The following is a 54,317-nucleotide window of genomic DNA, read 5'->3' as shown; positions in this document are numbered from 1 at the left end:
ACGGTGATCGCCGTGGACCTGCGCGGCTACGGCGACTCGGGCCGCCCGGCGGCCGACGCCGAACACGCGGTCTACAGCAAGCGGGAGATGGCGCACGACGCGCTGGCCGCCATGCGCCACCATGGTTTCGAGCGCTTCGCCGTGCTGGCGCACGACCGCGGCGCGCGCGTGGCGCACCGGCTCGCGGCCGACCATCCCGGCGCGGTCGAGCGCATGTTGCTGCTCGACATCGCGCCGACGTTGGCCATGTACGAAGGCACCTCCGAAGCTTTTGCCACAGCTTATTGGCACTGGTTCTTCCTGATCCAGCCGCCGCCGTTGCCCGAGGCGCTGATTGCGTCCGACCCGGTACGTTACATACGCAGCGTGATGGGCGGGCGGCACGCGGGGCTCGCGCCGTTCGCGCCCGAGGTGCTGGCCGAGTACGAGCGCTGCATCGCCATCCCGGGCACGGCCGAATCCATCTGCGAGGACTACCGCGCCTCCGCCACCATCGACCTCGTGCACGACCGCGCCGACATCGCCGCCGGCCGCCGACTCGCGCAGCCACTTCGTGTGCTGTGGGGCGAACACGGGGCGGTGGGGCGCGCATTCGACGTGCTCTCGCTGTGGCGCGAACGGGCCGACGACGTGTCGGGCCACGCGCTGCCCTGCGGCCACTACATCCCCGAAGAAGCCCCCGATGCCTTGCTGGCCGAGGCGCTGAATTTTTTCGTTACCCCTGAACATCCAGGAGCCACTTCATGAGCACCCACAGAATCGCAGTCATCGCCGGCGACGGCATCGGCAAGGAAGTCATGCCCGAGGGGCTGCGCGTGCTCGATGCGGCGGCGCGCAAGTTCGGCATCGACCTGAAGTTCGACCACTTCGACTTCTCGAGCTGGGACTATTACGAGAAGCACGGCCAGATGCTGCCCGACAACTGGAAGGACCAGATCGGCGGCCACGACGCCATCTTCTTCGGCGCGGTCGGCTGGCCTGAGAAGATTCCCGACCACGTGTCGCTGTGGGGCTCGCTGCTGATGTTCCGCCGCGAGTTCGACCAGTACATCAACCTGCGTCCCGCGCGCCTGATGCCCGGCATCGTCGCGCCCGTGGTGCGCCGCGACGGCTCGCCGCGCCAACCCGGCGAGATCGACATGTACATCGTGCGCGAGAACACCGAGGGCGAGTACTCGAGCATCGGCGGGCGCATGTACCAGGGCACGCCGCGCGAGATCGTGGTGCAGGAAACCGTGATGTCGCGCGTGGGCGTCGACCGCGTGCTGAAGTTCGCGTTCGAGCTTGCGCAATCGCGGCCGAAGAAGCACCTGACCAGCGCCACCAAGTCGAACGGCATCTCGATCACCATGCCGTACTGGGACGAGCGCGTGGTGGAAATGGCCAAGGGCTACCCGGGCATCACGCTCGACAAGTTCCACATCGACATCCTCACGGCGCACTTCGTGCAGCGGCCCGACTTCTTCGACGTGGTGGTGGCGAGCAACCTGTTCGGCGACATCCTGTCCGACCTGGGCCCGGCCTGCACCGGCACCATCGGCATCGCGCCCAGCGCCAACCTCAACCCCGAGCGCACCACGCCCTCGCTGTTCGAGCCGGTGCACGGCTCGGCGCCGGACATCGCCGGGCAGGGCATCGCCAACCCGATCGGCCAGATCTGGTGCGGCGCGATGATGCTGGAGTTCCTCGGCCACAAGGACGCGCACGACGCGATCCTGGCGACCATCGAGAAGGTGCTCGCGCCCCAAAGCGGCGCACCGCGCACGCCGGACATCGGCGGTCGGGCGGGCACCGCCGACCTCGGAAAGGCAATTGCCGAGGCCCTTTGAAAAGTACGTCGCGAAACGCCCCTAAAATCGCGCGCTCCGCTGGGCTGCAGTGCGTTGTGTCTTATTGACACCCCGCAGACCAGTGGTTGTAATCCTCGCTGGCAGTGCGCTGCCGAGGCGTCAGGCCTGCCATGTTCTTGAGTCGCACCCGTCGCGGCCAGGTCGCAGCTGACGAAAGCCGACCAACTTTTTTTCGACAAGGGGCCCTTGTGAACAAGACCGAACTGATTGAGCACATCGCAAAGAACGCCGATATTTCCAAAGCCGCAGCGACCCGTGCGCTCGAATCCACCATTGGCGCCATTCGTACCACGCTCAAGAAGGGCGGTTCCGTGTCGCTCGTCGGTTTCGGCACTTTCGCAGTCGGCAAACGCGCAGCCCGCACCGGCCGCAATCCCCGCACCGGCGACGCGATTAAAATCAAGGCAGCCAAGATCCCGAAGTTCCGTCCCGGCAAGGCGCTCAAAGACGCGCTGAACTGAGGCTGTAGACTCGGAGAGTATTCCAGGTGGGGTGCTTAGCTCAGTTGGTAGAGCGGCGCCCTTACAAGGCGTAGGTCGGGGGTTCGAGCCCCTCAGCACCCACCACCACCCGATGCAAAGGCGAACACCGGTTCGCCTTTTTTATTGCCGTCCGGCGCCCGTCGAAAAAGAGTGTTCAAGCATGTTTGATACCTTCCGCAAGTACAACAAAGTCGTGATGATTTTCTTGTTCTTGCTGATCATTCCCTCGTTCGTCTTCTTTGGTGTCGAGCGCTACCAGGGCATGGGCGGCGACGAGAAGGTGGCCCGCATCCAGGGTCACGACATCACCAAGCCCGAGTGGGACCAGCAGCACCGCGTCGAGACCGACCGCATCCGCCAGCAGTCGCCCAACGTCGATCCGGCGTTGCTCGACTCCGACGCGCTGCGCTACGCCACGCTGGAACGCATGGTGCGCGATCGCGTGCTGGCAGCGGCAGCGGCCAAGTCCAACGTGTCGGTGTCGGAAGACCGCCTCTCGCGCATGTTCGCGCAGGACGCCGGCCTGGCCGCGTTCCGCACGGCCGACGGCAAGTTCGACCGCGAAGCCTTCCTGCGCGCCACCGGCCGCACGCCCGAGCAGTACGAAGCTTCGGTGCGCGCCGACATGGCCTCGCAGCAGGTGCTGCTGGGCGTGACCGGCACGAGCTTCGCGCCGGCGGCACTGACCGCGGCCACCGTCAATGCGTTCTACGACCGCCGTGAAATCCAGGTGGCGCGTTTCGCGCCCGAAGGCTTCGCGTCGAAGGTGACGGTCAGCGATGCCGACATCGAGACCTACTACAAGGACCACACGGCACAGTTCCAGGCGCCGGAGCAGGCCAGCATCGAGTACCTCGTGCTCGACCTCGAAGCCGCGAAGAAGAACATCGTCGCGAACGAAGCCGACCTCAAGACCTACTACGAGCAGAACACCGCGCGCTTCGGCACCAAGGAAGAGCGCCGAGCGAGCCACATTCTGATCACCGCGCCGGCCAGCATGTCCAGCGGCGACCGTGCCAAGGCGAAGGCCAAGGCCGAGCAACTGCTGGCCGATGTAAAGAAGGCACCGAACACCTTCGCCGACGTGGCGCGCAAGAACTCGCAAGACCCCGGCTCGGCCGAGAAGGGCGGCGACCTCGACTTCGTCACGCGCGGCGCGATGGTCAAGCCGTTCGAAGACGCGATGTTCGCGCTCAAGAAGGGCGACATCAGCGACCTCGTCGAGACCGAGTTCGGCTATCACATCATCCAGCTGACCGACATCAAGCCGGCCGTGGTGCCGCCGTTCGAGAAGGTGCGCGCGACCATCGAGAGCGAAGTGCGCGCGCAACAGGCCACGCAGGAATTCGCGAAGGCTGCGGAAATCTTCACGGACACCGTGTACCAGCAACCCGAGAGCCTCAAGCCGGCCGCCGAGAAGCTCAAGCTCACGATCCAGACCGCGACCAACGTGCCGCGCACGCCCGCACCGGGCGCCACCGGCCCGCTCGCCAGCCGCAACTTCCTGCAGGCGCTGTATGCCTCCGACGCGCTCGAGCGCAAGCAGAACACCGAAGCCATCGAAGTCGGCCCGAACCAGCTGGCATCGGGCCGCGTGACGCAGTACACGGCCGCACATCCGATTCCGCTGGCCGAGGTGAAGGACAAGATCCGCGCACAGCTCATCACCGAGCGCGCCGCTGCACTGGCCAAGGCCGAGGGCGAAGCCAAGCTCGCCGCCTGGAAGGTGAAGGCCGACGGCGCCACCTTCGGCGCGCCGGTCACGGTGTCGCGCATCGACGCGCAGTCGCAGCCCGCACCGGTGATCGACGCCGCGTTGCGTGCCGACGGCGCCAAGCTGCCCGCGCTGCTCGGCGTGGATCTGGGCACGCAAGGCTACGCCGTGGTCCGCGTGACCAAGGTCGTGCCGCGCACGCCACCGACGGCCGAACAGGCGCAACAGGAAAGCATGCAGATCGCCCAGTCGGTGACTGCCGCCGAAGCCGCTGCGTACTACGAGCTGCTGAAGCAACGCTTCAAGGTGGAGATCCTCGTGCCGAAGCCGGCCGACACGCTGCCGACCGCTGCGGCGGCGCGCTGAGACAGACGGGCAACTGTTGCTCGCCACAAGCCCGGGTTCGACGACCCGGGCTTTTTTTTGGTCGCACGAGGGACAAGCGCGTGTCGCGCTTCTTGCCAGAATCCGGCGCATGGGAACCCTTTACCTCGTGCGCCACGGGCAGGCCAGTTTCGGTGCTGCCGACTATGACAACCTGAGCGAACTCGGTCACCGGCAGGCCGTGCGCCTGGGCGAATACTGGCGCGAGCGCGGCATGCGTTTCGATGCCGTCATCACCGGCACGCTGAAGCGCCACAAGCAGACCTGGGAGGGCATCGCGCAGGGGCTCGGGCTGTCGCGTGACGACGTGCTGCCGTGGCCGGGACTCAACGAATACGACAGCGAAGCCGTCATCGCCACGGTGCACCAGGGCAAGCTCGAGAAGCCTGATTCACCCGAGATGTACCGGCATCACTTCCGTCTGCTGCGCGATGGACTCGGCGCATGGATGCAGGGGCGCACGGCACCGGTCGGCATGCCGAGCTACGTCGACTTCCTGGCCGGCGTGACCACGGCGCTCGACCATGTGCGCGAGCGGCACCACGGCGCGAAGGTGCTGGTCGTGTCGAGCGGTGGGCCGATCAGCACTGCGGTCGGCCATGTGCTGGGCACCAGCGCCGAGACGACCATCGAACTCAACCTGCGCATCCGCAACAGCTCGGTGACCGAGTTCGCCTTCACGCCGAAGCGGCACATGCTCGTGACCTACAACACCTTGCCGCACCTCGATGGCCCGGCGTACGAGGACTGGGTCACGTATTCCTGAACGGCGTCAGGCCTGCCAGACGCCGTAGCCGGCGCGGCGCAGGGCGATGCCCAGGTCGACCTCCATCAGCCGCGCGTCGTCGTACGGCATCGGGTTGTAGCGTTCGTAGAGCGCGGGCAGCAGCCGCAGGCCGAACTCCTGCACGAAGCGGTTGGCCTGGATGCCGGCCTTGTGCTTGTCGAAGCGGATGTCGGGGTCCAGGCCGGTCATGCCGACATAGACGAAGGGCTTGCCGAGTTGGTAGTCTGGGTTGGCGCGCCGGAAGCGGCCGTTGTTCCAGACGCGATCGTCGAGTTCGACCACATAGACGTGGTGACGGGCGCGTGGTTTGCGGGGCATCGGCGGGGAGGCCTCGCGGGGCTGGCTGAAAAGAATGCGGTGGCTCAGTCAGCCGGGGCCGCCGGCCGCAGGGCGCGGCACAGCGACGGGGGCGTCATCAGCTCTTGCGCTTGATGAGGCCGTAGAGAATCAGCAGCACGATCGCGCCCAGCACGGAAGCGATGAAGCCGGCGCCCTGGCCGGCGGTGTACCAGCCCATCGCTTGGCCGAGGTAGGTCACGCCCACGGAACCTGCGACGCCGATCAGCGTGGTCACGATGAAACCGGCGGAATCGTCGCCCGGCTTGACGGCCCGCGCCACGAGACCCACGACGAACCCGATCAGGATAGTCCAGACGATGCTCATGAAGAAGTTCCTTTGATGAAGTGAAGTGGCGAAAGCCGGGCCCGGTCGGGCCGCTCGCATTCATGATAGCGGAGCCGTTCGCGCGTCGGCGTCGGCCTGGCACATCGGACGGGCGACCGCGAAGTTATGCCCACAGGGCAGGGCGCGTGTGTGGCGCCAGGCCATCGCGGGCGGCCTCTGAAGGCGTTGGGCCGCACATCGATGTGGCATTTCAGCGTCTTTGGTGATCGCGGGAGCGAAAGCCGCGATTTTTAACGCTACAATCAGAGGCTCTACGGTGGCTGTAGCTCAGTTGGTAGAGTCCCAGATTGTGATTCTGGTCGTCGTGGGTTCGAGTCCCATCAGCCACCCCAAAAAATTCAGTCCCAGCGCTATTTCTCAATAGCACCCAAGGGATTCCAACGCCGGGCTTGCCCGGCGTTGTCATTTCTGGCTTCGCCGTCGCTTCAAGCGCCAGGTTGCAAGCCGCATTCTTTCCCCCGCCGCCCTGATTTTGAAAGTACCCAAAATGGTGCGCGTGTGTTGCGGGTTGTTGCATTCAACCAATGCGTCTGCATTTTTCTGCTGAAAAGGCGCTTGTGGCAAAAGTGGTTTGAATTAGAATTCAGCCGTTTTCAATTCACAACAGGAGTCCAACAATGGCTTCGTCACTCGCCGATATCAATTCCCAGATCCAGAAGCACGACGAGCAGATTGCCCAATTGCGCAAGCAGGCCGAAGACCTGCGTAACCAGGAACGGGCCGGCGTGATCGAAGAAGTGCGCAGGAAGATTGCGGAATACGGTTTGACCGCTTCCGATCTGAAGCTGGGTGGTGGTCGTGCTACCGCAACCAAGCGCAGCGCAGGTCCTGCAGCCGCCAAGGCCGCCGCCAAATACCGCGGCCCGACGGGCGAAACCTGGTCCGGTGGCCGTGGCCGCAAGCCGCGCTGGGTCACGGAAGCCCTGGCAGCCGGCAAGTCGCTCTCCGATTACGAGATCAAGTGATTGCCTGCAGAATCGATTGGACATTCGCCCAATAAAAAAGCCCGCTTCGGCGGGCTTTTTTATTGGGAAGCGCGCAGGGTGATGCGCGCGTGCCCGATCAGTTCACCATCACCAGTTTTCCCTTGACGCCGCGCGATCCCATGTGCGCATAGGCGGCCTTCAATTCGGCCATCGGCATCGTGCTGTCGATCACCGGCTTGATTTTTCCCTGGCCGTACCACTGGGCCAATTCGGCCATCATCTGTGCATTGGCCTTGGGTTCGCGCTTGGCGAAATCGCCCCAGAACACGCCCACGAGCGACGCGCCTTTGAGCAGCGTCAGATTCAATGGCAGCGACGGGATCGGGCCCGACGCAAAACCGACCACCAAATAGCGACCGCGCCAGCCAATCGAGCGGAATGCCGGTTCTGCGAAATCACCACCCACGGGGTCGTAAATCACATCCGGGCCTTTGCCGTCGGTCGCGGCTTTGATGGCATCGCGGAAACCATTGGGCAGGGCGTGCGTCGTGTAATTGATCGTCGCGTCGGCGCCAATCGAGCGGCAGAGTTCGCACTTCTCGTCGGTCGATGCCGCGGCAATCACTTTGGCGCCCGCCGCCTTGGCGATCTGGATCGCCGCGGTGCCCACGCCGCCGGCGGCGCCGAGCACCAGCACGGTTTCACCGGCCTTGAGCTGCGCGCGGTCCATCAGCGCATGCCACGAGGTGGCGTAGATCATGATGAAAGCAGCCGCATCCACGTGGCCGAAGCCTTCGGGCAGCGGCATGCACAGCGCGGCGGGTGCCAGCGTGTGGGTGCCGAAGCCACCGGTGCCCGAGAGGCACGCCACGTTCTGGCCGACCTTGAGGTGTGTCACGCCTTCGCCCACTGCCTGAATCACGCCTGCATATTCCGATCCGGGAACGAAGGGCAGCGGCGGCTTCATCTGGTACTTGTTCTGCACGATCAGCAGGTCGGGGAAATTCAGGCTGGCTGCCTTGATTTCGATCAGCACCTGGCCCGGGCCCGGCGTCGGGGTGGGCAGTTCTTTCCAGGTCAGCGCGTCAACGCCGGTGGGGTTTTCGCAAAGCCATGCGTGCATGCTCGGGGTCTCCTTCGAATGAGTCGTGTGGGCAATGAATTCGGGGCGATGATAGGCGGCGCTGTGGTGCGGCGTTGTCCCTGCTGCGACGCACCCCGCACCTACAATCCGCTGCACCCAGAAGCACCATGAAGATACTTATTTCCAATGACGATGGCTTTCAGGCGCCGGGCATCGTCGCACTGCACGACGCGCTCAAGGACATCGCCGACGTCGAGGTCGTGGCCCCCGAGCACAACAACAGCGCCAAGTCGAACGCACTGACGCTGGCCGCACCGCTGTATGTGCACAAGGCGCACAACGGCTTCCGCTATGTGACGGGCACGCCGGCCGACTGCGTGCACATCGCGCTCAAGGGCCTGCTCGACTACCGCCCCGACCTCGTGGTCTCGGGCATCAACAACGGCGCCAACATGGGCGACGACACCATCTATTCAGGCACGGTGGGCGCGGCGATGGAGGCCTACCTGTTCGGCATCCCGGCCATCGCGTTCTCGCAGATCGAAAAGGGCTGGGCGCATGTCGATGCGGCGGCCCAGGTGGCGCGCCGGCTCGTGCAGCAGATCGAACGCGAAAAGATGCTCGGTGGCCCCGCCTTTCTGCTGAACGTGAACGTGCCGAATCGCCCGTTCGACGAGCTGAAGCCGGTCAAGGTGTGCCGCCTCGGCCGCCGCCACGCCGCCGAAAAGGTGATCACGCAGGACAGCCCGCGCGGAGAAACCATGTACTGGATCGCCGGTGCAGGCAGTGCCAAGGACAGCGGGGAGGGCACCGACTTCCACGCGACCGCCGAAGGCCACATCGCGCTGACGCCCCTGCAGATCGACCTGACCGACCACGCCAACCTGGGCCAATGGCGCGAGACGGTGGCCCGTCTTGGCAATTGACGACATGGCGACCCCTCCACGGCCCAGTTTCCCGGTTCGACTGACCCCCACCGCCTCGGCCGCCGCGCGCGGGCGCATGCCCGCCGTGCCGGTCAAGCCGATGGTGCCGTCCACGCCCTCGATGGCCTCCGATGCCGTGCGGGCGCGCATGGTGCAGAGGCTCGCGGCCCAGGGCATCAGCGATGCGCGCGTGTTGCGTGCCATGGGCGCGGTCGAGCGGCATCGCTTCGTCGACAGCGCGCTGGTCAACCAGGCCTACGAAGACACCAGCCTGCCGATCGGGCTGGGTCAGACCATTTCCAAGCCCAATGTGGTGGCCCGCATGATCGAGCTGCTGCTGGGCGCGCCGGCGTTGGCCGGCAAGCCACAAGATCGATTGGGTCGCGTGCTCGAGATCGGCACCGGCTGCGGCTACCAGGCCGCGGTGCTGAACGAGGTGGCCACCGAGGTCTACAGCATCGAGCGCCTGCGCGGGCTGCACGAGCGCGCGCGCACCAACCTGCGGCACTTCCGGCTGGCCACCGTGCACCTGATGTTGGGTGACGGCATGATCGGTTACGCGAAGGGCGCACCGTACGCGGGCATCATCGCCGCGGCTGGCGGCGAGGCCGTGCCCGAGGCCTGGATCACGCAGCTCGCGGTGGGCGGGCGCATCGTCGCGCCGACCCATTCAGTCACCGGCGGACAAGCCCTTGTCGTGATCGACAAGACCCCCCGTGGGCTCGAGCGGCGCGTTCTTGAGGCGGTTCACTTTGTCCCCCTAAAATCGGGCATCGCTTGAAGGAATAACAAATGCAGGGTTTTGGCAATCGGAGTTTGTTCGCAGGCATCACGTTGGCAGTTGTGCTCGTGATCGCGGGCTGCTCCGCACCGCGGGGTCCCGCGCCGGTCGAAGACCGGGGCACGATGACGCGCGCACCCGGGGCGACGACGCCCGGTGGTCCCCCCATCACGACCGACGCGTCCGGCAAGCCGCTCGCCGGTATCGAGAACTACGGCAAGCCTGGCTACTACGCCGTGCGCCCCGGTGACTCCATCCGCCGTATCGGCAGCGAAACGGGCCAGCGTTGGCAGGACATCGTGCGCTGGAACAACCTCGACAACCCCGACCTGATCGAGGTCGGCCAGGTGTTGCGCGTGATTCCGCCGACCGGCGCCAGTAGCAGCACGGCCGTTGCCACGGCACCGTCCTCCTCTTCTTCCAATGAAGGTGCGACCACGAAGCCGGTGGCCCCGCAAGCCTCCGTCACGCCGGCTGTGCCGGCCAGCGGTGCGAGCGGCACCAAGCCGCCGGCACCTGTCACGGCCTCGCCCTCGGGGCCGAGCAGCGGCAACTCGGGCGACGACGACCTGGGCTGGATCTGGCCCGCGAGCGGTTCACTGATCGCCGGTTTCGACGAAGCCAAGAACAAGGGCTACGACATCAGCGGCAAGGCCGGCGACCCCGTGCTGGCCGCAGCCGACGGTCGTGTGGTCTACGCCGGTGCCGGCCTGCGCGGCTACGGCAACCTGATCATCCTGAAGCACAACAACACCTACCTCACGGCGTATGCGCACAACCAGACGCTGCTCGTGAAGGAAGACCAGTCGGTTCAGAAGGGCCAGAAGATCGCCGAAATGGGCAACAGCGATGCCGATCGCGTGAAGCTGCATTTCGAGATCCGCCGTCAGGGCAAGCCCGTCGACCCGTCGCGCTACCTGCCCAATCGGTGATGCCATGGCTGCCTCCCGCCCTCGCCGCACACTGCCCGTGCGCGGGCTGGCGGGGCAGGGCAGCCCTTCACCTCGAAGCAACGGGGGCCGCAATGGCCACCAGGACAGCGGCGACGAGCCGCTGAGCGCAGACTCCCTTCCCGAAGACGTCGACCACGGCCTGCCGATCGCTTCTGCAGCGTCGGCTTCGGTTCACGGTGCCGCCACCGAAGTCATGGGCGGCGAGGGTGCCGATGCCTTGACCATCTACCTGCGCCAGGTCCGGCGCACCGAACTGTTCACCCCGGCCGAGGAATACACCACCGCCTGCGCCGCGCGCGCCGGCGACTTCGCGGCGCGGCAATCGATGATCGAGCACAACCTGCGGCTCGTGGTCAACATCGCCAAGAACTACCTGGGGCGCGGCATGCCGCTGTCCGACCTCATCGAGGAAGGCAACCTGGGGCTGATGCACGCCATCACCAAGTTCGAGCCCGAGCGCGGGTTTCGTTTTTCCACTTACGCGACCTGGTGGATCCGCCAGTCGGTCGAGCGCGCCGTCATCACGCAGTCGCGTGCGATTCGCCTGCCGGTGCATGTCGTGCGCGAGCTGCAGCAGGTCCTGCGGGCGCGCCGCACGCTCGAGGGCGACGCGGAGTTCCTCGCGAGCCGGCCGGACGGCGTGCGCGTCGAGGACGTGGCCGCGCTGCTCGGTCGCGAGGTGCAGGCGGTGGCCGACCTGCTGGCGCTGGCGGAGGCGCCGCGTTCGCTCGATGCGGGCGATGCGCGCGGCGAAGAAGGCTTCACGCTGGCCGACACCGTGGCCTCCGACGACGAACAGGGCAACCCGGCGGGCGTGACCCACACGCACGAGGTCGAGCGTCTGCTCGACCAATGGGTGCAAGCGCTCAACGCGCGGGAGCGCGAGGTGCTTGAAGGCCGCTATGGCCTGCACGACCGGGAGCCCGAGACGCTCGAGGTGCTGAGCGTGCGGCTGGGCCTGACGCGCGAGCGCGTGCGGCAGATCCAGAACGAGGCGCTGGCCAAGATGCGCAAGCAGCTGGCGCGCTCCGGCGTCGGCCGCGACGCGCTGTTCTAGGGGCCTGAAGAAAAGAAGGTAACCCGTCGCGGCCGGACCGCCCCGGCCACGCTGAGACAATCGGGGGATGACGGAATCCATCGAAGAAAAGAAAGTCCCCGCGAACCCCGCCGATGAATGGCTCCAGGTCGAGTCGCTCGACCTGGACGCGCAAGGCGTCTCCCACAAGTCCGACGGCATGGTCGTGTTCATCGAAGGCGCGCTGCCCTTCGAGGAAGTGCAGTTCAACGTCCATCGCCGCAAGAACAACTGGGAACAGGGCACGGTCACGCAGATCCGCCGCGAGTCCTCGCAGCGCGTGCGCCCGGGGTGCCCGCACTTCGGCCTGCACACGGGCGCGTGCGGCGGCTGCAAGATGCAGCACCTCGACGCTGCCGCCCAGGTGGCGGTGAAGCAGCGGGCGCTGGAAGACAACCTCTGGCACCTCGGCAAGGTCAAGCCGGAGAACCTGCTGCGTCCACTCGAGGGCCCGGCCTGGCATTACCGCTACCGCGCGCGCCTGTCGGTGCGCCACGTGGTCAAGAAGGGCACGGTGCTGATCGGCTTCCACGAGCGCAAGAGCCGCTACCTGGCCGACATGCAGGTCTGCCCCGTGCTGCCCAAGCAGGTCAGCGCCATGCTGATGCCGCTGCGCGCGCTGATCGGTTCCATGGACGCACGCGAGACCTGCCCGCAGATCGAGCTGGCCTGCGGCGACGCGCCGGATTCGACCGCGCTGGGCACCATCGCCCTGGTGCTGCGGCACCTGGAGCCGCTGTCGGGCGCCGACATCGGGCGGCTCAAGGCGTTCGCGGCCGAGAACGAAGGCGTTCAATGGTGGCTGCAGGCCAAGGGCCCGGACACCGTGAAGCTGCTGGAAGAGGGCGGCACGCCGCTGGCCTATCGCCTGCCCGCGTTCGGTGTGACGATGCCGTTCAAGCCCACCGATTTCACCCAGGTCAACCCGCACATCAACCGCGCGCTGGTCGGCAAGGCGCTGCGCCTGCTCGACGTGCAGCCCGAAGAGCGCGTGATCGACTGGTTCTGCGGTCTGGGCAACTTCACGTTGCCGTTGGCGAGCCAGGCGCGCGAGGTGCTCGGCATCGAGGGCAGCGACACGCTGGTGGCACGCGCCACCGACAATTTCCAGAGAAATCAGCCTGCAACGCCCGAGCGGCGAGCGCTGTCGGCCACCCGGTTCGTGGCACGCAACCTGTTCGACATGACGCCTGAGATGCTGGTGGCCGACGGCAGCGCCGACAAGTGGCTGGTCGACCCGCCGCGCGAAGGCGCCTTCGCGCTGGCCAAGGCCATGGCCGACCTGCACCAACAGCCTGAACTGCGCACGGGTGGCTGGACACCTCCCAAGCGCATCGTCTACGTGAGCTGCAACCCGTCGACGTTGGCGCGCGATGCCGGCCTGCTGGTGCACCAGGCGGGCTACCGCTGCACCTTCGCGGGCGTGGTGAACATGTTCCCGCACACGGCGCACGTCGAGTCGATCGCGGTCTTCGAGCTGGAATGAAAAAAGGCCCCTCGGGGCCTTTTTTCTTGGGGGCGGGGAAGCCGCTCAGTCGCGCTCGCCGCCGAAGATGCCCAGCAGGGCCAGCAGGCTCTGGAACACATTGAACATGTCCAGGTACAGGGCCAGCGTGGCGCTGATGTAGTTGGTTTCGCCGCCGTCCATGATCTGCTTGAGGTCATAGAGCATGTAGGCAGAGAAGATGCCGATGGCCGCCACCGAGATCACCAGCATGCCGGTGCTCGAGCCCACGAAGACGTTGATGACGGCGCCGAGCATCAGCACCAGCGCACCGACGAACAGGAACTTGCCCATGCCCGACAGGTCGCGCTTGATGACCGTGGCCAGCGAGGCCATCACGAAGAACACGCCGGCGGTGCCGCCGAAGGCCGTCATGATCAGTTCGGGGCCGTTCTTGAAGCCGAGCACCATCGCGAGCAGGCGCGAGAGCATCAGGCCCATGAAGAAGGTGAAGCCCAGCAGCACCGGCACGCCAGCGGCCGAGTTCTTGGTCTTCTCGATCGCGAACATGAAGCCGAAGGCGCCGCCGAGGAAGACCATCAGGCCGAGTCCGCCGGTGAGCGAGCGGGTGATGCCGGTGCTCACGCCGATCCAGGCGCCCAGCACGGTGGGCAGCATGCTCAGCGCCAGCAGCCAGTAGGTGTTGCGCAGCACGCGCTGGCGCTCGGCCTGCGGCAGTGTCTGGCCGTAGCCGGTGGAAGTGTCGAGGGTGGTCACACGGTCGTTCATGGCCGAAGCTCCTGAGGTTGCTGCATGCAATGACACGCAGTTGGGCGCATTCTAGGGGGCTGCAAGAGGGGGCTCTGCAAAGACCGTATGCCGGTTGTTCTTAAGCCCCCGCGGGACGCTGCGGCGCCCCGCCGTTATGCTGTCGGGTTTCGACGCAACCTGAGCTTATCCATGAAGACCAAATCATTCCTCGAACTCGCCGACGTCAAGGCCATCGCCGCTGCAGCGGAAGCCGAGGCCCTGAAGAACAACTGGGCCGTGACCATCGCAATCTCCGACGACGCCGGCAACCTGCTCTGGCTGCAGCGACTGGACGGCGCCGCCGCGCTGTCCTCGCACATCGCTCCCGCCAAGGCGCACACCGCCGCCATGGGCCGCCGCGAGAGCAAGGTCTATGAAGACATCATCAACGGCGGCCGCACCGCGTTCCTGACGGCACCCCTGGTGGAAGGCCTGCTCGAAGGCGGCGTGCCGATCGTGAAGGACGGCCACGTCATCGGCGCAGTCGGCGTGAGCGGCGTGAAGTCGAACGAAGACGCGCAAGTCGCCAAGGCCGGCATCGCCGCGCTCGGCCTGTAAGCCTTTTCATTTCGCCCAAAGCAAAACGCCGACCATCTGGTCGGCGTTTTCTTTTTCGGGGCTTCAGCGTGAAAAAAAGCTTGGCTAGTCGGCGAACCGTTGGCTAGCAAAAAACGACCCTTCGGAGATGAATCTCCTCGAGTCGCCCCACGATGAAACTTGCGCGAGGGGCGGGCTGAGCGACCTACTTGGTCAGGATCAGCTTGCCGAGTTTGGTGGCCTGAAGCCGGTAGAGCGAGCCGTTGTGCATGATGCCCACGGTCTTGCTTCCTTTCAGAAGCTCCGTGCTTTCGACCATCGGCGCCGGACGCGCCACCTGGATCGATGCATGACCGCCACCCGATTGGTCGAGCGAAGGGTGGTTCAGGACAGAAAAGGCATTCGGTGTGGCTGGCATCTGGAGTTCCTTTATGGAAGCGATGAGTGAATGATAATGATTCTCAATAAAAAGTCAATCGTCGCGATCAACTTATTTTTCGATCATTTCTTCACTCGTTCAGATCACTTCGTGTCGGGCTCCGTGATGAAGCCGATCTTGCGCACGCCGGCCTCACGCGCCTCGGCCATGGCCTTGGCCACGCGCTCGTAACGCACGGCCTTGTCGCCGCGGATGTGCAGCTCGGGCTGCGGTTCCTTGGCGGCTTCGGCGGCCAGGCGGTTCGGCAGTTGGCTGTCGTCGATCTTCTCTTCGTTCCAGTAATAGGAACCGTCGGCCGTGACGCTGAACAGGATGTTCTGCGGCTTGGGCTGCTCGGGCTCGCTGCTGGCGCGGGGCAGGTCGATGTTGACTGCGTGCTTCATGACCGGCACGGTGATGATGAAGATGATCAGGAGCACCAGCATGACGTCGACCAGCGGCGTCATGTTGATCTCGTTCATCACCTCATCGGGTTCGTCTTGGGTTCCGAAAGCCATGATGTTGCTCAGCCCTTCTTGAGCGGAACCACGATCGCTTCATTGCCGCCGCTTTGCACGCGGGCGCCGGTCACGAAGTAGGCGTGCAGGTCGTGGGCGAAGCTGTTGAGCTTGGTCAGCACGAACTTGTTGCCGCGCACCAGGGCGTTGTAGCCCAGCACCGCGGGAATGGCGACCGCCAGACCCAGGGCCGTCATGATCAGTGCTTCGCCGATAGGGCCGGCCACCTTGTCGATGGTCGCCTGGCCGGCCGAGCCGATGCTCATCAGCGCGTGGTAGATGCCCCAGACGGTGCCGAACAGGCCGATGAACGGTGCCGTCGAACCCACCGAAGCCAGGATGGCCAGGCCGGTCTGCAGGCGGGCCGTGAAGGCGTCGATGCCGTTGCGCAGGGCGCGCGTGATCCAGTCGCTCACGTCGAGCGCGTCATGCAGGTGCGCCTTGGTGTTGCGGTGGTGGGCAGCGGCCTCGCGGCCCTCGAGTGCCAGGGCGCGGAAGGGGTTGCCGTCGCCGGTGCCCAGTTTGTTCAGGGCGGTGGCGAAGTCTTCGCTGTGCCAGAAGTCCTGCGAATGCTTGGCAAAGCGCTTGTAGCGGATGACGTCGAGCGCCTTCACGATGATCACGATCCACGATGCGAGGGACATGCCGATCAACAGAATCGCGACAGCCTTGGTGACGAAGTCGCCCTGATTCCAGACGTTCATCAAGCCAAAATGGGAATCCATACGAAGTTGCTCCAGAGAAAAATTAGTTCAGGACGTAGTTGACGGGGGCGTCGTAAGACATGGCCTGCACCACGCCGTTGACCTTGCCGGGCACGAACCGGCATTTCATGATGTATTCCACGGCCGCCTCGTCGAGGCGGTCGAAGCCGCTGGATTTCTTGACCTCGGCGCTCTTGGGCAGGCCGTCGGCGCCCACGAGCACGCGCACGATCACCTTGCCCTGCTCGCCCAGCCGCTTGCTCATGGCGGGGTAGACCGCCTTCGGGTTCTGCAAATAGTCGGCATTGCTCGACGGCAGTTGCACGGCGGGCGGCGCTGGAGGCGACGGCGGCGGTGCGGGAGGGGCTGGCGGCGCGGGCGGTGCCGGTGGAGCGGGCGGGGGCGGCGGCTCGGTGGTGCCCGAGGTCGCATTCGGCGCAGGCGTTGGCTTGGGCTCGCGGATGGCCTGCGGGCGCGGCGGCGGCGGCGCCTTGCTCACCTTGGGCTGCGGCGGCGGAGGAGGCGGGGGCGGCGGATCGGCCTTGGGTTTCGGCGGCTCGACGAACTGGCTCAGGATCTCGACGGGAATCACCACTTCGGCGGCCCGGCGCAGCAGGCCGCTTTGCAGCGCCCACAGCGCGGCGCCGTGAAACAGGATCACGCCGCCGGCAATGACGACAGTGCGCGACAGGCCAAGGAAGGAGGGAGGGGGGGCAAAGCGGTCAGACACGATCAACCATTCGAATGCGGGCACTACAAATCGTGCCCCGATTGCAGCAAAACCGCTACAGAGACGCTACTTGCGAAAAATCCACCAGACAGAGCCGGCGACGAGGATCAGGCTGCCGCCGAGAGCCGAGACGAGTTCCATGCTTTGCTTTCCTTGATGGAGTTGGCAAGCTGGATCGCTCTCGGCGCCGATTCGCAGTTCAGGGCGGCGACCGGGTGAGAGACACTGCACTGCGCCACGATGTCGCGGGCACAACCTTCACACTGGCCACACTGGGTGGCCACGCCGAGTTCGAACTGGACTTCGTCGAAAGTCATGCCCGCGCGCACATGACGTGCGATTTCACGGTCAGAGACTCGGCGGCAGACGCAAACGATCATGGCGGTGAAAGCGGCAGTTGGCTGGCTGTTGGATGTGACTCATTATAAATAAGAATCCATCGCATTTGCAATCACTATGACCGACATGCCGCCGGACTTTGCAAGCCAGTGTTACACCTCGGCCCAGAGCCGCAGCAGGTTGTGATAGTGGCCGGTGAGCGCCACGGTTTCCTCGCATTCGCCCAGGCGGGCGCGCAGTTTCTGGATCGTCTGGTCGAGTTCGAACAGCATGCCGCGCTGTGCGTCGCTGCGCACCATGCTCTGCAGCCAGAAAAACGAGCACACCCGCGCCCCGCGCGTGACCGGGTGCACGCGATGCTGGCTGCTCGCCGGATAAAGGATCAGGTCGCCGGCCGGCAGCTTGACCTCGTGGGAGCCGTAGGTGTCGATCACTTCCAGCTCGCCGCCTTCGTAGTCTTCCGGCTCGCTCAGGAAGAGGGTGCACGACAGGTCGGTGCGCAGCTGCTGGCTGCTGCCGGGCACCGCGCGCACCGAGCCGTCGACGTGCACGCCATAGTGCTCGCCGCCCTCGTAGCGGTTGAACAGCGGCGGCACGAAACGCGCCGGCAGCGCCGCCGAAAAGAACAGCGCGTGGCGCGACAGCGCGGCCAGGATGGTCGCGCCGAGTTCGCGCGAGACGGGAGAAGACTCCGGCAACTGGCGGTTGCGCTTGACCTGCGCGCCTTGGTCTCCCACGGTTTCGCGGCCATCGACCCACTGGGTGGCGTCGAGCGCGGCGCGCATTTCGCGCACCTGGTCGGGACTGAGCACGTCGGGCACATGCAGCATCATTTCGGTGAACTCCACAAGAAAAAGCCCCGGCGCAGGCCGGGGCTCGAGTTTCGCACTGCGTCGCCCGCCCTTGCCGGGGGCGACGCAGCCGTCGGGATCAGAACGCGAAGTTCGCGGTGATCTTGGCCGAGCGCGGCGTGCCCGGCGTGTAGCGGTAGCCGCTCTTGTTGATGGCGGCCGCGTACTGCTTGTCGAACAGGTTGGCGATGTTCAGCTGGATGTCGACGTTCTTGTTGATGCGGTACGACGCCATGGCATCGAACACCCAGTAGGCGTCGATGTACGCCGGCGTGCCCACGGCGCCATCGGTGCCGCGGTGCAGCTTGCCGTTGTAGCGCGCGCCGCCGCCGACCGTCAGGCCGAACGGGAACTGGTAGGTGGTCCAGGCCGTGAAGGAATTCTTCGGCGTGTAGGTCAGCACGTTGGTGCCGTCGGCGGTGACGTTGGGGCCACTTTGCACCTTGGTGTCCATCGTCGTGAAGCCGGCGCTCATGCCCCAGCGTTCGGTGATGGTGCCCGCCACGCCCAGCTCGATGCCCTGCACGCGCTTCTTGCCGCTCTGGTAGTACAGCGCGGTGTTGGTCGGGTCCTGCACGACTTCGTTGCTCACGTCGGTGCGGTAGACCGCGCCGGTCAGCGACAGCTTGTCGTCCAGCACGTCCCACTTCGTGCCCACTTCGAAGGTCTTGGCCTTTTGCGGCAGGAAGTCGGTGCGCGCCGCGCTGCTGCCCGTGCCGGCGGCCGACAGCGCGAAGTTCGCGCCGCCCGGGGGCTGGGCCGAGGTGCCGTAGGCCGCATAGATGCTGCCGTTCTTCGCGGGCTTGTAGACCACGCCGATCTTGCCGGTGAACAGGTTGTCGGAGAGCTTGAGCGACGAGGGCACCAGCGTGCCGACCGGCAGGCCGGGGTTGGTCGTTGCGGTCGACAGCGCCGCGCTCTGGAACGAGGTGCTGTAGTGGTCGAAGCGCAGGCCGCCGGTGATCTGCCATTGCTCGTTCAGCTTGATGGTGTCGAAGGCGTACAGGCCGACCGTGTTGGTCACGCCCTTGCTGTCGGCGCCGCTGAGCATGCGGTTGTAGCCGTTCACGTACGGGTTCGGCGCGTACAGGTTGGCCACCGGCCAGGCGCCGTTCTGCACGACCTTGCCGTTGAAGGTGGCGCCGGGGCTGAAGTAGCCCAGGCTCGACTGCTCTTCGCGGATCAGCTCGACGCCCGCGCTGAGCGAGTGGTTCAGGCTGCCGGTGTTGAACTTGGCGGTCACGTTCGTCTGGTTGACGAAGATCGTGTTTTCCTGGTTCTTGTTGGTCGGCGAGTTGCGCGTGACCGTCCAGGTCGAGGGCAGGCCCGGGACCGGCGTGTCCAGGAAGGCGGCGCCCGCTGCCGGCGGCCGGCCGGTCGCGGCGAGGCCTGCGAGCATGAACGACGTCAGCATGTAGTCCTGCTTCGTCTTGCCGTAGCGGGTGGTGTTGCGCAGCGTGACGTCGGGCGTGAAGTCGTGCTCCACGCGCGCCGTGAACATGTCGGCCGTCACCTTGTTGAAGTCGTGCGCGGTGCCGTAGAAGTTCTTCGGATCGACCGGTGCCGCGTAGTTCAGGAAGCTGCGGCGACGTGCGCCCAGGGCGACCGGATCGGGGTTCGAATAGCTGGGCAGGCCGATGGTCGGCACGCCGCCGTCGGGCACGTTGTCCTGGTCGACGTGCAGGTAGTCGAAGTAAAAGCGCGTGGGCGAGTTCAGGCCGAGTGCGATCGACGGTGCAATGGCCGTGCGCTTGTTCTTGACGAAGTCGCGGCCGGGCACGCCCGAGTCTTCCATCGCTGCATTCAGGCGGAAGGCCGCGCCGATGCCGTTGGCGCCGCTGAGCGACTTGTTCCAGTCGATGCTGCCGCGCTTGTAGTCGGCGCTGCCGAAACCGATCGAGCCCAGGAAGCTGTCTTCGAGCTTCGGCTTCTTGGTGACGAGGTTGATGTAGCCGGTGGGCGAGGCGCGGCCCACGTCGGTGCCCGACGGGCCCTTCACGACCTCGACCTGCTCGATGTTGAACATGTCGCGCGAGACCGAGCCCAGGTCGCGGATGCCGTCCACGAAGATGCTGCTGGAGCTGTCGAAGCCGCGCATGAACACGGCGTCGCCGGTGTTCGTGTTGCCGTTCTCGCCCAGGAAGAAGGTGCCGACGCCGGCGGTGTTGCGCAGCGCTTCGGTAAGCGTGGTCGCGCCCTGTTCGCGAATGATCTGTTCCTTGATCACCTGGATGGTCTGCGGCGTGTTCACCAGCGGGGCCGTGAACTTCGGGTTGGCCGAGGTGTCGGTCTTGTAGTCGGCGGCGCTTGAATCCTGCACGCGGACTTCAGGCAGGGCCCGCCCGGTCTGGGCAAAGGCGGCGGGGGCTGCGATGGCCAGCAGCGTGGCTGCGGCGGCACCCGAAAGATGAGGAACGGCGCGTGCGACGGCGTGCTTGCGGCTCTTGATATAGGCCATGTTGTTTTCTCCGGAAAGGGCGGGCGGGCAGAGCTCGGCTGGCTGGGTCCGCGTGGCGCGCTCTCCAGGGAGAAAAGGGCGGCAAGACTGGCTGGGTGAGCTGATTTGCGAAGGGTTTGCAAATCGACTCAAATGATATTGCTTCTCAATACCAAGGTGCTCAACTGTCCGCTTTTAACCCGAAAGTTTCTCTTTTTTCGTTGCCGAGACGCAACTGACGAGGCCGTGCCGGCCTGTCAGTAGACGTCGCGGCGGTAGCGTCCACTGGCCGAGAGCTCGGCCCACAGCGCGTCGTCGGCGATCTGCCGCAGCGCCGCGTCCACGCCCGATGCCATGCCCTGCAGGCTGCCGCAGACATAGACCGCGGCGCCGTCGCGCAGCCAGGCCTGCAACGTGTCGGCCACCTGCAGCAGGCGGTGCTGCACGTAGAACCGCTCGGCCTGGTCGCGCGAGAACACCATGTCGAGCCGGGCGAGCGTGCCGTCGGCCTGCCAGGCTTCGATTTCCTCGCGGCAGAGGAAGTCGTGGGCGGACTGGCGCTCGCCGAACACCAGCCAGTTGTCTTTCCGACCGGCCGCGGCGCGTGCGCGCAGGTGGGCGCGCAGGCCGGCCAGGCCGGTGCCGTTGCCGATCAGGATCAGCGGACGGTTCTCGTTGCCTTCGAGCCGGAAGCCGCGGTGTGGCCGCAGGCGCAGCGCGACGGAGTCGCCGACCGAGAGCGTCGAGGTGAGCAGGCCCGACGCGGCGCCCATCGAGCCATCGGGATGCTGCTCCTGCCGCACGAGCAGCTGCAGTTCGCCGTCGGCGGGCAGGGAGGCGATCGAGTAGTCGCGTGGCCGCGCCGGATCGCTCGCGACGGCGACCTGAACCAGGTCGCCCGACGCCCAGTGCGGCAGGGTGCCTGCTTGCGGCGTGAGACCGAGGTGGAAAACCGGGCCACCGGTGCTGCCGGCGTTGAGCAGTTCGCGCCGCGTGAGCCGCCAGGGCGCAAAGCTCGCCGGGGCGTCGTCGCCGCCCTCCGGCGCATCGCCCCAGCGGGCGTGCCAATCGGCGAGCGCGGCGGGGTCGCTGTTGTCGACCTCGATGGGATCGAAGTCGCGCACGGCGCCGGCCGTGTGGAGCCACGCATCGAGCGCGCGGCCGAAGCCGCAGAAGTGGGCGTACTGGCGGTCGCCCAGCGCCAGCACGGCGTAGCGCAGCGACGGCAACGCCAGCGGCGCGCCCATCACGCGCTCGGCGAACACGCTGGCGCCGTCGGGTGCATCGCCTTCGCCGTAAGTGCTGGCCACGAAGAGGGCGCGGCGGGCCGAGGCCAGCGTGGCGCTGTCGAGGGCGTTGAGGGCCATCACGCGCACCGCGGTGCCGGCTGCGCGCAGCCGTCGCGCGGTCTGCCACGCGATGGTTTCCGCCTGGCCGGTCTGGCTGGCGAACAGCACGAGGGTGGGCGACGCCTGCGCGCCATCACCGGCCGACAGCGCCGCGGCTTCGCGGGCAGCCGTGGCGTGCAGTCGCCGCTGGCGTGCGTAGATGCCCAGGCACAGCGCGGCATAGGCCGCGACCGTCGCGCTGGCGGCCAGCGCGCGCCACAAGGTCTCGGTCATGCGCCGGTCTGCGCCTGCCACGCGCGCGTGGCGCGCTCGGTGAGCGATCCGTCGTTGGCGCGGGCGATGAACAGGGCCGCGATGTCGCGCTGCTGCGCGAAGGCCAGGCCCTCGTCGGGGCCGAGCACGGTCAGCACGGTGGCGAGCACATCCGCCTGCATGCACTGTGGGTGCAGCACGGTGACGCTGGCCAGCGGATGCGCCACCGGTTCGCCGTCGCGTGGATCGATGGTGTGCGACCAGCTGCGGCCTTCGATGGCGCGCCGGTGCCAGCGGTCGCCCGAGGTGGCCACGGCCATGTCGGCCAGGGCGATGCGTTGCGGGGTCGGCATCTCGGTGTCGACCTGCACCTGCCACGGCGCACCGCCAGGCCGCCGGCCGATGCCGCGCAGCTCGCCGCCGATCTCGAACAGCAGGTCGGTGAGACCGAGCGCGCGCAGCGCGTCGACGCCATGGTCCACCGCGAAGCCCTTGGCGATGCCGGACAGGTCGAGCTGCACGCCGCCGGGTTGCAGCAGCGTGGGGTTGGCCTCATCGAAGGTCAGCCGTTGCCAGCCGACGTTCGCGTGGATTGCGGCCAGTGCGTCGGGCGAGGGCAGGGCGTTGTCTTGCGACGCCGCGGGACCGAAGCCCCAGCGCGCCACCAAGGCACCGACCGTCGGATCGATCGCTCCACCGCTGGCCTGCGCCCACGCGAGGGCGCACTGCATCACCTGCGCGAATTCGGCCGGCAGCGCATGGCGCGAGCCGGCGGGCGCGGCGTTGAAGCGGCTGATGAGGGAGCCTGGCTCCCAGTGGCTCATCTGGTCGATCACGCGCGCGAGCGCGGCTTCGACCGCCTCGCGCACCTGCGCGAGCGGCAGCATCCGCGGGTTGTCGAAGCGCAGCGACCAGGTCGTGCCCATCGTCTGCCCGCCGAGCTGCTGGAGGCTCGCGGGATCGGCGGGACGAGGAACGGCCGCGTTGGCGTAGCCGCCCGCGCGCCAGGTGCTGAAGGAAAGGCCCAAGGAAAAACGCAGGGTCAGGGCATCACTTCCAGGGTGGCCGCGTAGCTCAGGCGGCGTTCCTTGGCTTGGGGCACGGTGGTCTTGCTGTCCTTGGTGCTGGCGTCGAGCCAGTACATGCCGGCGCTCGGCCAGGTCACGCTGAACTGGCCCTTGTCGTCGGTCTTGAGCTTGATCTCTTCGAGCTTGTCGCGGTACTGGGTGTTGCCGGCGGTCACCGTCACTTCGAGGTCCTTGGCGGGCTTGCCGTCCAGGTGCAGCGTGAAGGTGGCCTTCTCGCCCTTGGCCAGATCGGTCGGGCTGCCGGCGGCAATCAGTTCCAGGCCCTGGCCGATGGGCTTGAGCGCCGAGGGCTTGCCGACGGTCACGAAGGTCTCGATGCGGCCGGCCGACTGGGTGATGGTCACGTCCTGTGCGTCGGCCGGGATTTCCTTGGCGATGGTCTCGGCCGTGCCGCGGGCGCGCTTGTTCTGGCCCGTGGCCTTGTCCTTCCAGGCGGCGAAGGCGCCGTTGTTGACCACCGCGATGCGATAGGTGCCCGGCTGTGCGACGTTCACGTCGAACACGTTGCGCAGCTTGAGCTTGGCTTCGGATTCGGGCTTCACGGCGCTGCCGTCAGGGGCGGTGATCTGCAGGCCCTCCAGGCGCAGCGGCGCGTGGTTGGCCACGAACAGGTCGTTCGACACGGCGGCGTCGACGCTCACGGTGTCGGCCTTCGACAGCACGGTGGTCGAGGGCAGCAGCCAGGCGTTGTGCGCCTGGGTCACGGAAGCAACGGCCGAAAGGGCGAGGGCGAGGCCGGCGGCGCGCAGGGTGAAGCGGGTCATGGTGGTCCTTGGAATGAGAGAGAGGGCGGATCGGTCGGAAGTCAGGGCTTGAGTTCGAGCTTGATCTCGCCGAGCTCTTCCTTGCCGGCGGCCACCGGTTGCGCGGCGGCGGTGGGTGGCCACTGGAACGGGATGGTCACGACCTCGCGGCCGCCGACTTCACGGGCGGCTTCCACCACCAGCTTGTAGGCGCCGGGCGCGAGCTTGGGCATCGCGCCCGAGCCTTCGGTGAAGCTCAGCTGGTGCTTGCCCGCGGGCTTGCTGGCGCCGGTGACGCCGTCCACCGGCACGGCCAGTTCACGGCCACCGCGGCGCCACCACTGGCGCATGTCCTTGAGCCACTTGGTGCCTTCGCCTTCGGGGTTGTTGGTCTTGGTGCGCACGTCGTACCAGACGGCCAGCGTGCCGGCCATCGTGCTGTCGGCGCGCTCGATCCAGGTCGCCACGTAGGGGCGGTGGTACTCCGACACGTTGAGCCGGGGGATCTCGATGTTGACCGACAGGCCAGCGGCGATGGCCGGGGCCGCGAACAACGCCGACATGGCGATCGGTGCGAGCGAGTAGCGAAGGTGCACGGGAAAACCTCTTTCTTCCTGAATCAGCAAAGACAACGCACCGGCCGATCCGTCGATCGGATCGGTCAGTGAATGAACAGCAACGCGAGCAGCACCGGCACCACCAGCCCCATGCCCACCATGGGCCAGGTGAAGGGGCGGTTGCCCGCGTGCATCTTGAGAATGAACAGTCCGGTGACCGAGAAGACCAGCGTGGCGGCCGCGAAGATGTCGATGAACCAGCTCCAGGCCGTGCCGGTGTTGCGGCCCTTGTGCAGGTCGTTGAAGTAGGAGAGCCAGCCGCGGTCGGTGCGCTCGTACTCGACCTCGCCCTCGGGCAGGCTCAGCCGCAGCCAGGCGTCGCCGCCGGGGCGGGGGAGCGAGAGGTAGATTTCGTCGTCGGACCACTCGGCCTGGCGGCCGGCGGTGTCGATGTCCCATTGGGTGCGCAGCCAGGCCTGCAATTCGGCGGGCAGCGGGGCCTTGCCCTGCTGGGCCTTGGCGGCCGGCAGCTGTTGTTCGAGGCGGGCGCGCAGCGCGTCGTCGACCGTGCCGTTGTGCGTGGTGACGACCGGCTTGGCCTCGATCTGCCCCGCGTGGTTGAGCGTGAAGCCCGTGACGCTGAACAGGATCATCCCGACGAGACAGATGGCAGAACTGACCCAATGCCACTCGTGGAGGGTCTTGAGCCAATAGGCGCGGCGGCGGTTGTCGGAACGGGCGGGGGCAGTCATCGAAAGCGCGAATTGTAGTCGCGCAGATGAGAATGACTGCTATTCAGTAAGGATAAAGTTAAGTAAAGAGCAATAAAAAACGGGGCCGAAGCCCCGTTTGTTTGCAATGCGGTTGCAGCGCTTACTCGAGCTCGCCCACCTGCAGCTGCAGGTAGTTCTGCAGGCCGACGCGGTCGATCAGGTCGATCTGCGTCTCGAGGAAGTCGATGTGCTCCTCGGTGTCGTCCAGGATCTCTTGCAGCAGGTCGCGCGAGACATAGTCGCGCACCGATTCGCAATGCGCGATGCCGTCCTTGATGGTCGCTTGCGCGCCGGTTTCGGCGCCGAGGTCGCAGCGCAGCAGCTCGGGCACGTCTTCGCCGATGTTCAGCTTGCCCAGGTCCTGCAGGTTGGGCAGGCCGTCGAGCATGAAGATGCGGTCCATGAGCTTGTCGGCGTGCTTCATCTCGCCGATGGATTCTTCGTATTCCTTCTTCGCCAGCTTGTCCAGGCCCCAGTGCTTGAGCATGCGGTAGTGGAGGAAGTACTGGTTGATCGCGGTCAGCTCGTTCTTGAGCTGCGCCTGCAGGTGTTCGATGACTTTGGGGTCGCCCTTCATGATTATTTTCCTTGTTCTGAAAGCGGTGATTGTCGGAGGGGCGAACACGCGCTTGCAAGCAAACCCATGCTGCGCCGGTCTGCATGCGTGTGATGGTGATACACGTTCGTATTGACCTGGCGCAAGGCGATGCGCGGCGCGATGGCAAACATAGCGGGTTCCAATACTTTCAATAGTTGATATCTATCAAAAACAATATATTGGTAGTTATACTCATGGCTCGCACTTATTTTTCCAACCGCAGCATCCAAGGAATCACATGTCCCTGATCAACACCGCAGTCCAACCCTTCAAGACCCAGGCTTACCTCAACGGCAAGTTCATCGATGTGTCCGACGAGACGCTCAAGGGCAAGTGGTCTGTGCTGATCTTCATGCCGGCGGCCTTCACCTTCAACTGCCCGACCGAAGTCGAAGACGCGGCCGACCACTACCCCGAGTTCCAGAAGCTGGGTGCCGAGGTCTACATCGTGACCACCGACACGCACTTCTCGCACAAGGTCTGGCACGACACGTCGCCGGCTGTCGGCAAGGCCAAGTTCCCCCTGGTGGGCGACCCGACCCACACGCTGACCAACGCGTTCGGCGTGCACATCCCCGAAGAAGGCCTGGCACTGCGCGGCACCTTCGTGATCAACCCCGACGGCATCATCAAGACCGCCGAAGTGCACTCCAACGAAATCGCCCGCGACGTCAAGGAAACCCTGCGCAAGCTCAAGGCAGCGGTCTACACCGCCGAGCACCCGAACGAAGTCTGCCCGGCCAAGTGGAATGACGGCGACAAGACCATCGCTCCGTCGTTCGACCTCGTCGGCAAGATCTAAGCGCCCCGCGCAAAGCCCGGGCGCTCATGAGGCCCCGGGCTTTTTTGTCCCCAGTTGATAGTTTCCAGTTATCGAAAGAGAGTCCGCCATGCTTGACGCCAGCACCAAAGCCCAATTGAAGAGTTACCTCGAACGCGCCACGCAGCCGATCGAGATCGTTGCCTCGCTCGACGACAGCAAGGCTTCGGGCGAAATGCTGTCGCTGCTGAAGGACGTGGCCGAAGTCTCGCCGCTGGTCACGCTGACCGAAAGCCGCGACGACAACCACCGCAAGCCCTCGTTCTCGGTCAACCGCCCGAGCGAAAACCACGGCCCGCGCTTTGCCGGCCTGCCGATGGGCCATGAATTCACGTCGCTGATCCTTGCGCTGCTGCAGATCGGCGGCTACCCCCCGAAGGTCGAACAGGCCGTGCTCGACCAGATCAAGGCGCTCGACGGCGATTTCGAGTTCGAGATCTACGTCTCGCTCACCTGCCACAACTGCCCCGACGTGGTCCAGGCGCTGAACCTGATGGCGATCCAGAACCCGCGCATCCGCACCACGATGATCGAGGGCGGCACCTTCCAGGACGAAGTGAAGGAACGCCAGATCATGGCTGTGCCGACTGTGTTCCTGAACGGCACCGAGTTCGGCCAGGGCCGCATGAGCCTGGAAGAAATCCTCGCCAAGATCGACACCAGCGGCGTCGAGCGCGAAGCCGCCAAGATCGCCGCCAAGGACGCCTTCGACGTGCTGATCGTCGGCGGTGGGCCCGCCGGTGCCGCGGCCGCCGTGTATGCCGCGCGCAAGGGCATCCGCACGGGCGTTGCCTCGGAGCGCTTCGGCGGCCAGGTGCTCGACACGCTGGGCATCGAGAACTTCATCTCGATCAAGGAAACCGAAGGACCGAAGTTCGCCCACGCCCTCGAAGAGCATGTGCGCGACTACGACGTCGACATCATGAACCTGCAGCGCGCCAAGGCACTGGTGCCGGGCAAGGACCTGATCGAGGTGCAGCTCGAAAGCGGCGCCTCGCTCAAGAGCAAGACGGTCATCATCTCGACCGGTGCCCGCTGGCGCAACATCAACGTGCCGGGCGAGCACGAGTTCAAGAACAAGGGCGTGGCCTACTGCCCGCATTGCGACGGCCCGCTGTTCAAGGGCAAGCGCGTGGCGGTGATCGGCGGCGGCAACTCGGGTGTCGAGGCGGCCATTGACCTGGCTGGCATCGTCGGCCACGTCACGCTGATCGAGTTCGACACGCAATTGCGCGCCGACGCCGTGCTGCAGCGCAAGCTCAAGAGCCTGAAGAACGTCGACATCTTCACCAACGCGCAAACCACCGAGATCACCGGCGACCAGAAGGTCAACGGGCTGGTCTACAAGGACCGCGCATCGGGCGAGCTGAAGAAGGTCGAGCTCGAAGGCGTGTTCATCCAGATCGGCCTCGTGCCCAACACCGACTGGCTCAAGGGCACGGTGGAGCTGACGAAGCACGGCGAGATCGTCGTCGATGCGCGCGGCCAGACCTCGGTGCCCGGCGTGTTCGCGGCGGGTGACGTCACCACGGTGCCGTTCAAGCAGATCATCATCGCGGCCGGCGACGGCGCGAAGGCGGCACTCGGTGCGTTCGATCACCTGATCCGCACGACGGCCCCTGCGTGAGTAAGTCTTAAGTGCCTGAAGTTGTGAAGATGAGAATTATTCTCATACAATAAAAACACGGGCACACCGCTGCCCCTCATTGCCAGCCAGGTCACTCGCGCAGCCTCTGCGCCCCAAGGTCCAGCAAGCAGTTCATCAACTGTTTCCTGGACCTTTTTCGTGGCCGCTCATTTCTCTCGACCGTCTTCCCCTCGACCCGCGCTGCTGCCCTGGCTGATCGCCTGCGCCTTCGGCATGGCCGCCGCGCCCGCGTGGTCCCAGCAACTCGCGGCGCTCGGCGAAGTGGTGGTGAGCGGATCGCGCTCGGAGCAGGCCAGGGACGACCTGCCGCTGAGCATCGAGGTCATCAACCGCCAGGACATCGAGAGCAAGCAGATCCACGACATCCGCGATGCCGTGCGCGACCTGCCCAACGTGTCGGTCAAGCGCTCACCCGCGCGCTTCGGGTTGGCGCAGGGCAACACCGGCCGCGACAGCAATGCGGGCTTCAACATCCGCGGCCTGGACGGCAACCGCGTGCTGCTGCTGACCGACGGCATCCGCACGCCGCGCAGCTATGTGTTCAGCGCCAATGCGTTCGGCCGCGACTACTTCGACATCAGCCTCGTCGAGCGCATCGAGATCATCAAGGGCCCGGCCTCGGCGCTCTACGGCTCGGACGGCCTGGCCGGGTTGGTCAACTTCATCACCCGCGAGCCCTCGTCCTTCCTGCGCGAGGGCAAGACCTTCGGCGGCAGCGCGAACATCGGCTACAGCGGCGAAGACAACGGTGTGCGCGGCGGCGTCACGCTCGCGGGCAAGGCGAACGACGTGCTCGAGTGGCTCGTGTCCGCCAACCTGGGACACGCCAGCGAACTCGAGAACCGGGGCTCGCTCAACGTGCCCAACCTCGACCGCACCACGCCCAACCCGCAGCGCGACCAGACCCGCTCGCTGCTGGCCAAGGCCATCCTCACGCCCAACGCCGACCAGCGCCACGCCTTCACCTTCGAACACGTCGAGAAGAGCAGCCGCTACAACCTGCTGTCGGGCGTGGCCAAGCCGCCGTATGCGTCCACCTCGGTGATCGGCCTCAATGCCAAGACCGACCTCGACCGCGACCGCCTGACCTACGAAGGCCGGCTGCGCCTGAACAGCGTGGTGGCCGACAACCTGCTCGCCGTCGTGAGCTACCAGAAGGCCGGCTCGCGCGAGTACATCTACGAAGACCGTTTCACCGCGGCCGACCGCACGCGCGACGTCACCTACGACGAGAACACTTGGCAGTTCGGCCTGCAGGCCGACAAGACGATCCGCATGGGCAGCTGGGCCCAGAAGATCACCTACGGCCTGGACTACACGCGCACCAACGTCGAGAACCTGCAGACTGGCCTCGTGCCGCCGGCCGGCGAGAGCTACCCGCTCAAGCGCTTTCCCGACACGCGCGAAACCTCGAGCGCCTTCTACGTGCAGGACGAGTTCATCCACGACCGCTGGAGCATCACGCCCGGCATCCGCTTCGACCGCTTCTCGCTCGACGCGAAGCAGGCCGGCTTCAACGCGCAGGCCGTGTCGCTGTCGGGCTCGGCCGTGTCGCCCAAGCTGGGCGTGCTGTTCCGCGCCACGCCGCAGTTCAGCGTGTACGGCAACTACGCCTCGGGCTTCAAGGCGCCCAACGCGTTCCAGGTGAACAACTTCTTCGAGAACGTGATCTCGGGCTACAAGACGATCCCGAACCCGAACCTCAAGCCCGAGAAGAGCCAGAACATCGAGCTGGGCGTGCGCGGGCGCACCGGCCTCCTGAGCTTCGACGTGGCCGCCTTCACCGGCGACTACAAGGACCTCATCGAGAACGACAAGCTCGTGGGCGGGCGCGGCATTCCGCGCATCGACCCGCTGATCTACCAGACCGTCAACGTCGGGCGCGCGCGCATCAGCGGCTTCGAGATCAAGGGCGAGCTCGACTTCACCGAGAACGGCAACGGCTTCTCCGTGCCCTTCGCCTACGGCCGCACGCAGGGCCGCGACCGCACCAACAACAGGCCGCTCAACTCGATTGACCCGCAGAAGTTCAGCGCCGGACTCAAGTACCAGGCGCCGGCCTGGAGCGTGCGCCTCGATGCGGTCCATCATGGCGCCAAGGAGTGGGAAGACGTCGATCGCAGCGAAGTGACCACGGGCCTGCAGTTCCGCACGCCGGCGGCCACCACGCTGGACATCAGCGCGCAGTGGCGCATCCGCAAGGACCTGCGCCTGAACGCGTCGGTGACCAACCTCACCAACAAGCGCTACTGGATGTGGAGCGATGTGCGCGGCGTGACGACCACCTCGGCCATCCGCGACGCCTACACCCAGCCGGGCCGCAGCTTCAACGTCTCGCTCGTGGCGGACTTCTGAGCCGCACCGCCATCTCTCTCGCAACAAAGGACACCCGATGAATGCCGAAGACATCCGCACCCGCTTCAGTGAACTGCGCGCCAAGGGCATGCGCCACAAGGACGCCGCCGCGGCCATGGGCCTGAGCGAAGGCGCCGCCATCGCAGCGCACACGGGCGCGCACGACAAGGCGCTGCGCGCCACGCGGCTGAAGGGCCCGTGGGTCGAGTTGCTGCAGGCATTGGAGCTGTGCGGCCCCGTGCTGGCGCTCACGCGCAACGAGACCACGGTGCACGAGAAGACCGGCGTCTACGAGAAGGTGTCCGGCAGCGACGCGATGGGGCTCGCACTGGGCGAGGTCATCGACCTGCGCCTGTTCTTCAGCCGCTGGCATGCGGGCTTCGCGGTCAGCGAGGCCGCGGCCAATGCCGGCGTGCCGCCGACGCTGAGCCTGCAGTTCTTCAACCCGCAGGGCGTGGCGGTGCACAAGATCTTCGTGCGCGACGCGACCGACCGCGATGCGTTCCAGTCGGTCATCGACAGCTACACCGCCACACCCGACGAACCGGTGCAGTTCGTGCCCGTCGAGAAGAAGGCGGCGCCGCGCGACGACGCTGCCATCGATGCGGTCGCACTGGCTGAGGCCTGGCGCGGCATGCAGGACACGCACGAGTTCTTCGGCCTGCTCAACAAGTTCGACGTCGAGCGCCAGCAGAGCTTTCGCCTCACCGAGGGCGAGTTCACGCAGCGGGCCGAGACCGGCGCGGTGCGCGAGCTGCTGCTCGAGGCTTCGTTCGACGGCACGCCGATCATGGTGTTCGTCGGCAGCCCCGGCTGCATCCAGATCCACTCGGGCCCGGTCGTGCGCATCGAGCCGATGGAGATGCACGGCATGCAGTGGCTCAACGTGCTCGACCCCGGCTTCAACCTGCACCTGCGCGAAGATCGCATCGCGAGCGTGTGGATCGTCCAGAAGCCGACCAGCGACGGCATCGTGACCTCGGTAGAGGCCTTCGACGGCGAGGGCGAGCTGATGGCGATGTTCTTCGGTGCGCGCAAGCCGGGCGTGCCCGAGCGCGCGGAGTGGCGCCAGATCGTGGCCAAGCTCTCGCGCCTGGCCACCTCGGAAGCGCCAGCGCGATGAGTGCTGACACCTTTCCGGGCGTGGTCGAGATCAAGGCCTTCGTGCCGGCGAAGGACTTCGCGCTCTCCATTGCCTTCTACCAGGACCTGGGCTTCACGCTGGCCTCGAACGAGGACGGCATCGCGTACTTCTTCAGCGGCCAGAGCAGCTTCCTGCTGCAGGACTTCTACGTCCAGACCCACGCAGAGAATTTCATGATGCACCTGCTCGTCGACGACGCGCTGGCGTGGTGGGCGCGCGTGCAGGCGCAGCGGCTGACCGAACGCTATGCCGTGCAGACCACGCCGCCCGCCGAACGTCCGTGGGGCATGGTCGATTTCACGTTGACCGACCCGAGCGGCGTGCTCTGGCGCATCGCACACAACATTCCCCGGCGCGGCTGACGCGCGTCTTTCTCTTTCGCTGTCCGTGACCCCATGACTGAACCACGCGATTCCTCTTTCCTTTCTTCTTCCGTGCCGCGTCGTCGTGATGCGCTGCGCCTGCTTTCTGCCGCAGCACTCGGTGCGGGCGCATGGCCCGCGTTCGCACAGGACAGCAAGCGCCTGCCGCGGCTGGTCACGGTCAGCGGTGCGATCACCGAGGTGGTCTATGCGCTCGGCGCCGAAGGCCAGCTGGTCGGCACCGACACGACCAGCCTGTTCCCCGCTGCCGCGCGCGCCACGCCCAAGGTGGGCTACATGCGCCAGCTGTCGGCCGAAGGGCTGCTGTCCCTGAAGCCCGACGCGATCATCGCGACCAACGAGTCGGGCCCGACCGTCGTGCTCGACCAGATCCGCACGGCCGGCGTGAAGGTCGAGATCATCGAGGCCGACCACAGCTGGGGCGAAGTGCAGCGCAAGGTGCAGGCCGTGGGCCGCGCCGCGGCCAAGGAAGCACAGGCGCGCGAACTGCAGGCCCGTCTCGATGCCGAGTGGGCGCAGGTGCTGCAGCGCATCGGCGGCGCGAAGGGGCGCAAGCCGAAGGTGCTGTTCGTGCTCTCGCACAGCGCGAGCCCGCAGGTGTCCGGCGAGAAGACCGCGGCGCATGCGGTGATCGGCTTCGCGGGCGGCGTGAATGCGCTGGGCGGCTTCCACGGCTACCGGCCGATGACGGCCGAGGCCATGGCCAGCGCAGCGCCCGACATCATCCTCACGAGCACGCAGAGCATCGAGGCGCACGGCGGCGTCGACAAGTTCTGGGAGCGGCCCGAACTGGCGCTGACGCCGGCCTACAAGAAGCGCGCGCTCATCACGCAGGACGCCTTGCTGCTGCTGGGCTTCGGCCCGCGCCTGCCGGCCGCCATCGGCGAGCTGCACGACAAGTTCCAGGCCGCGCTGGCATGAGCCAGCGCTTGGGGGCGCGTGCCGTGCTGGGAGGCAGCGCGGTGCTGCTCGTTGCGGCCTTCGCGGTGGGCGCCGTGTCGGGTGCCTACGCCATCAGTCTTTCGCAACTGTGGAACGTGCTGACCTCGCTGGGGCAGGGCGCAAGCAGCCAGTCGCCCGAGCACCTCGTGTTCCTCAACATCCGCTTGCCGCGCCTGGTTCTCGGCGTGGCGGCGGGTGCGGGGCTCGGCATGGCGGGCACGCTGATGCAGGGGCTGTTCCGCAATCCGCTGGCCGACCCGGGGCTGATCGGCATCAGCAGCGGCGCGGCGCTGGCGGCCGGCGTCACCATCGTGCTGGGGGCCTCGTTCTGGCCGATGCTGCCGCGCACGCTCGGCAGCTGGACGCTGGTGCTCATGGCCTTCGGCGGCGGCTTCGTCGTGACCTTGCTGATCTACGGCCTCTCGCGCAGCGAGGGCGGCACGCGCATGGCGCTTATGCTGCTGGCGGGCATCGCGATCAATGCGCTGGCCGGCGCCGGCCTCGGCCTGCTGAGCGTGATGGCGACCGACGAACAACTGCGCAGCCTGCAGTTCTGGCTGCTGGGCAGCCTGGGCGGCGCGCGCTGGAGCGCGGTCATCCTGGTGGGGGTGGCGGTGTTGCTCTCGTGCGGGGCCGCGGCGTCGCTCGCTTCGCCCCTGAACGCCATCGCGCTCGGCGAGGCGCAGGCGGCGCTGCTCGGCGTGGACGTGGAGCGCACCAAGCGGCGCGCCGTGGTCATCACGGCGGTGGCGGTGGGTGCGGTGACGGCCACGACCGGGATCATCGGTTTCATCGGCCTGATCGCGCCGCACTGGGTGCGCATGGTGGCCGGGCCCGATCACCGCATCGTGCTGCCGGCCTCGGCGCTGCTGGGCGCGGCGCTGGTGCTCGCGGCCGACACGGTGGCGCGCACGGTGATGGCGCCGGCCGAACTGCCGCTGGGCGTGCTCACGGCTTTCATCGGCGTGCCGATGTTCCTGTTGATGCTGCGGCATTTCAGGGGGCGCATATGACGACGGCGACGGGACACGGGGCGCTGGCGTGCGTCGGCGTCGAGGTGCGCATCGGCGCCAAGACCTTGTTGGCCAACGCGTCGGTCGAACTGGCGCCGGGCCGCGTGACCGCGATCCTCGGGCCGAACGGCGCGGGCAAGTCGACGCTGCTGTCGGTGCTGGCCGGCCAGCGCGAGCCGACGCAGGGCAGGGCGATGCTCGACGGCCGGCCGCTGGCGGATCACGGCATGCCCGTGCTGGCATTGCGCCGGGCCCTGATGCCGCAGGAAAGCGCGGTCGCCTTCGACTTCACGGCGCAGGACATCGTCGCGCTCGGCCGCTACCCGCACCGCCGCGCGCCGACTGGCGACGAGGACGCGATCATGGCCGAGGCGATGGCGCTGACCGACGTCACGGCGCTGGCGCCACGCATCCTCAACACGCTGTCGGGCGGAGAGAAGGCGCGGGTCCACCTGGCGCGGGCGCTGGCCCAGCTCTGGCATCCGCGCCCCGAGGGCGCGAGCCGCTGGCTGCTGCTCGACGAGCCGACCGCCGCGCTCGACCTCGCGCACCAGCATTCGGCGATGCGCCTGCTGCGCGCCTGGGCGGCGCGGGGTGTGGGCGTGGTGGCCGTGCTGCACGACCTGAACCTGGCGCGGCGCTATGCCGACGAGGTGGTGGTGCTGGGCGCACCCGGCGGCCTGCGTCAGGGGGCGACCGTCGACGTGCTGCAGCCCGCGCTGATCGAGGCCGTCTGGCGCATGCCCTGCCAGCCGGTGACCGGCGCGGACGGCGTCACGCAGTATCTGTTCGGATAGCCCGTCGGGCGGGTGGTGCTTGCTACTGAAAAGCTAGCAAATCAGTAGACCAACCGCTCCGGCCGCAGCTCCTGCAGGATCGTCGTCGCGATTTCCTCGATCGACTTGGTGGTCGTCGAGAGCCAGCGGATGCCGGCGCGCCGCATCATGGCCTCGGCTTCGCTGATTTCGTGGCGGCAGTTCTCCAGGCTGGCATAGCGCGAGTTGGGCCGGCGTTCGTTGCGGATCTCGCTCAGCCGCTCGGGCTGGATCGTCAGGCCGAAGATCTTCTTGCGGTGCGGGCTCAGCGCCGGCGGGAGCTGGCGGCGGTCGAAGTCTTCGGGAATCAGCGGGTAATTGGCCGCCTTCAGGCCGTGCTGCATCGCCAGGTAGAGCGAGGTGGGTGTCTTGCCGCTGCGGCTCACGCCGACCAGGATCACGTCGGCGCCTTCCAGGTCGCGGTGGCTCTGGCCGTCGTCGTGCTGCAGGCTGAAGTCGATGGCCGCGATGCGGTCGTTGTAGGCCTTGCTCTTGCTGACGTCGCTGAAGCGGCCGATGCGGTGGTTCGACTTCATGGCCAGCTCGATTTCGAGCGGCCGGACGAAGGTGCCGAACATGTCCAGCAGCATGCCCTTGCAGCCGGTTTCGATCACGCCCAGCACGTCCATGTTGGCCAGCGTGGTGAAGACGATGGGCCGAACGCCCTCGACCTCGGCCGTGTGGTTGATCTGCCGCACCGCCTGGTGCGCCTTGTCGACCGTGTCGGTGAACGGCAGCCGCACGTGGCGCGGCTTCATCTCGAACTGGGCCAGAACGGCGTTGCCGAAGGTTTCGGCGGTGATGCCGGTGCCGTCGGAGACGAAGAAAACAGTGCGTGTATGCATGGTGTTGCTTTTGCGGCGGAGTCCTGCGGCGCGCGCGACCTGCCACGCCTACAATCCGGGCCATTATCGGGAATCCGCTTTCCCCACCCCCTCGAATTCTTTCCATGCACACCGCGACCGCACCCAAAGCAACGACAACGATCGTGCTGCGCCGTCTGCATGCAGCGCCGGTTTCAACTTCTGGAGCTTCCCCATGTCTGCACTTTTCGAGGCGACCGCACTGGTCGTGCCATTTGAAAACCTGAGGATGACCGACGTCGAGTCGGTTGGCGGCAAGAACGCCAGCCTCGGCGAAATGATCTCGCAGCTGCCGCAGGGCGTGCGCGTGCCGACCGGTTTTGCGACCACGGCCCACGCGTTCCGCCAGTTCCTGGCGCATGACGGCCTGGCCGACAAGATCAGCAAGCGCCTGGCTGCGCTGGACACCGAAGACGTGCGCGCCCTGGCCGCCGCCGGTGCCGAAATCCGCGCCATGGTCGAGGCTCAGCCGTTCCCGGCCGACCTGCAGAAAGCCATCGGCGAGGCCTTCGCCACGCTGAGCGCCGGCAATCCCGCCGCCTCGTTCGCCGTGCGTTCCTCGGCCACCGCCGAAGACCTGCCCGACGCCTCGTTCGCCGGCCAGCAGGAAACCTTCCTGAACGTGGTCGGTATCGACGACGTGCTGCACAAGATGAAGGAGGTGTTCGCCTCCCTCTACAACGACCGCGCCATCAGCTACCGCGTGCACAAGGGCTTCGAGCACGACGTGGTCGCGCTCTCGGCGGGCGTGCAGCGCATGGTGCGCTCCGACCTCGGCGCCGCCGGCGTGATGTTCACCATCGACACCGAGTCGGGCTTCGATCAGGTCGTGTTCATCACCTCGAGCTACGGCTTGGGCGAGACGGTGGTGCAGGGCTCGGTGAATCCCGACGAGTTCTACGTGCACAAGCCGACCCTCAAGGCCGGCAAGAAGGCCGTCATCCGCCGCAACCTCGGCTCCAAGCTGATCCAGATGGAGTTCGCCACGCCCGAAGAGAAGAAGGCGAGCGGCAAGCTGGTGAAGACCACCGACGTCAAGGCCGAGCAGCGCAACCGCTACTCGCTGAGCGACGCCGACGTCGAGCAACTGGCCCGTTACGCGCTGGTGATCGAAGAACACTACGGCCGCCCGATGGACATCGAGTGGGGCAAGGATGGCACCGACGGCCACCTCTACATCCTGCAGGCGCGTCCCGAAACGGTGAAGAGCCAGCAGCAGGGCAAGGCCGAGCAGCGCTACAAGCTGCTGGGCAAGGGCGCCGTGCTGGCCGAAGGCCGTGCCATCGGCCAGAAGATCGGCACCGGCGCCGTGCGCATCGTGCACAACATCAGCGAAATGGACCAGGTGCAGGCCGGCGACGTGCTCGTCACCGACATGACCGACCCCAACTGGGAACCGGTGATGAAGCGCGCTGCCGCCATCGTCACCAACCGCGGCGGGCGCACCTGCCACGCGGCCATCATTGCGCGCGAACTCGGCATTCCGGCCGTGGTCGGCTGCGGCGACGCGACCGACCTGCTCAAGGACGGCACGCTCGTCACCGTGAGCTGCGCCGAGGGCGACACCGGCTTCATCTACGACGGCCTGCTCGAGACCGAAGTGACCGAAGTGCAGCGCGGCGTGATGCCCGAGATCGACCTGAAGATCATGATGAACGTGGGCAACCCCCAGCTCGCCTTCGACTTCGCGCAGTTGCCGAACCACGGCGTGGGCCTGGCGCGCCTGGAGTTCATCATCAACAACAACATCGGCGTGCATCCGAAGGCGATCCTCGACTACCCGAACGTCGACAACGACCTGAAGAAGGCCGTCGAATCGGTGGCCCGCGGCCATGCCTCGCCGCGCGCGTTCTACGTCGACAAGGTGACCGAGGGCGTCGCGACCATCGCTGCCGCGTTCTGGCCCAAGCCCGTCATCGTGCGCCTCTCGGACTTCAAGTCGAACGAGTACCGCAAGTTGATCGGCGGCAGCCGCTACGAGCCCGAAGAAGAAAACCCGATGCTGGGCTTCCGCGGTGCCGCGCGCTACCTGAGCGCCGACTTCGGCGAGGCCTTCGCCATGGAATGCGAGGCGCTCAAGCGCGTGCGCAACGACATGGGCCTGACCAACGTGCAGATCATGGTGCCCTTCGTGCGCACCCTGGGCCAGGCCGAGCGCGTGACCACGCTGCTGGGCGAGCATGGCCTGAAGCGCGGCGAGAACGCGCTCAAGCTGATCATGATGTGCGAGGTGCCGAGCAATGCGGTGCTGCCGGAAGAGTTCCTGAAGTTCTTCGACGGCTTCTCGATCGGTTCGAACGACCTGACCCAGCTCACGCTGGGCCTGGACCGCGACTCCGGCCTGGAGCTGCTGGCGGCCGACTTCGACGAGCGCGACCCGGCCATCAAGGCGCTGCTGAGCCGCGTCATCAAGGCCTGCAAGGACCAGGGCAAGTACGTCGGCATCTGCGGCCAGGGCCCCAGCGACCACCCGGACTTCGCGCTGTGGCTGGCGGAGCAGGGCATCGAATCGATCTCGCTGAACCCCGACAGCGTGATCGACACCTGGCAGCAGCTGGCCCAGCGAGGCTGAGTCCCCGCGCGGCGGGCATGCCCCAAGGCATGCGCCGCCGCGTGATGCAACGCGGCGAATGGCGGAAATCCCCATGGGGGATTCCCCCGTGCCCGCTCGTGCAAATGAAACAAAGTGCGTTTCCGGTGTCAGACTCGTGACATTCGCAGGCGGCGCATCCCGGCTGCCTGCCTGAGGCGACGCCGGCCCATCAGGGCCCGTGTCAGCACTTCGCCGGAGACCCCCATGATTCTTGTCAAGACGGAAGCCGGACAGCAGGTCCTCAAGGACCGCTCGGTGCCGTTGACGCCGCGCCAGCGCTCGGCGTTCATCCAGTTCGACGGCAAACGCTCGATCGACGACGTGCTGGGCTCGGGCCTGGGCATCGGGCGCGAGGAGGTCGATCAGATGGTCGCGCTGGGCCTGCTGGCGCCCCTGGACGGCCAGCCGCCGGCTGTTTCTTCCGGCCGCAGCCGGCAACAGCGCTACAAGGATGCGTACCCGATCGCCACCCAGCTGACCGGCAGCCTGGGCCTGATGGGCTTCCGGCTCAACCTCCAGGTCGAAGGCACGACCAGCTACGAAGACCTCCTGGCGCTGGCGCCCAAGATCCGCGCCGCCGTCGGCGCGGAGAAGGCCGCCGCCCTCGACAAGGCCCTGAACGACTGAGGCGCCTTGCCGGATCGCGCAAGACAGGGCTATAATCGCCGGCTTTGCCTTGCCATACCGCGCCCGACGCTGCGGATGGCTTTTCCTCTTCTACGGAAGAATCCACAAGGAGTGCCATGCGTCACTACGAAATCATCTTGCTCATCCACCCGGATCAGAGCGAACAAGTTCCGGCCATGCTGGAGCGTTACAAGGGCCTGATCACGGCCGGCGGCGGCAAGGTCCACCGCGTTGAAGACTGGGGCCGCCGTCAGCTGGCTTACCAGATCAACAAGCTCAACAAGGCCCACTACCTGTGCGTCAACATCGAAGCTGAACAAGCCGTGATGGGTGAACTGGAACACGCGTTCAAGTTCAACGATGCCGTGCTGCGTCACCTGACCGTTCAGAAGAAGAAGGCCGACACCGGTCCTTCGTCGATGATGAAGACGGTCGAGCGCGAAGAGGCCCGCAAGGCCCAGCAGGCCGAATACGCCGCCAACAACAACTGATGGCGTGACGGCTGCCGCTGCGGCGACCGGGGTCAACCAGCTTCTGCTGACCGCCTCTGTCGCCGAACTCGGAACCCTGCGATACACGCCAGCTGGCCTGCCCGCCCTCGATCTGAAGCTCGACCATGAGTCGACGCTCCAGGAGGCGGGAAAGCCCCGGCAGGTGAAGACGGCCCTCAAGGCTGTTGCGTTCGGCGCCATCGCCGAGCGGCTCGCAGCGCAGTCGATGGGAAGTCTCTGGCGATTCCAGGGGTTTCTCGCGACACCGGGCAACGGCAAGCATCCGGTCCTGCACATCCAGGATTTTCAGCAAGATTAATTTTCGACAAGAGGTCCCCCAATGGCCACGTTCAAGAAATTCAACAAAGACAAGCGCCCGAAGCGCAACACCCAGTCGCTGCTGTTCAAGCGCAAGCGCTTCTGCCGTTTCACCGTCGCTGGCGTCGAAGAAATCGACTACAAGGACATCGACACGCTGCGTGACTTCATCAGCGAAAACGGCAAGATCATCCCCGCACGCCTGACCGGCACGCGCGCGATCTACCAGCGTCAGCTGAACACCGCCATCAAGCGCGCGCGCTTCCTGGCCATGGTGCCGTACAGCGACCAGCACCGCGTCTAAGAAGGAGCACACACCATGCAAATCATTCTTCTGGACAAGGTTCTGAACGTCGGCGGCCTGGGCGACATCGTCAAGGTCAAGGACGGCTACGCACGCAACTTCCTGATCCCGTCGGGTCGCGCCCGTCGCGCCACCGCTGCCAACAAGGCCGAATTCGAAGCCAAGCGCGTCGAACTCGAAAAGGCTGCCGCCGCCAAGCTGGCCGAATCGCAAGCCCAGGGCGAGAAGCTCGCCGGCTCGACCGTCAAGCTGACCCAAAAGGCTGGCGTGGACGGCCGTCTGTTCGGTTCGGTCACCAACGGCGACATCGCCGAAGAGCTGAACAAGCAAGGCTACAAGGTTGCCAAGTCGCAAGTGCGCCTGCCCAACGGTCCGATCAAGATCGTCGGCGACAACACCGTGAGCGTCTCGCTGCACACCGACGTGGTCGTCGAGATCACCGTCACGGTCTACGGCGAAACCGCCTGATTGTCTGCAGCGCCCCGTGCGCTGACGCAAGAAAGCCGCCTTCGGGCGGCTTTTTCTTTTCTGCGCACGAGTTGTCCACCTCGCCGCACCGGAAGTTCACTGTTTATTAACAACCTTGTCCACACACGCCGCGCCCTGCGCGGCTTAGCATGCAGGGTTGCAAGGGAAGTCCATGTCCGCCGTTTTCTCCTATGCCGACAATGATTCGTCGGCCGACCGCCAGATCGCGCAATTGCGCATTCCGCCTCATTCCATCGAGGCCGAGTCCAGCGTGCTGGGGGGCTTGTTGTTGGACAACGGCGCCTGGGACCGCATGGGCGACCTGCTGGTCGACGGCGACTTCTATCGCCACGAACACAAGCTGATCTACGCGGCCATCGGCGGGCTGATCAATGCCAGCAAGCCGGCCGACGTGATCACGGTCTTCGAGCAGTTGCAGAACCTTGGCAAGGCCGACGACATCGGCGGCCTGGTCTACCTGAACTCGCTCGCGCAGTACGTGCCGAGCGCGAGCAACATCCGGCGCTACGCCGAGATCGTGCGCGAGCGCTCCATCCTGCGCAAGCTCGTGTCCGCCGCCGACGAGATCGCGACCAACGCCTTCAATCCGCAGGGCAAGCCGGTCGACAAGATCCTGGACGAAGCCGAGCAGAAGATCTTCAACATCGGCGAAGAAGGCACGCGGATGAAGCAGGGTTTCCAGAGCATGGATTCCCTGGTGGTCGAGCTGCTCGACCGCGTGACCGAGATGGCCGAGAACCCGAACGACATCACGGGCGTGCGCACGGGCTTCAACGACTTCGACAAGATGACCTCGGGCCTGCAGCCGGGGGACATGATCGTGCTGGCCGCGCGTCCGTCGATGGGCAAGACCTCGCTCGCGATCAACATCGCCGAGCACGTGGCGCTCGAAGAGGGGCTGCCGGTGGCGGTGTTCTCGATGGAAATGGGCGCCGCCCAGCTGGCGGTGCGTATCGTGGGTTCCATCGGCCGCATCGACCAGGGCCACCTGCGTACCGGCAAGCTCAGCGACGAAGAGTGGCCGCGCCTGACCGAAGCCATCGAGAAGCTGCGCACGGTGTCGCTGCACATCGATGAGACGCCGGGTCTCTCGTCCAGCGAGTTGCGCGCCAATGCGCGCCGGCTGGCGCGCCAGTACGGGCGCCTGGGCCTGATCGTGGTCGACTACCTGCAGCTCATGTCGACCAGCAGCTCGGGCGACGAGAACCGTGCCACGGCCGTGGGCGAAATCTCGCGCGGCCTGAAGATGCTGGCCAAGGAACTGAAGTGCCCGGTGATCGCGCTGTCGCAGCTCAGCCGCGGCGTGGAAGCCCGTACCGACAAGCGCCCCATGATGAGCGACTTGCGCGAATCCGGCGCCATCGAGCAGGACGCGGACATCATCATGTTCATCTACCGCGACGACTACTACAACAAGGAGTCGAAGGAGCCGGGCGTGGCCGAGGTGATCATCAGCAAGCACCGGAACGGCCCGACCGGCACGGTGAAGCTGGCCTTCCTGAAGCCGATCACCAAGTTCGAAAACCTGGTCGGCTACAGCAACAACGACGAGTACTGACCGGCTCGCACGGCAGGTCGTCAGCTGGCTTCGCTGTCGGGCCCGGGCGTCGAGGCCGGCGGCTTCTGCGCCCACTCCTTGTGCCGCGCCGCCTCGGCCTTCACCTGCCGCAGCAGGTCGGCCAGTGTCTTGCCGGGTTCGTCCTGGAAGCGCGTGTCGAGCACCTCCACGGCCTCCATGCGGTCGACCCGGAAGCCGCGGAAATCGTTGCGCAGCTCGCACCACGTCGAGAGCGTCCAGACCTTGCCCCAATAGAAGCAGCCCAGCGGCCGCACCGTGCGCTCGCTGGCATCGCCCGAGACGTCGCGGTAGTGCAGCTGCAGTTTCTGGTGGGCCTGCACGGCCTCGCGCAGTGTCTGCAGCCGGGTGCGCAGGGCGTCGTCGAGGCCGAGCGCGGGCGCATACAGCGCCAGCGCCTCGGCCGAGACGCGCGCCGCCGGCGGCAGCACCGACAGGATCTTGCCCAGGCCAGTCTCGATGTTGCGCGCCATCGCCGGATCGACCCAGCTCTGGGTCATGCGCGCGGCGGCCACGAGTGCCGACGCTTCGTCTTGCGTGAACATCAAGGGCGGCAGCTCGAAGCCCGCACCCAGCCGGTAGCCGACGCCGGCTTCGCCCTCGATCGGCACGCCCTGGTGCTGCAGGTCGGCCACGTCGCGGTACACCGTGCGCTCGGACACCTCCAGGCGCTGTGCCAGGAAGGCGGCCGTGGTGAGCCGGCGGCCGCGGATGAGCTGCACGAGCTGGAAGAGGCGGTCGGCGCGTCGCATCAACGCGTTCCGACGAGCTTCCGGGCGAAGTCCTCGACAAAGTAGCGCTTGCCGCGCTGGACCACCGTGTGGCCTTCGGCCTCGAGTCGCGACATCTGGGCCTCGATGCCGCCCGGGTACTTGGGATTGAGCTCGCCGCCGATCTTGAGCGTGCGCCAGTAGGGTGTGCCTGGCGTGCGACCGGCGCCGGCCGTCATGGCTTCCTCGGTGGCATGGGCCACCATATGGGCGAAGATGGCCGTGGTCACGGTGCAGCCGATGGTGGCCTGATGGCGTGCCGCGATGTCTTCGCCGATGCCAAGCACGGTCGCGAGCCGGCCTTCGGGCACGCCGCGCATGGCCTCCTCGACTTCGGCGGGCGAGGGCGTGGCGATGGTGCCTTCGCCGTGCCGCGCGCGCATGGCCGGGGGAATGGCCTTCACGTTCGGCAGGTTCGGGTAGCCGGCCAGCCTGTCGCGCCAGCCCTTGCGTGTGCTCATGAGACTCCGATATGGATCGCCACGGCGTCCGGCCCCTCGTAGGCTTCGAAATCGCTGCGGTAGCGGCGCACGATTTCCGGGTGCGCCTCGAAATACTGCCAGATGCGCTGCCAGGTGGCGATCACCATCTGCGGCATCTCGCCGCGGCCGGTGAACACGAGGTAGTCGCCGGCTTCGATGGCGACGCTGTCTGCGCCATCCGAGACCGCGACGCCGGCCGTCACGTCGAAGGCGCCGTGCGCATCCGATTCGTAGGCGGAGTAGATGCTGAAGATGCGCGTATCGCCGGTGCGGTGTGGCGTCGCGTCGTAGGTTTGTTCGCCGAAGAAGCGGTTCCACAGGGCGCCGATGCGCGCGGTGGCGGGGTCGTTCTCTTCGCGGTTGGTGGTGCGTGCCGTGAGGCCGGAGACCCGGAAGGCGTCGTGGTGTTGGCGGATGGGGTCCATGCGTTATTTCTCCGGAAGTGTCGGATGAGGAGGGCGAAGGCGCTCAAAACAGGAGCGCCTTCGGTTCGGCCTTCATCGTCTGCGCGATCAGTTTCATGTCGATGTCGGTGATGTCGAACAGGCCGAAGCGGAATTTGTAGCCCCATTGCTTCGGGGTTTCGATGAAGGCGAGGCGTTCGATCAGCGGGGCGATGGGCGCCTCGTGCGCGGCGACGTAGGCCACGTCGCGACGCCACGGGACGAAGCCGTTGCCCATGTCGAACTCGTACGGATCGCCAGGCTGGACGATGCCGAGCGACACGAAGCTTTGCAGCTTGTCCGTGCCGCCGAACACCGTGGCCGGCGAATAGTAGGCCACGCGGTCGCCCGCTGCCACGCGCTTGAGCGGCGCGAGCTTGCCGTGGCCCACCTGCATGAACCCGAGCGGCCGGTGGTCCCGGCCGCGCCGGGCATGCTCGGCGCTGGCGACCGCAATCCAGTTGCGTTGTGCCATGGCGTCTCAGGCCGGGGCGTGCAGGCCGACTTCGTTGCCTTCGGTGTCGCGCAGGTGGGCGATGAAGCCCATGCCCGGCGGCAGCGCGGACTTGGGTGCCACGATCTGCCCACCGGCCGCCTCGACGCGCGAGAGCACGGCATCGATGCTGGGCATGCAGTCGAGGTAGACGCGAATGCCGCTGCCGGCTTGTGCGCTGGTGTTGGCGCCGGGCTTCAGCGCGCCGCCGGTGGCGGGGTCGTCGTAGGGAAACACGGCCAGGGGGTTGCCGCCGAAGTCTTCGCGGCGCAGCTTGCGCGCGAGCACGGTTTCGTAGAAGGCTTGGGCGCGGTCCAGGTTGGCGACCGGAATCTCGAACCAGGTGATGGCATGGGTGGTCATGAAGTGCTCTCTTTCGTTCGTTGCGTTGGAAGGAGCCTGGATGGTGCGAGCCGCCTCCTGACAACGTCTTGTCAGTAGCCTGTCATGACGGACGAAAAAAAGCCCGCGATGCTCCGGGAGCATGCGCGGGCTTGGGTCGGCCGGTGCCGATGGATTTACAGCACGTCGCTCGCGAAATCCGCCAGCCGCGAGCGTTCGCCGCGCGCCAGCGTGATGTGCCCGCCGTGCGGCCAGCCCTTGAACTTGTCGACCGCGAAGGTGAGGCCCGACGAGCCTTCGGTGAGGTAAGGCGTGTCGATCTGCGCGAGGTTGCCCATGCAGATGATCTTCGTGCCGGGGCCGGCGCGGGTGATCAGCGTCTTCATCTGCTTGGGTGTGAGGTTTTGCGCCTCGTCGATGATCACGTACTTGTTCAGGAAGGTGCGTCCACGCATGAAGTTCATGCTCTTGACCTTGATGCGGCTGCGGATCAGCTCGTTGGTGGCCGCGCGGCCCCACTCGCCGGCACCGCCGCCGTCGCCTTTGGCCAGGAACTCGAGGTTGTCGTCGAGTGCGCCCATCCAGGGGCCCATCTTTTCTTCCTCGGTGCCGGGCAGGAAGCCGATGTCTTCACCGACGCTCACGGTGGCGCGGGTCATGATGATCTCGGTGTAGCGGCGGTCGTCGAGCACCTGCGTGAGGCCCGAGGCCAGTGCCATCAGGGTCTTGCCGGTGCCGGCGGTGCCGGTCAGCGTGACGAAGTCGATCTCGGGGTCCATCAGCAGGTTCATCGCGAAGTTCTGCTCGCGGTTGCGCGTGTTCACGCCCCACACCGCGTTCTTGCCCGAGCTGTAGTCCTTGAGCGTCTTGAGCACCGCGGTCTTGTCGCGGATTTCGGTGACGCGCGCGTACATGCTCGGCTCGCCCGGCGCCTCGAAGAAGACGAACTGGTTGATGTACAGGTTGGGCACCAGCGGACCGCTGATCCGGTAGAAGGTGTTGCTGCCGCTCTGCCAGCTTTCGACCGTCTTGCTCTGGCGGGTCCAGAAGTCGGGCGGGAGGGCGAGCGAGCCGGCGTAGAGCAGGTCGCCGTCTTCCAGCGTCTTGTCGTTCTGGTAATCGTCGGCGGCCAGGCCCAGGGCGCGCGCCTTGACGCGCATGTTGATGTCCTTGGACACCAGCACCACTTCCTGCTTCGGCTTGCCCGGGCGGTCCTTGGCGTATTCGTCGCGCAGCGCGTGCACCACGCCCAGGATCTGGTTGTCGGCCTTGCCCTGGGGCAGGCTGATCGGCAGCGAGTAGTCGAGCGGGGCGGTCTGGAAGAACAGCCGGCCGCCGGCTTCGCGGTGGCCGGTGGTGTCGAGCTTCAAGCCCTTGTCGATGTCGGCGTCCTGCGCGGCGGCCAGCGCGTCGAGCGTGCGGCTGGTCTGGCGGCCGTTGCGCGCGACTTCGGTCGTGCCCTTCTTGTGGCCGTCAAGCTCTTCCAGCACGATCATCGGAAGGAAGATGTCGTGCTCCTCGAAGCGGAACAAGCACATCGGATCGTGCAGCAGCACGTTCGTGTCGAGCACGAACAGCTTGGCCGGGCCGGTGGATTTGCGCTTGGGGCGCGCCGGGGGCTGGGGCGCTGCGGCGGGCGTGGTGGCTGCGGGGGGCGGCGTGGGCACGCGCGTCTCGACCTGCACCATCGCGGGTTGTTGTGGCTGCTGCGGTGCGCTCACCGGTGCCGACGTGGGTGCCGGGGCGGGCGCAGCCTTGGTTTTCGAGCGGCGTGCCGGGCGCGCGGCCGGCGCATCGCCGCCGCCTTCCGTGCCGAGGTTGTCGAACAGCTCCAGCGGCTGCGGTCCGCTCTTGGCGGGGGCGTCGTCGCGCGAATCGCCGGAACGGCGGGAGTTTCTGTGCGAGGGACGGGCGGGGGCGTCGATGGCGTCCGGCGAGAGCAATGCGGCGCGTTTCGTGGGGGCGGGAGGCAATGGCATGGGTCAGGTCGCTCGCAAGGAAGAAAGAGGAGGGCCGGAAAACGAAAAAGCCGCCTGTAGACCCAGGCGGCTTCGTTCGGAGGATGCGGTCGTGGAGCTCAACGGCATGAGGCCATTATGCACACCGCAAAAGACGCACCAGAGGCTCTTTGCACACTGCGTGGGGCAATTCCCACGACTTGATGCAAAAGCGCACGCCCGGTGCCTTGCGGCGCTGTCAGGCAGCCTTCTTGAGTGCCTTGACGGCCTTGAGGACGTCTTCGACATGGCCTGGAACCTTGAGCCCGCGCCATTCGGCCTTCAGGATGCCGTCGGCGCCGATCAGGAAGGTGCTGCGCTCGATGCCCTTGACCTTCTTGCCGTACATGATCTTGTTCTTGACCACGCCGAACATGTGGCACATTTTTTCTTCGGTGTCGGCAATCAGTTCGAACGGGAGTTCGAGCTTGGCCTTGAATTCGTCGTGCGACTTCATGTTGTCGCGCGACACGCCGAAGACGGTGGCACCGGCTTTTTCGAAGTCTTTGTAGTGGTCGCGGAACTGCATCGCTTCGGTCGTGCAACCCGGAGTGTTATCTTTCGGGTAAAAATACATGACCATGACGTGGCCGAGGTGCGAGGTGTTCGAAACCTTGATGCCGCCCGTGGCGTTGGCGTCGAATTCAGGAATGGGTTTGTTGACAACGATCGCCATGAAACTTGTTTTCTCCGTTAGATTCCGTTCTCCGAGCCCTCTCAGCCCTTTTCAGGCTTGCTCGATGAACGGAGGATTGGTCGTTGCTAACTTTGGGTAGCTGGCCGGTTCGCAACCCGCTATTTTACCTCGAAAACCCCTCTCTCAGTCAGCCGCCGGGCTCTCGACCAGCAAGGCGGCGATCACGTGCCGTCCTTCGCCGGCCAGGATGTTGTAGGTTCGGCAGGCCGCCGGGGTGTCCATGGTCTCCACGCCGGTGCGTTGCGCCATCAGGGGCTGCAGCCATGCGGGCTGGGGAAAACGGATGCGGGTTCCGCTGCCGAAAATGACCAATTCGGCGCCCAAAGAGGCCAATTGCGCGAAATGTTCGGGCCCTAGCTGGTCGAAACGCGTGCAATCCCAGGCAAAGCGTTCGCCGCGCGAACCGACGACCACGCTGCCCTCGATCTTTTCGTTGTTGATCGCGACCCAGCCGGGGCCGTGTGCGGTGAGGGTCTGGGCGTCGGATTTGTCGGGCTGGAGCTTCATCGGGGCACTGGGAACTGTGGTCAAATTATAGGTTTTCCCCAGTGACACGAGGCCCTCAGGGGCCTTTGACCTTCGAGTAAACCCGCCCGGGAGGGCCCCTTTGAAGCAGCTCAAGAAATCGGCCAAGCTGGCCAACGTCCTCTATGACATCCGCGGCCCCATCATGGACGCCGCCAAGCAGATGGAGGAAGAAGGCCAGAAGATCATCAAGCTCAACATCGGCAACCTGGCCGTGTTCGGGTTCGATGCGCCTGAGGAAATCCAGCAGGACATGATCCGCAACCTGCCGACCTCGGCGGGGTACTCGGACAGCAAGGGTGTTTTCGCGGCGCGCAAGGCCGTGATGCACGAAACCCAGAAACAGGGCATCGCGGGCGTCACGCTCGACGACATCTACCTGGGCAACGGCGCCAGCGAGCTGATCGCCATGTCCACCAACGCTTTGCTCAACGACGGCGACGAGCTGCTGCTGCCGGCCCCCGACTACCCGCTGTGGACCGCCTCCACGAGCCTGTCGGGCGGCACGCCGGTGCATTACCTGTGCGACGAGGACAACGGCTGGATGCCGAACCTGGCCGACATCCGCGCCAAGATCACGCCGCGCACCAAGGGCATCGTGGTCATCAACCCGAACAACCCGACCGGCGCGCTCTATTCCGACGAGCTGCTCAAGAGCCTCGTCGAGATCGCCCGCGAGCACGGCCTCGTGATCTTCGCCGACGAGGTCTACGACAAGGTGCTGTACGACGGCGTCAAGCACACGGCCATCGCCAGCCTGTCGACCGACGTGCTCACGCTGACCTTCAATTCGCTCTCCAAGAGCTACCGCTCGTGCGGCTACCGCGCGGGCTGGCTCGTGGTGTCGGGTGACAAGCGCAGCGCACGCGACTACATCGAGGGCCTGAACATGCTCTCGAACATGCGCCTGTGCGCCAACGTGCCGGGCCAGTGGGCCATCCAGACGGCGCTCGGCGGCTACCAGAGCATCAACGACCTCGTGTGCGAGGGCGGGCGCCTGCGCCGCCAGCGCGACCTGGCCTACGAGCTGATCACCGCCATTCCGGGCGTGAGCTGCGTCAAGCCCAGCGCCGCGCTCTACATGTTTCCCAAGCTCGATCCCGAGGTCTATCCGATCGCGGACGACCGCCAGTTCTTCCTCGAGCTGCTGAAGGAAACCCGCGTGATGCTGGTGCAGGGCACCGGCTTCAACTGGGCCACGCCGGATCACTTCCGCATCGTGTTCCTGCCCCACGAAGACGACTTGCGAGAGGCCATCAACCGCATCGCCAAGTTCCTGGAGCAGTACCGGTTGCGTCGCAAGACGGGACCATGAAATCCGCCTGCGTCGCTGCCGCGCTGTTGCTGGGCGCACTGTCTGTCGGCGCGGCCGGGAAGAAAGAGCCGGTCTCGTTTTCGCACAACGACTGGGAGCTGGTCTGCGACAACACGCTGACCTGCCGCGCCGCCGGCTACCAGGCGGACAGCGGGGAACACCAGCAGGTGTCGATGCTGATCACCCGCGTGGCCGGGCCGAACACGGCCCTGGACATCCAGCTGCAGATCGGCGATGACGGCGGTGCCAAGGGGCCGCTGCGCTTCAAGGTCGGCAAGGCCGCCCTGTCCGGCCTCGACGCGGGAACCGCCAGCTTCGACCAGGGCCAGATCCGCGCCGTGCTGCCCGAGCTGCTCAAGAGCGACGACGCCACCGTCACGGCCAACGGCAGCAAGAAGTGGACGCTGTCGCTCGCCGGCCTCAACGCCGTGCTGCTGAAAATGGACGAAACGCAGGGTCGCGTCGGCACCCCGGGTGCGCTGGTGCGCAAGGGCGCCAAGCCCGAATCTTCCGTGCTGCCGCCGGTGCCCATGCCCGTCGTCAACGTGGTCAAGCCGCCCAAGGCAAAGCCCGGCGACGCCGCGCTGCCCGCGCGCATCTTTGCGTCGCTCGACATCGCCGCAGTGAAGGAACAGTGCAACAACAGCACCGACTTCAGCGCCAAATCGCTGGAGGTTTTCCGCTTGAGCAGCAGCAAGGTGCTGCTGTCCATGGGCTGCGGCATGGGCGCGTACAACTATTCGAGCCTGCTCTGGATCGCCAACGACAAGCCGCCCTATGCGCCCGTGTCCCTCGAGGCGAACGGCGACTTTGACGACAAGGACGCCAGCGTCACCTCGGCCATGAAAGGCCGCGGCATCGGCGACTGCTGGTCGAGCGAGACCTGGCACTTCAACGGCACGACCTTCGTGCGCACCAGCGCGACCGGCGACGGCATGTGCCGCGGCTTCGCCGGCGGCGCCTGGAGCCTGCCGCGCTACGTCAGCCGCATCGTGGACGCCGCACCGTCCGCCACCCCATCCAAACCATGAACGCCATGAGCGCGACTCTCCCAATGAAACCCATCCAAGTAGGCTTGCTCGGCGCAGGCACGGTCGGCAGCGGCACCTTCAAGGTGCTCCAGCGCAACCAGGAAGAAATCAAGCGTCGTGCCGGCCGCGGCATCGAGATCACCATGGTGGCCGACCTCGACACCGCCCGCGCCCGCGAAGTGGCCGGCGAAGGCGTGACCGTGGTCGCCGATGCGCGCGAAGTCATCGCCAACCCTGACATCGACATCGTCATCGAGCTGATCGGCGGCTACGGCATCGCCAAGCAGCTGGTGCTCGAAGCCATCGCGGCCGGCAAGCACGTGGTCACGGCCAACAAGGCGCTGCTCGCCGTGCACGGCACCGAGATCTTCGCCGCCGCGCACGCCAAGGGCGTGATGGTGGCCTTCGAAGCCGCGGTGGCCGGCGGCATCCCGATCATCAAGGCGCTGCGCGAAGGCCTCACGGCCAACAGCATCCAGTGGCTGGCCGGCATCATCAACGGCACCACCAACTTCATCCTGTCCGAGATGCGCGACAAGGGCCTGGACTTCGCCACCGTGCTGAAGGAAGCCCAGCGCCTGGGCTACGCCGAAGCCGACCCCACCTTCGACATCGAAGGCGTCGATGCCGCGCACAAGGTCACGCTGATGAGCGCCATCGCCTTCGGCATTCCGGTGCAGTTCGACAAGGCCCACATCGAGGGCATCACCAAGCTCGCTGCACAAGACATCAAGTACGCCGAGCAGCTCGGCTACCGCATCAAGCTGCTGGGCGTGACCAAGCGCACCGCCCAGGGCATCGAGCTGCGCGTGCATCCGTCGCTCGTGCCGTCCAAGCGCCTGCTGGCCAATGTCGAAGGCGCGATGAACGCCGTGGTCGTGCACGGCGACGCCGTGGGCACCACGCTGTACTACGGCAAGGGCGCCGGCAGCGAGCCGACCGCCAGCGCCGTCATTGCCGACCTCGTCGACATCACGCGCCTGCACACCGCCGACGCCGCGCACCGCGTGCCGCACCTGGCCTTCCACCCCGACGCGATGAGCGACCTGAAGGTGCTGCCGATGTCGGAAGTCGTCACCAGCTACTACCTGCGCCTGCGCGTGGCCGACCAGGCCGGCGTGCTTGCCAAGGTGACGGGCCTGCTGGCCACCGCCGGCATCAGCATCGACGCCGTGCTGCAGCGCGAAGCCGACGAAGTAGGCGGCGAAGGCTCGACGCAGACCGACCTCATCATCCTCACGCACGATGCGCGCGAAGGCACCGTCAATGACGTCATGGCCGAACTGCAGGCGCTGCCGACCGTGCTCGAACCCATCGTGCGCATCCGCAAGGAAGAGCTGAAGTGAACTACCTGAGCACCCGCGGCCACGCCGACCGCAAGCGCTTCTGCGAAATCCTCCTCGAAGGCCTCGCGCCCGATGGCGGCCTGTACCTGCCCGAGACGTACCCGCAGGTCGACACCGCCACGCTCGCCAAATGGCGCAAGCTGCCTTACGCCGAGCTGGCCTTCGAAATCCTCTCGCTGTACATCGACGACATTCCTGCGGCCGACCTGAAGGCGATCTGCGCGAAGACCTACACGGCCGAGGTGTTCGGCACCGACGAGATCGTGCCGCTGCGCGAACTCGAAGACGGCGTGTACCTCGAAGCCCTGTCCAACGGCCCCACGCTGGCCTTCAAGGACATGGCGATGCAGCTCTTGGGCAACCTGTTCGAGTACGAACTGGCCCGCCGCGGTGCCGAGCTCAACATCCTGGGCGCCACCAGTGGCGACACCGGCAGCGCGGCCGAGTACGCTATGCGCGGCAAGAAGGGCGTGCGCGTCTTCATGACCTCGCCCGACGGGCGCATGAGCCCGTTCCAGCAGGCGCAGATGTTCAGCCTGCAGGACGCCAACATCCACAACATCGCCATCACCGGCGTGTTCGACGACTGCCAGGACATCGTCAAGGCCGTGTCGAACGACCTGGGCTTCAAGCGCAAGTACCGCATCGGCACGGTCAACTCGATCAACTGGGCGCGCCTGCTGGCGCAGGTCGTCTACTACTTCGCGGGCTACTTCCAGGCCACGGCGAGCAACGACAAGCCCGTGAGCTTCACGGTGCCCTCGGGCAACTTCGGCAACGTCTGCGCGGGCCATGTGGCACGCATGATGGGCCTGCCGATCCAGACGCTGGTGGTCGCCACCAACGAGAACGACGTGCTCGACGAGTTCTTCCGCACCGGCGTGTACCGCGTGCGCGCGGCGGTCGACACGCACGAAACCTCGAGCCCGTCGATGGACATCAGCAAGGCCAGCAACTTCGAGCGCTTCGTGTTCGACCTGGTCGGTCGCGATCCCGCCAAGCTGCGCCAGCTGTTCGTGGACGACCTGGGCCTGCGGGGCAGCTTCGACCTGAGCGCCGACCCGGCGTTCAAGCAGGCTGCCGAGCGCTTTGGCTTTCGCAGCGGCCGCAGCACGCACGCCGACCGGCTCGCGATGATCCGCGACACCGAAAAGCGCTTCGCCACGCTGATCGACCCGCACACCGCCGACGGCCTCAAGGCCGCGCGCGAGCAGCTCACGCCGGGCGTGCCGATGGTGGTGCTCGAGACCGCGCTGCCGATCAAGTTCGCGGCCACGGTGGTCGAGGCATTGGGCGAAGAGCCCGCACGCCCGAAGAAGTTCGAAGGCATCGAAGCCTTGCCCAAGCGCGTGGTCCAGCTGCCGGCCGATGCCGAGGCCGTCAAGGCCTACATCGCCGAGCACTGCGACTGACGCGGACGGCCACGGCATGAAGGTCGTCGGCTTCGCCGGGTATTCCGGCGCAGGCAAGACCACGCTGGTGGAGCGCCTGATCCCCGTGCTCAAGCAGCGCGGCCTGCGCGTGTCGGTGGTCAAGCATGCGCACCACCGCTTCGACATCGACCACGTCGGCAAGGACACCTGGCGCCATCGGCAGGCCGGGGCCTTCGAGGTGGTCGTCGCGTCCGACCAGCGGCTGGCGCTGATGCGCGAGTTCGAGGTGCCGGTCGAGCTCACGGTGCACCAGCTGCTCGCCGAGCTGCATCCGGCGGTCGACTGGGTGCTGGTCGAGGGCTTCCGGCACAGCGACGTGCTCAAGATCGAGGTCTGGCGACCGAGCGGCGACGGCGAGGCGCCGCGCCCCGCGCTGTACATCGACGACCCCTTTGTCACCGCCATCGCCACCGATGCGCCGGCCGGCCTGCCCGAAGCCACGGCGCGCCCGGTGCTCGACCTCAACGACGCCGAGGCCATTGCCACGTGGTTGATCGACAGCGGCGAGCGCTTCGACTACAACCCCGGACACCATGGCTGATTCCTCTCCCGTTCCCTTCGCCGCCTCGTCCTCGCGCCCGCCGTTGATGCCGCTCGATGAAGCGATCGCGGTGCTGCTCGCCAAGGCCCGGCCGCTGCTGCCGGCCGAAAGCGTCGGCACCTTCGACGCCGACGGACGCGTGCTGGCGCAGGACCTCGTCTCGGGCCTCACCGTGCCGCCGCGCGACAACAGCGCGATGGACGGCTACGCCGTGCGCGCGGCCGATTGCGCCACGCCCGGCACCGAGCTGGCCGTGACGCAGCGCATTCCCGCCGGCACCGTCGGCACGCCGCTCGCGGCCGGCACGGCGGCGCGCATCTTCACGGGGGCGCAGATTCCCGAAGGCGCCGACGCGGTCGTCATGCAGGAAGACACGGCCGCCACGCCCCAAGAGGGCGGCCTGGGCTCGGTGCGCATCGCCATCGTGCCCGTGGCCGGCCAGTGGGTGCGCCGCGCGGGCGAAGACGTGGCCTCGGGCGACGTGGTGCTTCAGCGCGGTGAACGCCTCACGCCCGCCGCGCTCGGCCTGGCCGCCAGCGTCGGCTTCGACAAGTTGCAGGTCGCGCGCAAGCCGCGCGTGGCCATGCTCTCGACCGGCGACGAACTGGTGATGCCCGGCGAGGTCGCGCCCGACGCGATGAAGCCCGGCGCGATCTACAACTCGAACCGCTTCTTCATGCGGGCGCTGTTGCACCGCCTGGGCTGCGAGGTGAACGATCTGGGCAT

General features: G+C 66.4%; 59 protein-coding genes and 2 tRNA genes (2 of these 61 only partly in view). 35 read left to right on the top strand and 26 right to left on the bottom strand.

Annotation, left to right across the window (positions count from 1 at the left end; genetic code table 11):
• The 6 genes from AC07Q9_RS00850 to AC07Q9_RS00825 form a co-directional block, all read left to right on the top strand.
• A protein-coding gene (locus tag AC07Q9_RS00850) for an alpha/beta fold hydrolase (protein ID WP_495306906.1) crosses the window boundary here: on the top strand, positions 1 to 747 show its 3' portion. The gene continues 165 nt to the left of window position 1, outside the view; only the last 747 of its 912 coding nucleotides appear in the window; its start codon lies beyond the left edge, outside the window; the stop codon is at positions 745 to 747.
• Positions 744 to 1,829 carry a tartrate dehydrogenase gene (locus AC07Q9_RS00845; RefSeq protein ID WP_495306905.1) on the top strand — a complete coding sequence of 362 codons (1,086 nt, stop codon included), beginning with the start codon at positions 744 to 746 and terminating at the stop codon, positions 1,827 to 1,829. The genes AC07Q9_RS00850 and AC07Q9_RS00845 overlap by 4 nt, the downstream gene beginning before the upstream one ends.
• Before the next feature lie 209 nt (positions 1,830 to 2,038).
• Positions 2,039 to 2,311: an HU family DNA-binding protein gene (locus AC07Q9_RS00840; protein WP_007830705.1), complete on the top strand. Its 273-nt coding sequence runs from the start codon at positions 2,039 to 2,041 to the stop codon at positions 2,309 to 2,311.
• 29 nt (positions 2,312 to 2,340) lie between these two features.
• Positions 2,341 to 2,416: transfer RNA gene (locus AC07Q9_RS00835), tRNA-Val, on the top strand.
• A 76-nt stretch (positions 2,417 to 2,492) separates the two neighbouring features.
• Positions 2,493 to 4,412 carry a SurA N-terminal domain-containing protein gene (locus AC07Q9_RS00830; RefSeq protein ID WP_495306904.1) on the top strand — a complete coding sequence of 640 codons (1,920 nt, stop codon included), beginning with the start codon at positions 2,493 to 2,495 and terminating at the stop codon, positions 4,410 to 4,412.
• 109 nt (positions 4,413 to 4,521) lie between these two features.
• Entirely contained in the window at positions 4,522 to 5,196 is a 675-nt protein-coding gene (locus AC07Q9_RS00825) for a histidine phosphatase family protein (protein ID WP_099796198.1), read from the top strand.
• Between the two features lie 6 nt (positions 5,197 to 5,202).
• On the opposite strand, the gene AC07Q9_RS00820 is transcribed toward AC07Q9_RS00825, so the two are convergent.
• The gene (locus AC07Q9_RS00820) at positions 5,203 to 5,535 is read right to left on the bottom strand and encodes a hypothetical protein (protein WP_095744681.1); all 333 of its coding nucleotides are present in this window, start codon (positions 5,533 to 5,535) and stop codon (positions 5,203 to 5,205) included.
• A 97-nt stretch (positions 5,536 to 5,632) separates the two neighbouring features.
• Complete coding sequence (locus tag AC07Q9_RS00815; RefSeq protein WP_495306903.1) at positions 5,633 to 5,881, bottom strand: GlsB/YeaQ/YmgE family stress response membrane protein; 249 nt, start codon at positions 5,879 to 5,881, stop codon at positions 5,633 to 5,635.
• 277 nt (positions 5,882 to 6,158) lie between these two features.
• Here AC07Q9_RS00815 and AC07Q9_RS00810 point away from each other — a divergent pair.
• Both AC07Q9_RS00810 and AC07Q9_RS00805 read left to right on the top strand, forming a co-directional pair.
• A tRNA-His gene (locus tag AC07Q9_RS00810) sits at positions 6,159 to 6,234 on the top strand.
• A gap of 285 nt (positions 6,235 to 6,519) precedes the next feature.
• Positions 6,520 to 6,867, top strand: a complete 348-nt coding sequence (locus AC07Q9_RS00805) for an H-NS histone family protein (protein WP_369647662.1) — start codon at positions 6,520 to 6,522, stop codon at positions 6,865 to 6,867.
• 97 nt (positions 6,868 to 6,964) lie between these two features.
• Here the strand turns inward: AC07Q9_RS00805 and AC07Q9_RS00800 are convergent, their stop codons facing one another.
• Entirely contained in the window at positions 6,965 to 7,951 is a 987-nt protein-coding gene (locus tag AC07Q9_RS00800) for an NADPH:quinone oxidoreductase family protein (protein ID WP_095744683.1), read from the bottom strand.
• Between the two features lie 128 nt (positions 7,952 to 8,079).
• On the opposite strand from AC07Q9_RS00800, the gene surE reads away from it, so the two are divergent.
• The 5 genes from surE to rlmD all read left to right on the top strand — a co-directional run bounded on the left by surE (position 8,080) and on the right by rlmD (position 13,133).
• On the top strand, positions 8,080 to 8,838 hold the full coding sequence (gene surE / locus AC07Q9_RS00795) for a 5'/3'-nucleotidase SurE (protein WP_489057437.1): 759 nt from the start codon (positions 8,080 to 8,082) through the stop codon (positions 8,836 to 8,838).
• A 4-nt stretch (positions 8,839 to 8,842) separates the two neighbouring features.
• A complete protein-coding gene (locus AC07Q9_RS00790) occupies positions 8,843 to 9,619 on the top strand; it encodes a protein-L-isoaspartate(D-aspartate) O-methyltransferase (RefSeq protein WP_495306902.1) in 777 nt (258 codons plus the stop codon).
• Between the two features lie 11 nt (positions 9,620 to 9,630).
• A complete protein-coding gene (locus AC07Q9_RS00785; protein WP_495306901.1) occupies positions 9,631 to 10,551 on the top strand; it encodes a peptidoglycan DD-metalloendopeptidase family protein in 921 nt (306 codons plus the stop codon).
• A gap of 4 nt (positions 10,552 to 10,555) precedes the next feature.
• Entirely contained in the window at positions 10,556 to 11,629 is a 1,074-nt protein-coding gene (locus tag AC07Q9_RS00780; RefSeq protein WP_492681046.1) for a sigma-70 family RNA polymerase sigma factor, read from the top strand.
• Positions 11,630 to 11,696: 67 nt separating this feature from the next.
• Positions 11,697 to 13,133: a 23S rRNA (uracil(1939)-C(5))-methyltransferase RlmD gene (gene rlmD, locus AC07Q9_RS00775; RefSeq protein ID WP_390345153.1), complete on the top strand. Its 1,437-nt coding sequence runs from the start codon at positions 11,697 to 11,699 to the stop codon at positions 13,131 to 13,133.
• A gap of 45 nt (positions 13,134 to 13,178) precedes the next feature.
• On the opposite strand, the gene AC07Q9_RS00770 is transcribed toward rlmD, so the two are convergent.
• The gene (locus AC07Q9_RS00770; RefSeq protein ID WP_099796206.1) at positions 13,179 to 13,880 is read right to left on the bottom strand and encodes a Bax inhibitor-1/YccA family protein; all 702 of its coding nucleotides are present in this window, start codon (positions 13,878 to 13,880) and stop codon (positions 13,179 to 13,181) included.
• 171 nt (positions 13,881 to 14,051) lie between these two features.
• Between AC07Q9_RS00770 and AC07Q9_RS00765 the strand changes: the two genes are divergently transcribed.
• Positions 14,052 to 14,459 (top strand): GlcG/HbpS family heme-binding protein, encoded by a 408-nt coding sequence (locus tag AC07Q9_RS00765; protein WP_495306900.1) that lies wholly within the window; start codon positions 14,052 to 14,054, stop codon positions 14,457 to 14,459.
• A gap of 184 nt (positions 14,460 to 14,643) precedes the next feature.
• Here AC07Q9_RS00765 and hemP read toward each other — a convergent pair whose 3' ends face one another.
• From hemP to bfr, 13 genes are all read right to left on the bottom strand, one after another.
• Positions 14,644 to 14,856, bottom strand: coding sequence for a hemin uptake protein HemP (gene hemP, locus AC07Q9_RS00760; RefSeq protein ID WP_099796208.1), 213 nt, complete (start codon positions 14,854 to 14,856; stop codon positions 14,644 to 14,646).
• A 104-nt stretch (positions 14,857 to 14,960) separates the two neighbouring features.
• A complete protein-coding gene (locus tag AC07Q9_RS00755) occupies positions 14,961 to 15,374 on the bottom strand; it encodes an ExbD/TolR family protein (RefSeq protein WP_056583083.1) in 414 nt (137 codons plus the stop codon).
• 8 nt (positions 15,375 to 15,382) lie between these two features.
• A complete protein-coding gene (locus tag AC07Q9_RS00750; protein WP_099796210.1) occupies positions 15,383 to 16,099 on the bottom strand; it encodes a MotA/TolQ/ExbB proton channel family protein in 717 nt (238 codons plus the stop codon).
• A gap of 22 nt (positions 16,100 to 16,121) precedes the next feature.
• Positions 16,122 to 16,811 carry an energy transducer TonB gene (locus AC07Q9_RS00745; protein ID WP_070059744.1) on the bottom strand — a complete coding sequence of 230 codons (690 nt, stop codon included), beginning with the start codon at positions 16,809 to 16,811 and terminating at the stop codon, positions 16,122 to 16,124.
• Positions 16,812 to 16,915: 104 nt separating this feature from the next.
• Positions 16,916 to 17,188, bottom strand: a complete 273-nt coding sequence (locus AC07Q9_RS00740; RefSeq protein WP_062473051.1) for a (2Fe-2S)-binding protein — start codon at positions 17,186 to 17,188, stop codon at positions 16,916 to 16,918.
• A 111-nt stretch (positions 17,189 to 17,299) separates the two neighbouring features.
• The gene (locus tag AC07Q9_RS00735; RefSeq protein WP_495306899.1) at positions 17,300 to 17,980 is read right to left on the bottom strand and encodes a Fe2+-dependent dioxygenase; all 681 of its coding nucleotides are present in this window, start codon (positions 17,978 to 17,980) and stop codon (positions 17,300 to 17,302) included.
• Between the two features lie 97 nt (positions 17,981 to 18,077).
• Positions 18,078 to 20,456: a catecholate siderophore receptor Fiu gene (locus tag AC07Q9_RS00730; protein WP_495306898.1), complete on the bottom strand. Its 2,379-nt coding sequence runs from the start codon at positions 20,454 to 20,456 to the stop codon at positions 18,078 to 18,080.
• 236 nt (positions 20,457 to 20,692) lie between these two features.
• Positions 20,693 to 22,057: a sulfite reductase subunit alpha gene (locus AC07Q9_RS00725; RefSeq protein ID WP_495306897.1), complete on the bottom strand. Its 1,365-nt coding sequence runs from the start codon at positions 22,055 to 22,057 to the stop codon at positions 20,693 to 20,695.
• Positions 22,054 to 23,064 carry an FAD:protein FMN transferase gene (locus tag AC07Q9_RS00720; protein ID WP_495306896.1) on the bottom strand — a complete coding sequence of 337 codons (1,011 nt, stop codon included), beginning with the start codon at positions 23,062 to 23,064 and terminating at the stop codon, positions 22,054 to 22,056. Before AC07Q9_RS00720 ends, AC07Q9_RS00725 begins: the two co-directional genes overlap by 4 nt.
• 14 nt (positions 23,065 to 23,078) lie before the next feature.
• A complete protein-coding gene (locus tag AC07Q9_RS00715) occupies positions 23,079 to 23,888 on the bottom strand; it encodes a DUF4198 domain-containing protein (RefSeq protein WP_495306895.1) in 810 nt (269 codons plus the stop codon).
• Positions 23,889 to 23,929: 41 nt separating this feature from the next.
• Positions 23,930 to 24,430, bottom strand: a complete 501-nt coding sequence (locus AC07Q9_RS00710) for a DUF2271 domain-containing protein (protein ID WP_174543631.1) — start codon at positions 24,428 to 24,430, stop codon at positions 23,930 to 23,932.
• Between the two features lie 98 nt (positions 24,431 to 24,528).
• Complete coding sequence (locus AC07Q9_RS00705; protein ID WP_369632180.1) at positions 24,529 to 25,176, bottom strand: PepSY-associated TM helix domain-containing protein; 648 nt, start codon at positions 25,174 to 25,176, stop codon at positions 24,529 to 24,531.
• A 121-nt stretch (positions 25,177 to 25,297) separates the two neighbouring features.
• Positions 25,298 to 25,774, bottom strand: coding sequence for a bacterioferritin (gene bfr / locus AC07Q9_RS00700; RefSeq protein ID WP_062473038.1), 477 nt, complete (start codon positions 25,772 to 25,774; stop codon positions 25,298 to 25,300).
• A gap of 259 nt (positions 25,775 to 26,033) precedes the next feature.
• On the opposite strand from bfr, the gene ahpC reads away from it, so the two are divergent.
• The 8 genes from ahpC to AC07Q9_RS00660 all read left to right on the top strand — a co-directional run bounded on the left by ahpC (position 26,034) and on the right by AC07Q9_RS00660 (position 34,897).
• Positions 26,034 to 26,597 carry an alkyl hydroperoxide reductase subunit C gene (ahpC, locus tag AC07Q9_RS00695; protein WP_062473036.1) on the top strand — a complete coding sequence of 188 codons (564 nt, stop codon included), beginning with the start codon at positions 26,034 to 26,036 and terminating at the stop codon, positions 26,595 to 26,597.
• 88 nt (positions 26,598 to 26,685) lie between these two features.
• A complete protein-coding gene (gene ahpF / locus AC07Q9_RS00690) occupies positions 26,686 to 28,242 on the top strand; it encodes an alkyl hydroperoxide reductase subunit F (RefSeq protein WP_062473035.1) in 1,557 nt (518 codons plus the stop codon).
• A 159-nt stretch (positions 28,243 to 28,401) separates the two neighbouring features.
• Complete coding sequence (locus AC07Q9_RS00685; protein WP_495306894.1) at positions 28,402 to 30,618, top strand: TonB-dependent hemoglobin/transferrin/lactoferrin family receptor; 2,217 nt, start codon at positions 28,402 to 28,404, stop codon at positions 30,616 to 30,618.
• Between the two features lie 37 nt (positions 30,619 to 30,655).
• Positions 30,656 to 31,741, top strand: coding sequence for a hemin-degrading factor (locus tag AC07Q9_RS00680; protein WP_495306893.1), 1,086 nt, complete (start codon positions 30,656 to 30,658; stop codon positions 31,739 to 31,741).
• The gene (locus tag AC07Q9_RS00675; protein WP_495306892.1) at positions 31,738 to 32,124 is read left to right on the top strand and encodes a VOC family protein; all 387 of its coding nucleotides are present in this window, start codon (positions 31,738 to 31,740) and stop codon (positions 32,122 to 32,124) included. The genes AC07Q9_RS00680 and AC07Q9_RS00675 overlap by 4 nt, the downstream gene beginning before the upstream one ends.
• Positions 32,125 to 32,157: 33 nt before the next feature.
• Complete coding sequence (locus AC07Q9_RS00670; protein WP_495306891.1) at positions 32,158 to 33,066, top strand: heme/hemin ABC transporter substrate-binding protein; 909 nt, start codon at positions 32,158 to 32,160, stop codon at positions 33,064 to 33,066.
• On the top strand, positions 33,063 to 34,100 hold the full coding sequence (locus AC07Q9_RS00665; RefSeq protein ID WP_495306890.1) for a FecCD family ABC transporter permease: 1,038 nt from the start codon (positions 33,063 to 33,065) through the stop codon (positions 34,098 to 34,100). Before AC07Q9_RS00670 ends, AC07Q9_RS00665 begins: the two co-directional genes overlap by 4 nt.
• Positions 34,097 to 34,897, top strand: coding sequence for a heme ABC transporter ATP-binding protein (locus AC07Q9_RS00660; protein WP_495306889.1), 801 nt, complete (start codon positions 34,097 to 34,099; stop codon positions 34,895 to 34,897). The genes AC07Q9_RS00665 and AC07Q9_RS00660 overlap by 4 nt, the downstream gene beginning before the upstream one ends.
• 41 nt (positions 34,898 to 34,938) lie before the next feature.
• On the opposite strand, the gene ppsR is transcribed toward AC07Q9_RS00660, so the two are convergent.
• The gene (gene ppsR / locus AC07Q9_RS00655; RefSeq protein ID WP_062473023.1) at positions 34,939 to 35,760 is read right to left on the bottom strand and encodes a posphoenolpyruvate synthetase regulatory kinase/phosphorylase PpsR; all 822 of its coding nucleotides are present in this window, start codon (positions 35,758 to 35,760) and stop codon (positions 34,939 to 34,941) included.
• A 193-nt stretch (positions 35,761 to 35,953) separates the two neighbouring features.
• Between ppsR and ppsA the strand changes: the two genes are divergently transcribed.
• The 7 genes from ppsA (at position 35,954) to dnaB (ending at position 42,158) form a co-directional block, all read left to right on the top strand.
• On the top strand, positions 35,954 to 38,350 hold the full coding sequence (gene ppsA / locus AC07Q9_RS00650; RefSeq protein ID WP_492681022.1) for a phosphoenolpyruvate synthase: 2,397 nt from the start codon (positions 35,954 to 35,956) through the stop codon (positions 38,348 to 38,350).
• Positions 38,351 to 38,575: 225 nt separating this feature from the next.
• Positions 38,576 to 38,998 (top strand): hypothetical protein, encoded by a 423-nt coding sequence (locus AC07Q9_RS00645; protein WP_495306888.1) that lies wholly within the window; start codon positions 38,576 to 38,578, stop codon positions 38,996 to 38,998.
• Positions 38,999 to 39,114: 116 nt separating this feature from the next.
• Positions 39,115 to 39,489 (top strand): 30S ribosomal protein S6, encoded by a 375-nt coding sequence (gene rpsF / locus AC07Q9_RS00640; RefSeq protein WP_062473016.1) that lies wholly within the window; start codon positions 39,115 to 39,117, stop codon positions 39,487 to 39,489.
• Positions 39,490 to 39,493: 4 nt separating this feature from the next.
• A complete protein-coding gene (priB, locus tag AC07Q9_RS00635; RefSeq protein ID WP_062473014.1) occupies positions 39,494 to 39,808 on the top strand; it encodes a primosomal replication protein N in 315 nt (104 codons plus the stop codon).
• Between the two features lie 21 nt (positions 39,809 to 39,829).
• Complete coding sequence (rpsR, locus tag AC07Q9_RS00630; RefSeq protein ID WP_007830781.1) at positions 39,830 to 40,111, top strand: 30S ribosomal protein S18; 282 nt, start codon at positions 39,830 to 39,832, stop codon at positions 40,109 to 40,111.
• Positions 40,112 to 40,126: 15 nt separating this feature from the next.
• The gene (gene rplI / locus AC07Q9_RS00625) at positions 40,127 to 40,579 is read left to right on the top strand and encodes a 50S ribosomal protein L9 (RefSeq protein WP_489057418.1); all 453 of its coding nucleotides are present in this window, start codon (positions 40,127 to 40,129) and stop codon (positions 40,577 to 40,579) included.
• Positions 40,580 to 40,751: 172 nt separating this feature from the next.
• Complete coding sequence (dnaB, locus tag AC07Q9_RS00620) at positions 40,752 to 42,158, top strand: replicative DNA helicase (RefSeq protein WP_056583115.1); 1,407 nt, start codon at positions 40,752 to 40,754, stop codon at positions 42,156 to 42,158.
• A 20-nt stretch (positions 42,159 to 42,178) separates the two neighbouring features.
• Here dnaB and AC07Q9_RS00615 read toward each other — a convergent pair whose 3' ends face one another.
• The 8 genes from AC07Q9_RS00615 to AC07Q9_RS00580 form a co-directional block, all read right to left on the bottom strand.
• Positions 42,179 to 42,928 (bottom strand): helix-turn-helix transcriptional regulator, encoded by a 750-nt coding sequence (locus tag AC07Q9_RS00615; RefSeq protein WP_487849235.1) that lies wholly within the window; start codon positions 42,926 to 42,928, stop codon positions 42,179 to 42,181.
• On the bottom strand, positions 42,928 to 43,407 hold the full coding sequence (locus AC07Q9_RS00610) for an MGMT family protein (RefSeq protein WP_495306887.1): 480 nt from the start codon (positions 43,405 to 43,407) through the stop codon (positions 42,928 to 42,930). The genes AC07Q9_RS00615 and AC07Q9_RS00610 overlap by 1 nt, the downstream gene beginning before the upstream one ends.
• Positions 43,404 to 43,853: a GyrI-like domain-containing protein gene (locus AC07Q9_RS00605; RefSeq protein ID WP_489057415.1), complete on the bottom strand. Its 450-nt coding sequence runs from the start codon at positions 43,851 to 43,853 to the stop codon at positions 43,404 to 43,406. Before AC07Q9_RS00605 ends, AC07Q9_RS00610 begins: the two co-directional genes overlap by 4 nt.
• A 43-nt stretch (positions 43,854 to 43,896) precedes the next feature.
• Positions 43,897 to 44,346: an EVE domain-containing protein gene (locus AC07Q9_RS00600; RefSeq protein WP_099796226.1), complete on the bottom strand. Its 450-nt coding sequence runs from the start codon at positions 44,344 to 44,346 to the stop codon at positions 43,897 to 43,899.
• A 6-nt stretch (positions 44,347 to 44,352) separates the two neighbouring features.
• On the bottom strand, positions 44,353 to 44,727 hold the full coding sequence (locus AC07Q9_RS00595; RefSeq protein ID WP_062473002.1) for a VOC family protein: 375 nt from the start codon (positions 44,725 to 44,727) through the stop codon (positions 44,353 to 44,355).
• Between the two features lie 155 nt (positions 44,728 to 44,882).
• Positions 44,883 to 46,685 (bottom strand): PhoH family protein, encoded by a 1,803-nt coding sequence (locus AC07Q9_RS00590; protein WP_495306886.1) that lies wholly within the window; start codon positions 46,683 to 46,685, stop codon positions 44,883 to 44,885.
• A gap of 217 nt (positions 46,686 to 46,902) precedes the next feature.
• A complete protein-coding gene (locus tag AC07Q9_RS00585; protein WP_062472998.1) occupies positions 46,903 to 47,379 on the bottom strand; it encodes a peroxiredoxin in 477 nt (158 codons plus the stop codon).
• A gap of 144 nt (positions 47,380 to 47,523) precedes the next feature.
• Positions 47,524 to 47,907, bottom strand: a complete 384-nt coding sequence (locus tag AC07Q9_RS00580) for an Mth938-like domain-containing protein (protein WP_099796229.1) — start codon at positions 47,905 to 47,907, stop codon at positions 47,524 to 47,526.
• Between the two features lie 100 nt (positions 47,908 to 48,007).
• On the opposite strand from AC07Q9_RS00580, the gene AC07Q9_RS00575 reads away from it, so the two are divergent.
• The 6 genes in view from AC07Q9_RS00575 to AC07Q9_RS00550 are tightly spaced (at most 23 nt apart) and all read left to right on the top strand, a layout consistent with a single transcriptional unit that may run on beyond the window.
• Positions 48,008 to 49,240, top strand: coding sequence for a pyridoxal phosphate-dependent aminotransferase (locus AC07Q9_RS00575; RefSeq protein ID WP_095950778.1), 1,233 nt, complete (start codon positions 48,008 to 48,010; stop codon positions 49,238 to 49,240).
• Positions 49,237 to 50,271: a DUF1176 domain-containing protein gene (locus tag AC07Q9_RS00570; RefSeq protein ID WP_495306885.1), complete on the top strand. Its 1,035-nt coding sequence runs from the start codon at positions 49,237 to 49,239 to the stop codon at positions 50,269 to 50,271. The genes AC07Q9_RS00575 and AC07Q9_RS00570 overlap by 4 nt, the downstream gene beginning before the upstream one ends.
• A 23-nt stretch (positions 50,272 to 50,294) precedes the next feature.
• A complete protein-coding gene (locus AC07Q9_RS00565) occupies positions 50,295 to 51,617 on the top strand; it encodes a homoserine dehydrogenase (protein ID WP_495306884.1) in 1,323 nt (440 codons plus the stop codon).
• Positions 51,614 to 53,029 carry a threonine synthase gene (gene thrC / locus AC07Q9_RS00560; protein ID WP_495306883.1) on the top strand — a complete coding sequence of 472 codons (1,416 nt, stop codon included), beginning with the start codon at positions 51,614 to 51,616 and terminating at the stop codon, positions 53,027 to 53,029. The genes AC07Q9_RS00565 and thrC overlap by 4 nt, the downstream gene beginning before the upstream one ends.
• A gap of 16 nt (positions 53,030 to 53,045) precedes the next feature.
• Positions 53,046 to 53,591, top strand: coding sequence for a molybdopterin-guanine dinucleotide biosynthesis protein B (gene mobB / locus AC07Q9_RS00555; RefSeq protein WP_495306882.1), 546 nt, complete (start codon positions 53,046 to 53,048; stop codon positions 53,589 to 53,591).
• Positions 53,584 to 54,317, top strand: the 5' portion of a protein-coding gene (locus tag AC07Q9_RS00550) for a molybdopterin molybdotransferase MoeA (RefSeq protein ID WP_495306881.1). The gene runs 556 nt beyond the window's last position; 734 of the gene's 1,290 nt are visible here — the first part of the coding sequence; its start codon is at positions 53,584 to 53,586; its stop codon lies beyond the right edge, outside the window. Before mobB ends, AC07Q9_RS00550 begins: the two co-directional genes overlap by 8 nt.

The sequence above is a fragment of the Variovorax sp. GW821-FHT09A10 genome, assembly GCF_059418385.1.
The sequence above is the reverse complement of the archived record's forward strand: the minus strand, read 5'-3'. Positions and strand labels throughout refer to the sequence as shown.

Bases quoted from the DNA above. Each gene is read 5' to 3' on its own strand.
- AC07Q9_RS00845 (WP_495306905.1), top strand. From the start codon at position 744: ATGAGCACCCACAGAATCGCAGTCATCGCCGGCGACGGCATCGGCAAG.
- AC07Q9_RS00830 (WP_495306904.1), top strand. From the start codon at position 2,493: ATGTTTGATACCTTCCGCAAGTACAACAAAGTCGTGATGATTTTCTTG.
- AC07Q9_RS00825 (WP_099796198.1), top strand. From the start codon at position 4,522: ATGGGAACCCTTTACCTCGTGCGCCACGGGCAGGCCAGTTTCGGTGCT.
- AC07Q9_RS00820 (WP_095744681.1), bottom strand. From the start codon at position 5,535: ATGCCCCGCAAACCACGCGCCCGTCACCACGTCTATGTGGTCGAACTC.
- AC07Q9_RS00815 (WP_495306903.1), bottom strand. From the start codon at position 5,881: ATGAGCATCGTCTGGACTATCCTGATCGGGTTCGTCGTGGGTCTCGTG.
- AC07Q9_RS00805 (WP_369647662.1), top strand. From the start codon at position 6,520: ATGGCTTCGTCACTCGCCGATATCAATTCCCAGATCCAGAAGCACGAC.
- AC07Q9_RS00800 (WP_095744683.1), bottom strand. From the start codon at position 7,951: ATGCACGCATGGCTTTGCGAAAACCCCACCGGCGTTGACGCGCTGACC.
- surE (WP_489057437.1), top strand. From the start codon at position 8,080: ATGAAGATACTTATTTCCAATGACGATGGCTTTCAGGCGCCGGGCATC.
- AC07Q9_RS00790 (WP_495306902.1), top strand. From the start codon at position 8,843: ATGGCGACCCCTCCACGGCCCAGTTTCCCGGTTCGACTGACCCCCACC.
- AC07Q9_RS00785 (WP_495306901.1), top strand. From the start codon at position 9,631: ATGCAGGGTTTTGGCAATCGGAGTTTGTTCGCAGGCATCACGTTGGCA.
- AC07Q9_RS00780 (WP_492681046.1), top strand. From the start codon at position 10,556: ATGGCTGCCTCCCGCCCTCGCCGCACACTGCCCGTGCGCGGGCTGGCG.
- rlmD (WP_390345153.1), top strand. From the start codon at position 11,697: ATGACGGAATCCATCGAAGAAAAGAAAGTCCCCGCGAACCCCGCCGAT.
- AC07Q9_RS00770 (WP_099796206.1), bottom strand. From the start codon at position 13,880: ATGAACGACCGTGTGACCACCCTCGACACTTCCACCGGCTACGGCCAG.
- AC07Q9_RS00765 (WP_495306900.1), top strand. From the start codon at position 14,052: ATGAAGACCAAATCATTCCTCGAACTCGCCGACGTCAAGGCCATCGCC.
- hemP (WP_099796208.1), bottom strand. From the start codon at position 14,856: ATGCCAGCCACACCGAATGCCTTTTCTGTCCTGAACCACCCTTCGCTC.
- AC07Q9_RS00755 (WP_056583083.1), bottom strand. From the start codon at position 15,374: ATGGCTTTCGGAACCCAAGACGAACCCGATGAGGTGATGAACGAGATC.
- AC07Q9_RS00750 (WP_099796210.1), bottom strand. From the start codon at position 16,099: ATGGATTCCCATTTTGGCTTGATGAACGTCTGGAATCAGGGCGACTTC.
- AC07Q9_RS00740 (WP_062473051.1), bottom strand. From the start codon at position 17,188: ATGATCGTTTGCGTCTGCCGCCGAGTCTCTGACCGTGAAATCGCACGT.
- AC07Q9_RS00735 (WP_495306899.1), bottom strand. From the start codon at position 17,980: ATGATGCTGCATGTGCCCGACGTGCTCAGTCCCGACCAGGTGCGCGAA.
- AC07Q9_RS00730 (WP_495306898.1), bottom strand. From the start codon at position 20,456: ATGGCCTATATCAAGAGCCGCAAGCACGCCGTCGCACGCGCCGTTCCT.
- AC07Q9_RS00725 (WP_495306897.1), bottom strand. From the start codon at position 22,057: ATGACCGAGACCTTGTGGCGCGCGCTGGCCGCCAGCGCGACGGTCGCG.
- AC07Q9_RS00715 (WP_495306895.1), bottom strand. From the start codon at position 23,888: ATGACCCGCTTCACCCTGCGCGCCGCCGGCCTCGCCCTCGCCCTTTCG.
- AC07Q9_RS00710 (WP_174543631.1), bottom strand. From the start codon at position 24,430: ATGTCGGCGTTGTTCGCGGCCCCGGCCATCGCCGCTGGCCTGTCGGTC.
- AC07Q9_RS00705 (WP_369632180.1), bottom strand. From the start codon at position 25,176: ATGACTGCCCCCGCCCGTTCCGACAACCGCCGCCGCGCCTATTGGCTC.
- bfr (WP_062473038.1), bottom strand. From the start codon at position 25,774: ATGAAGGGCGACCCCAAAGTCATCGAACACCTGCAGGCGCAGCTCAAG.
- ahpC (WP_062473036.1), top strand. From the start codon at position 26,034: ATGTCCCTGATCAACACCGCAGTCCAACCCTTCAAGACCCAGGCTTAC.
- ahpF (WP_062473035.1), top strand. From the start codon at position 26,686: ATGCTTGACGCCAGCACCAAAGCCCAATTGAAGAGTTACCTCGAACGC.
- AC07Q9_RS00680 (WP_495306893.1), top strand. From the start codon at position 30,656: ATGAATGCCGAAGACATCCGCACCCGCTTCAGTGAACTGCGCGCCAAG.
- AC07Q9_RS00675 (WP_495306892.1), top strand. From the start codon at position 31,738: ATGAGTGCTGACACCTTTCCGGGCGTGGTCGAGATCAAGGCCTTCGTG.
- AC07Q9_RS00670 (WP_495306891.1), top strand. From the start codon at position 32,158: ATGACTGAACCACGCGATTCCTCTTTCCTTTCTTCTTCCGTGCCGCGT.
- AC07Q9_RS00665 (WP_495306890.1), top strand. From the start codon at position 33,063: ATGAGCCAGCGCTTGGGGGCGCGTGCCGTGCTGGGAGGCAGCGCGGTG.
- AC07Q9_RS00660 (WP_495306889.1), top strand. From the start codon at position 34,097: ATGACGACGGCGACGGGACACGGGGCGCTGGCGTGCGTCGGCGTCGAG.
- ppsR (WP_062473023.1), bottom strand. From the start codon at position 35,760: ATGCATACACGCACTGTTTTCTTCGTCTCCGACGGCACCGGCATCACC.
- ppsA (WP_492681022.1), top strand. From the start codon at position 35,954: ATGTCTGCACTTTTCGAGGCGACCGCACTGGTCGTGCCATTTGAAAAC.
- AC07Q9_RS00645 (WP_495306888.1), top strand. From the start codon at position 38,576: ATGATTCTTGTCAAGACGGAAGCCGGACAGCAGGTCCTCAAGGACCGC.
- rpsF (WP_062473016.1), top strand. From the start codon at position 39,115: ATGCGTCACTACGAAATCATCTTGCTCATCCACCCGGATCAGAGCGAA.
- rpsR (WP_007830781.1), top strand. From the start codon at position 39,830: ATGGCCACGTTCAAGAAATTCAACAAAGACAAGCGCCCGAAGCGCAAC.
- rplI (WP_489057418.1), top strand. From the start codon at position 40,127: ATGCAAATCATTCTTCTGGACAAGGTTCTGAACGTCGGCGGCCTGGGC.
- dnaB (WP_056583115.1), top strand. From the start codon at position 40,752: ATGTCCGCCGTTTTCTCCTATGCCGACAATGATTCGTCGGCCGACCGC.
- AC07Q9_RS00615 (WP_487849235.1), bottom strand. From the start codon at position 42,928: ATGCGACGCGCCGACCGCCTCTTCCAGCTCGTGCAGCTCATCCGCGGC.
- AC07Q9_RS00610 (WP_495306887.1), bottom strand. From the start codon at position 43,407: ATGAGCACACGCAAGGGCTGGCGCGACAGGCTGGCCGGCTACCCGAAC.
- AC07Q9_RS00605 (WP_489057415.1), bottom strand. From the start codon at position 43,853: ATGGACCCCATCCGCCAACACCACGACGCCTTCCGGGTCTCCGGCCTC.
- AC07Q9_RS00600 (WP_099796226.1), bottom strand. From the start codon at position 44,346: ATGGCACAACGCAACTGGATTGCGGTCGCCAGCGCCGAGCATGCCCGG.
- AC07Q9_RS00595 (WP_062473002.1), bottom strand. From the start codon at position 44,727: ATGACCACCCATGCCATCACCTGGTTCGAGATTCCGGTCGCCAACCTG.
- AC07Q9_RS00590 (WP_495306886.1), bottom strand. From the start codon at position 46,685: ATGCCATTGCCTCCCGCCCCCACGAAACGCGCCGCATTGCTCTCGCCG.
- AC07Q9_RS00585 (WP_062472998.1), bottom strand. From the start codon at position 47,379: ATGGCGATCGTTGTCAACAAACCCATTCCTGAATTCGACGCCAACGCC.
- AC07Q9_RS00580 (WP_099796229.1), bottom strand. From the start codon at position 47,907: ATGAAGCTCCAGCCCGACAAATCCGACGCCCAGACCCTCACCGCACAC.
- AC07Q9_RS00570 (WP_495306885.1), top strand. From the start codon at position 49,237: ATGAAATCCGCCTGCGTCGCTGCCGCGCTGTTGCTGGGCGCACTGTCT.
- AC07Q9_RS00565 (WP_495306884.1), top strand. From the start codon at position 50,295: ATGAAACCCATCCAAGTAGGCTTGCTCGGCGCAGGCACGGTCGGCAGC.
- mobB (WP_495306882.1), top strand. From the start codon at position 53,046: ATGAAGGTCGTCGGCTTCGCCGGGTATTCCGGCGCAGGCAAGACCACG.